36 protein-coding genes are annotated in these 44,161 nt (G+C 51.2%); 19 read left to right on the plus strand and 17 right to left on the minus strand.

Annotated features, from left to right (window positions below):
* Positions 1–290: 290 nt before the first annotated feature.
* Together B036_RS0121130 and B036_RS0121135 are read right to left on the minus strand one after the other, a co-directional pair.
* Positions 291–959, minus strand: a complete 669-nt coding sequence (locus tag B036_RS0121130) for a hypothetical protein (RefSeq protein WP_020570732.1) — start codon at positions 957–959, stop codon at positions 291–293.
* Positions 960–1,102: 143 nt separating this feature from the next.
* Positions 1,103–4,333 carry a glycoside hydrolase family 2 TIM barrel-domain containing protein gene (locus tag B036_RS0121135; protein WP_083926275.1) on the minus strand — a complete coding sequence of 1,077 codons (3,231 nt, stop codon included), beginning with the start codon at positions 4,331–4,333 and terminating at the stop codon, positions 1,103–1,105.
* Between the two features lie 338 nt (positions 4,334–4,671).
* Between B036_RS0121135 and B036_RS0121140 the strand changes: the two genes are divergently transcribed.
* The 3 genes from B036_RS0121140 to B036_RS0121150 all read left to right on the plus strand — a co-directional run bounded on the left by B036_RS0121140 (position 4,672) and on the right by B036_RS0121150 (position 6,740).
* On the plus strand, positions 4,672–5,058 hold the full coding sequence (locus B036_RS0121140; RefSeq protein WP_020570734.1) for a hypothetical protein: 387 nt from the start codon (positions 4,672–4,674) through the stop codon (positions 5,056–5,058).
* Positions 5,059–5,300: 242 nt separating this feature from the next.
* Positions 5,301–5,507 (plus strand): hypothetical protein, encoded by a 207-nt coding sequence (locus tag B036_RS0121145; protein WP_020570735.1) that lies wholly within the window; start codon positions 5,301–5,303, stop codon positions 5,505–5,507.
* A gap of 177 nt (positions 5,508–5,684) precedes the next feature.
* Positions 5,685–6,740 (plus strand): bestrophin family protein, encoded by a 1,056-nt coding sequence (locus B036_RS0121150; RefSeq protein WP_026232200.1) that lies wholly within the window; start codon positions 5,685–5,687, stop codon positions 6,738–6,740.
* Positions 6,741–6,748: 8 nt separating this feature from the next.
* Here the strand turns inward: B036_RS0121150 and B036_RS0121155 are convergent, their stop codons facing one another.
* Complete coding sequence (locus tag B036_RS0121155; RefSeq protein ID WP_026232201.1) at positions 6,749–7,885, minus strand: ligand-binding sensor domain-containing protein; 1,137 nt, start codon at positions 7,883–7,885, stop codon at positions 6,749–6,751.
* Positions 7,886–7,919: 34 nt separating this feature from the next.
* Positions 7,920–8,429, minus strand: a complete 510-nt coding sequence (locus tag B036_RS0121160; protein ID WP_020570738.1) for a pyridoxamine 5'-phosphate oxidase family protein — start codon at positions 8,427–8,429, stop codon at positions 7,920–7,922.
* 48 nt (positions 8,430–8,477) lie between these two features.
* On the opposite strand from B036_RS0121160, the gene B036_RS0121165 reads away from it, so the two are divergent.
* Complete coding sequence (locus B036_RS0121165) at positions 8,478–8,813, plus strand: hypothetical protein (protein WP_026232203.1); 336 nt, start codon at positions 8,478–8,480, stop codon at positions 8,811–8,813.
* Positions 8,814–8,928: 115 nt separating this feature from the next.
* Here B036_RS0121165 and B036_RS0121170 read toward each other — a convergent pair whose 3' ends face one another.
* The 5 genes from B036_RS0121170 to moaA form a co-directional block, all read right to left on the minus strand.
* Positions 8,929–10,416 (minus strand): sulfatase family protein, encoded by a 1,488-nt coding sequence (locus tag B036_RS0121170; RefSeq protein ID WP_026232204.1) that lies wholly within the window; start codon positions 10,414–10,416, stop codon positions 8,929–8,931.
* Between the two features lie 289 nt (positions 10,417–10,705).
* Positions 10,706–12,001 (minus strand): phosphatidylserine decarboxylase, encoded by a 1,296-nt coding sequence (locus B036_RS30405; RefSeq protein WP_020570741.1) that lies wholly within the window; start codon positions 11,999–12,001, stop codon positions 10,706–10,708.
* A 235-nt stretch (positions 12,002–12,236) separates the two neighbouring features.
* Complete coding sequence (locus B036_RS0121185) at positions 12,237–12,941, minus strand: DUF6090 family protein (RefSeq protein WP_020570743.1); 705 nt, start codon at positions 12,939–12,941, stop codon at positions 12,237–12,239.
* A 154-nt stretch (positions 12,942–13,095) separates the two neighbouring features.
* Positions 13,096–15,654, minus strand: a complete 2,559-nt coding sequence (locus tag B036_RS32445; RefSeq protein WP_020570744.1) for a sigma 54-interacting transcriptional regulator — start codon at positions 15,652–15,654, stop codon at positions 13,096–13,098.
* Positions 15,655–16,049: 395 nt separating this feature from the next.
* Positions 16,050–17,027 (minus strand): GTP 3',8-cyclase MoaA, encoded by a 978-nt coding sequence (gene moaA / locus B036_RS0121195; protein WP_020570745.1) that lies wholly within the window; start codon positions 17,025–17,027, stop codon positions 16,050–16,052.
* Between the two features lie 417 nt (positions 17,028–17,444).
* Between moaA and B036_RS0121200 the strand changes: the two genes are divergently transcribed.
* Positions 17,445–18,653: a pyridoxal phosphate-dependent aminotransferase gene (locus B036_RS0121200; RefSeq protein WP_020570746.1), complete on the plus strand. Its 1,209-nt coding sequence runs from the start codon at positions 17,445–17,447 to the stop codon at positions 18,651–18,653.
* A gap of 309 nt (positions 18,654–18,962) precedes the next feature.
* On the opposite strand, the gene B036_RS0121205 is transcribed toward B036_RS0121200, so the two are convergent.
* On the minus strand, positions 18,963–19,445 hold the full coding sequence (locus B036_RS0121205) for a VOC family protein (protein WP_020570747.1): 483 nt from the start codon (positions 19,443–19,445) through the stop codon (positions 18,963–18,965).
* Positions 19,446–19,712: 267 nt separating this feature from the next.
* Here B036_RS0121205 and B036_RS30415 point away from each other — a divergent pair, with 267 nt between their 5' ends.
* A complete protein-coding gene (locus B036_RS30415) occupies positions 19,713–21,545 on the plus strand; it encodes a hypothetical protein (RefSeq protein ID WP_020570748.1) in 1,833 nt (610 codons plus the stop codon).
* 7 nt (positions 21,546–21,552) lie between these two features.
* Positions 21,553–22,389 carry an alpha/beta hydrolase gene (locus tag B036_RS0121215; protein ID WP_020570749.1) on the plus strand — a complete coding sequence of 279 codons (837 nt, stop codon included), beginning with the start codon at positions 21,553–21,555 and terminating at the stop codon, positions 22,387–22,389.
* Positions 22,390–22,534: 145 nt separating this feature from the next.
* On the opposite strand, the gene B036_RS0121220 is transcribed toward B036_RS0121215, so the two are convergent.
* Complete coding sequence (locus B036_RS0121220) at positions 22,535–23,545, minus strand: Kelch repeat-containing protein (protein ID WP_020570750.1); 1,011 nt, start codon at positions 23,543–23,545, stop codon at positions 22,535–22,537.
* A gap of 83 nt (positions 23,546–23,628) precedes the next feature.
* Positions 23,629–24,687 (minus strand): zinc-binding metallopeptidase family protein, encoded by a 1,059-nt coding sequence (locus B036_RS0121225; protein WP_020570751.1) that lies wholly within the window; start codon positions 24,685–24,687, stop codon positions 23,629–23,631.
* Positions 24,688–24,883: 196 nt separating this feature from the next.
* Between B036_RS0121225 and B036_RS0121230 the strand changes: the two genes are divergently transcribed.
* From B036_RS0121230 to B036_RS0121275, 10 genes are all read left to right on the plus strand, one after another.
* Positions 24,884–25,936, plus strand: a complete 1,053-nt coding sequence (locus B036_RS0121230) for a PA0069 family radical SAM protein (protein WP_020570752.1) — start codon at positions 24,884–24,886, stop codon at positions 25,934–25,936.
* A gap of 91 nt (positions 25,937–26,027) precedes the next feature.
* Positions 26,028–26,510 (plus strand): hypothetical protein, encoded by a 483-nt coding sequence (locus B036_RS0121235; RefSeq protein WP_020570753.1) that lies wholly within the window; start codon positions 26,028–26,030, stop codon positions 26,508–26,510.
* A gap of 222 nt (positions 26,511–26,732) precedes the next feature.
* Entirely contained in the window at positions 26,733–27,395 is a 663-nt protein-coding gene (locus tag B036_RS32450) for a TIGR04282 family arsenosugar biosynthesis glycosyltransferase (RefSeq protein WP_020570754.1), read from the plus strand.
* Positions 27,396–27,467: 72 nt separating this feature from the next.
* Complete coding sequence (locus B036_RS0121245) at positions 27,468–30,710, plus strand: SusC/RagA family TonB-linked outer membrane protein (protein ID WP_020570755.1); 3,243 nt, start codon at positions 27,468–27,470, stop codon at positions 30,708–30,710.
* A 174-nt stretch (positions 30,711–30,884) separates the two neighbouring features.
* On the plus strand, positions 30,885–32,321 hold the full coding sequence (locus tag B036_RS0121250) for a SusD/RagB family nutrient-binding outer membrane lipoprotein (protein WP_026232206.1): 1,437 nt from the start codon (positions 30,885–30,887) through the stop codon (positions 32,319–32,321).
* Between the two features lie 253 nt (positions 32,322–32,574).
* Complete coding sequence (locus tag B036_RS0121255; protein ID WP_020570757.1) at positions 32,575–34,056, plus strand: SLC5/6 family protein; 1,482 nt, start codon at positions 32,575–32,577, stop codon at positions 34,054–34,056.
* 149 nt (positions 34,057–34,205) lie between these two features.
* Positions 34,206–34,547: a tRNA-binding protein gene (locus B036_RS0121260; protein WP_044103415.1), complete on the plus strand. Its 342-nt coding sequence runs from the start codon at positions 34,206–34,208 to the stop codon at positions 34,545–34,547.
* A 50-nt stretch (positions 34,548–34,597) separates the two neighbouring features.
* Positions 34,598–35,359 (plus strand): NIPSNAP family protein, encoded by a 762-nt coding sequence (locus B036_RS0121265; protein WP_020570759.1) that lies wholly within the window; start codon positions 34,598–34,600, stop codon positions 35,357–35,359.
* 25 nt (positions 35,360–35,384) lie between these two features.
* Entirely contained in the window at positions 35,385–36,128 is a 744-nt protein-coding gene (locus B036_RS32455) for a phosphatase PAP2 family protein (protein WP_020570760.1), read from the plus strand.
* A 134-nt stretch (positions 36,129–36,262) separates the two neighbouring features.
* Positions 36,263–37,471, plus strand: coding sequence for an NAD(P)-dependent oxidoreductase (locus B036_RS0121275; protein WP_020570761.1), 1,209 nt, complete (start codon positions 36,263–36,265; stop codon positions 37,469–37,471).
* A 35-nt stretch (positions 37,472–37,506) separates the two neighbouring features.
* Here the strand turns inward: B036_RS0121275 and B036_RS0121280 are convergent, their stop codons facing one another.
* Together B036_RS0121280 and B036_RS30430 are read right to left on the minus strand one after the other, a co-directional pair.
* The gene (locus B036_RS0121280) at positions 37,507–38,646 is read right to left on the minus strand and encodes a hypothetical protein (RefSeq protein WP_020570762.1); all 1,140 of its coding nucleotides are present in this window, start codon (positions 38,644–38,646) and stop codon (positions 37,507–37,509) included.
* A 180-nt stretch (positions 38,647–38,826) separates the two neighbouring features.
* On the minus strand, positions 38,827–39,990 hold the full coding sequence (locus tag B036_RS30430; RefSeq protein ID WP_020570763.1) for an alpha/beta hydrolase-fold protein: 1,164 nt from the start codon (positions 39,988–39,990) through the stop codon (positions 38,827–38,829).
* Between the two features lie 172 nt (positions 39,991–40,162).
* On the opposite strand from B036_RS30430, the gene B036_RS0121290 reads away from it, so the two are divergent.
* A complete protein-coding gene (locus tag B036_RS0121290; protein ID WP_020570764.1) occupies positions 40,163–40,717 on the plus strand; it encodes a YqgE/AlgH family protein in 555 nt (184 codons plus the stop codon).
* 454 nt (positions 40,718–41,171) lie between these two features.
* On the opposite strand, the gene B036_RS0121295 is transcribed toward B036_RS0121290, so the two are convergent.
* Together B036_RS0121295 and B036_RS0121300 are read right to left on the minus strand one after the other, a co-directional pair.
* A complete protein-coding gene (locus B036_RS0121295; RefSeq protein ID WP_020570765.1) occupies positions 41,172–42,227 on the minus strand; it encodes a saccharopine dehydrogenase family protein in 1,056 nt (351 codons plus the stop codon).
* Between the two features lie 51 nt (positions 42,228–42,278).
* Positions 42,279–42,740 carry a hypothetical protein gene (locus B036_RS0121300; protein WP_020570766.1) on the minus strand — a complete coding sequence of 154 codons (462 nt, stop codon included), beginning with the start codon at positions 42,738–42,740 and terminating at the stop codon, positions 42,279–42,281.
* A gap of 71 nt (positions 42,741–42,811) precedes the next feature.
* On the opposite strand from B036_RS0121300, the gene B036_RS0121305 reads away from it, so the two are divergent.
* Positions 42,812–43,432: a WbqC family protein gene (locus tag B036_RS0121305; protein ID WP_020570767.1), complete on the plus strand. Its 621-nt coding sequence runs from the start codon at positions 42,812–42,814 to the stop codon at positions 43,430–43,432.
* Here B036_RS0121305 and B036_RS0121310 read toward each other — a convergent pair.
* Positions 43,383–44,161 (minus strand): MBL fold metallo-hydrolase (locus B036_RS0121310; protein WP_020570768.1); only part of this gene is annotated, 779 nt, incomplete at its 5' end. The genes B036_RS0121305 and B036_RS0121310 overlap by 50 nt on opposite strands.

The raw sequence follows: 44,161 nt of genomic DNA on the forward strand, positions 1-44,161 counted from the left end.
GTTTTCTCAAGTCAGAGCTGGGTTTGGAGTCGCCAAGGCTATGGTTTTGGGACAACCGCATGAAGCTGATGAGTATCGTCACCTTGGTCTATGACTTCATGCTCCAGATATTGCGCAACTGGAAAGGCTGGGTTCCTCTTTTTTTAAGAAATTACTGTCATAGAACTGGAAAGCGGTACCGAGATGCCTCGATACCGCTCTACAGACTTAGAATGGCCATCTCGATTTGCCTCACTTTAATGTGGGCTCAAAATTCGGGATGACTCATGTTTGTGCTTAGTCGTTCGAGGCTACTTCTTTCTTCGGCCTAACCCAATAAAATGAGCCACCAAGACTAACGGCGCCACCACCGCTGCTAATAAATTAAACGGTGCCTGTAATATCCCAACGTTGGGCTGCTCGAAGCCAAACTGCTGAAAGGGAAAAGGTGCCGATAAAATGGCTGTAATGATGATGTTAAATAAAAGGACCAATCCTACGATATGCCAGATTCTGATCAAACCGGGAGTTATCCATTTTTTACCGTAGCCGAAGTATATAATGGCCGGTGCCGTGAGGCCCATTACGATGTCGAAGTTATTACCGGCAAAGGTCATGATCTCGGGTATTTGTCCGGCAATGAACAATCCGTACAACACCAGCTCTACTGGTACGCGGACAAAGTGTACCCACATCAGCTCAGTCCGGTCAAAACCTGCCAGTAGTTCATTTCCTTCTTTACTGAAAAACAACCAAAAGATGGCGATCAGTGTCGGTAAAATATTTAGGAGAAAATGAGGTGGCAAGCTTTCGGTATACTCATAAAAACCGGTTGCTCCTACGATGTACTGGACAATGGAGTAACCTAGTAACACAAATGCCACCTTACGCGGCGTTCGGTGTGCCCGGGCAAAGAAATAAATGGCCAGAATGGTGGTTCCCAGAAAGGCGATGGCGAGTGGTGAAAAAAAAGCAGACATAAGAATTAAGGTGGCTTTGGTTGAGGACGTACACGTCCGAATGGTGGCCTTGATTGAGGGGGGGGCCCTGCCCGAAGCTTTATATTGGGATGGTTACCGTTTATAAGGCCTTTGGGTAGGGATAGCCGCCACCAAAAGTTACCCTACTGTACTCCCAGCTTGAAGCTATAAGTCAGCGGCGTATCCAACTCCAACCGATGTTCCTTGTAGGGCCCGGCGTTGGGCATCCAGCTATTGTCTCCGCCGACGCCGACCTGGCCGTAGTCGAGGTTGAGGGTGTAGTTTTTGGCGGGAGTGAGGTCGTTGGTGTGTTCGGCGGCCTCTAGGGTCGACTGGGTGTAGGGCCAGATACTGAAGTTGAACTGGCCGGTGACCATCAGGGCGGGGACGCCCTGGCCGGTAATGCGGAGTTCGCGCACGTCCATCCGGTTACCGTTTTCGGCGGGCTTGATGTAGGGCTCGTTCAGGGCATCGAGCGGCAGGGCATGCCGGCCAATACGTGCCCCCTGGAACCGGTCGGCGTAGCTCTCGTAAGGGCCACGACCGAACCACTGCGCCTGGGCGTAGGCTTTGGCAATCGAGGTTTGGGCACCGTAGCGGAAGACACCGGGGACCATTGCTGCCTCTGTCGTTTTTTTCAGGGTGCCACGGTAAGACAGCTTACCGTCTTCCGTCAGGTAAACGATCAGGTTCTCCGTGACTTTGCCGTCGAGATAGGTCCGGGTGATTCGGAGGGCATTGTCGAAGTATTGTTTTTCGGTCAGGGTAGGGGTGGCGTCTCGCCAGGGGGCGTAGGCGCGGGCGAGGCCTGCGGGCTTGTCGTTGTCGGTGGGGGCTCGCCAGAAATTTGGGACAAGAGGCGAAGTAAGGACCTCCTTGCCATCAACTACGTAACGGGTAACGTTGCCCGTCTTGGGGTCGATAAAAAGTTCTGCATCGGCCCGGAAGAGGACCAGTGAAGCAGGGGTTTCCTGGTAGGTACCCCGAACAATATCGGACATGGCAGGAACCAACGCAGTGGTCGTATTCTTCAGGTCGATTTGGGTAAAGGCGACTTCATTCCCCGCCGGCCGGCCAAACTCCGGCACCCGCTGGATAAAGGCAAATTCAAGGTACAGCGTGGCTGCGGGTACTGCTCTTTCTAACTTCCACTGTACCTGCGATCCCGCCTGAACATCAGGAGCAGCACCTTTCCAGATGGTATTTGCTCCTTCCATCATAATGGCCCGCACTTCCATATCGTACTGATTCAGGTTGGTGTGCGTGAGCCAGGATTTGATTTTAAAACCACTCCCATCCTGCATCACTTCCGCTGGCTGGAAGGCATGCTTTACCTCGTAAACCGCCGGTTGGGGAGACTGGTCACTGTACACCAGGCCATTGGCCAGGAAGTTGTTGTCGTTGATGTCTTCGCCATAATCACCGCCATAAGCCATGAATTTTTGTCCCTTGTCGTCGGTCTTTTCCAGGCCCTGGTCCATCCAGTCCCAGATGAAGCCACCGGCGAAATTCGGGTAGGTCCGGAACATGTTGGCGAAGGTGTCGAGGTGCCCCGTCGAGTTGCCCATCGAGTGGGCGTATTCACAGTAAATCAGTGGCCGGTCGTCGTTGCTGGCCAGGATATTTCGCATCTGTTCTTTGGGCGTGTACATGCGGCTGCGTACGTCCACATAAGGTTGGTCTACACCGACGTTACCGTCAAAACTGCTGCTGGCTGCGCCTTCGTTGTGGATCAGGCGACTTGCGTCCCGTCCCTTGATCCAGGCGGCCATGGCGGCATGGTTCGGTCCGGTTCCTGCCTCGTTGCCCAGGCTCCAACTCACGATGCTGGGGTGGTTTTTATCGCGTTCCACCATCCGGATGGCACGGTCCAGCATGGCGGTGGCGAACATCGGCAAGCCGCTGATCTGGCTGCCGGCCTTATGTGTTTCAAGGTTGGTTTCGTCCATCACGTAAAGGCCAATACTGTCGGCCAGCTCGTAGAGATACGGATCGTTCGGGTAGTGGCTGCAGCGGAGGGAGTTGAGGTTGTAGGCCTTCATCAGCCGAAGGTCCTCGCGAATTTCCGCGCGGGTCACTGCCTTACCATTTACGGCGGAGTGATCATGGCGGTTAACGCCGTAAAAAATGACTTCCTTTCCGTTTACTTTGAAGCCGTCTTTGCCCCAGCTGAGGTTCCGGAAACCGACGTTGTGTCCGGTAACATCTACTGTCCGTCCGGCGGCATTCTTCACCGTAGCGACCAACCGGTACAGGTTAGGCGTTTCTGCCGTCCAGGGGGCCACGTTGGGAATATCTACTTCAAGGCCGTAGAAATTGTGTACGCCGTAGGGGTTGCGGTAGGCGCGTCGTTTGTAGAAGTCGGGGATCGGGTTAAGGGAAACGGATTTGGCTTGGGGTAATACCGCCCGTCCGGACGGATCGTAGAGCTGTACTTCGAAGGTCCAGTCCTTGATCTTCTCAGGATCACGGAAGTGAATGGTGGGTTCGACCTTGAGGTGACCCGTTTTCATGTCTTCCTTCAGGGTTGGCTTGGCGAACAGGTCTGAAAGGTATTCAAAGGGCGTACTTTGTACATACACCTGGCGGTGCAGGCCGCTCAGGCGCCAGTGATCCTGGTCTTCGAGGTAGGAGCCAGAGCTATAGCGGTAGACTTCTACATAGACTGAGTTGCCGGTTGCTTTGGCCAGGTCGCTGATGTCGAATTCGGCCGGGGTGCGGCTGCCTTCACTGTAGCCGACGTAGCGGTCATTGACCCACACGTGGAAAGCGGAGCTGACGGCACCGAAGTGGAGGACCTGGCGGTCACCGGCGCGGAATCCGTTGATGTCGAAGGTCCGCTGGTAGGCGCCCATGGGGTTGCGGTCGTGATCGGTCGGGCCGGTAGTGGACGGTACAAACGGTGGGTTAGCGGGGCGGAAGGGGTACTCCCAGTTGGTGTAAATGCGCATACCGTGGCCCTTCATTTCCCAGTTGGAGGGTACCTCGATGGTACCGTAGTCGCTGAGATCAAGCTTTTTATTATCGTTGGGAATACCATTGTCACCGTGTTCGTGCCATTTGAATTTCCAGGTGCCATTCAGGCTCGTCCTTCCTATCATGGCACCATCTGCTTTGGCCGTCGCCTCATTAGCGAAGTGGTACATGGTGGCGTGTGCCGGCAGTCGGTTGACGCTGAAAGTCTGTGGGTTTTGGACGAAGCGTTGCTGGGCCTGGAGTAGTGGGGAAAGGGTTAAAAGAAGAATGGGGAGGAGCAACCACTGGAGATTGACCCTCCCTTTTTTCCTTTTCCCCTTTCTTCCTTTTTCCAGGGCGGGGCCGCTGGTGCAAGGAATGTTTGAAGGAGCGGGGGGAGATAACGGTGATTTTTGCATGTGATCTGGACTTTGGTTGGAAGGTCGGTATTTTTTTGGATTATACCCATCACTAAGTAGTTTGGGAAATTACATGGTACTGAGCGCCTGCAAACGCTACTGACCGTAAGTCAACCGTATCCCACCTTTACGGTTTTGGTATGTTTGGGGGAAGCGTTCTTTCTGCGAAAAGGGAAAATGGGACGTACACGCCGGTTGAAAAAACCTTCAGGCTTTGGGCACGAACGAAAAGTGAGGGGTTCTCCTGATCCTTCGGATCGTCGGTCGCGCCTCGCTACAATAGACTTCCCTATGTGACTTGAAGCTGACCACCCGAAACCTGGCACTACCTTTAGGACATGGTATTATTAGCTAAATGGATCATCCTGCTTTTCGGAGCCTTTATCCTCAGCGTTGGTTTTTTGATGCTTTTTAATCCGGCGCGCGCCCGGGCCACCCTCCGCAAAGCGGGGAGTACCAACCTGATCAACTACGCAGAGATCTCCCTACGAATGGTGCCGGCAGCGGCACTGGTCCTTTATGCAGAAGGCAGCCGTTTTCCGGAGGTGTTTTCTGTTGTTGGTTGGTTTATGCTAGCCACTTCGGTTGTCCTCTTCTTTGTGCCGCGTAGGGTTCACCATGGCTTTGCCGTGGGGGCCGCTGAGGTTTTACAACCAACGTTTGTCAGGTGGCTGGCACCTTTGGCTTTTCTTTTTGGCGGGGTGATCTGGTGGGCGGTTTGGTAGTTGTCCTGATCGAGAACCAAGAGCGCGCGCTTGATTCTTCGGGGCGTTGGTTACCTCTTACTAAGCAGGGCGACCCTCCGGGGATGAGTTGGCGTCAAGCACACTTTTATTCGACAGGAGGCTCATCGTTTAAGAAAGCTTGGGGTAGTCTGAATATTTGCCTTTTGGCAATAATTAATCCTTTCGCGAAAGACAACTAGCTAACCTGTAATTCGTTTTCTTACTACACCAACTCTTAAAAGATGATGACTATTATTCCTAAAGCGCAACGCCTGACCAGATATCTGGTCTTTGCCCTGATTTGGATTGCGCTTGGTATAGGCGGAGCCATCGCGGACCCAGGAAACTATTTCTTTTACGGTTACCCTATTTTCGGACTGATGTATTTGTATGCCTATTTTACGGACGGAGGCAAGGGCGCAGCGCCAATATCGGCTGAAAAAGCCTGAGTTCTGTCGGAAACAAAAAGAGAAGTTTTATTAATTCTTTTGGGGTGTCGGCCACTATTCGCTACGCCAGGCGTCTCTATTTCGCTATACGTCTGATTTTGATTTGACTAAAGTTTGAGCTTTCTTACGGGACCAACAGCGTGATGGGAAAAGGTCCTGTACGATAAAGTTATAACAATGCACACTAAGAAAACATACTCTGCTTTTGAGATGGCGATGTGGACTCGCTTTGAGACATTTCTCTTTATAGGAATCATTACAGCCTGGGTAGCCATTTTCTATTTCTTTGACCTTGCCTGGTTTAAAATACCCTGGACACCCCTGGCGCTCATCGGTACTGCCGTTGCTTTTGTCATTGGATTTCAGAATAATTCCGCCTACGGAAGGATCTGGGAGGCCCGAATGATCTGGGGAGGAATTGTAAATACTTCCCGAACTTTTGGTATGTACTTACAAGATATGCTGACCAATGAATATGCTTCCGCTCCAATGTCTGAGGCGGAGATTAAGGAAGAAGTCAAAATACTCACATATCGGCACATCGCCTGGATGACGGCTTTACGGCATGCCATGCGAATGCCCAAGCCCTGGGAGACGATCTCGCGTGAGCGGTCCAATGCCGAATGGGATATCAAACCACCCGAAAAGAACTCTTCCCTGGAAGTAGATTTAGAAACCTACATCTCAAAAGAAGATTTCAACTATGTGATGAGCAAGAATAATAAGCAAACGGCCTTACTGTATTTACAATCGCACCATCTGCGAAAGCTAAAAGAGCAGGGAATTATCTGGGAATTTTCGTTTTTACAATTAGAAAGCATTCTTGAAGAGTTGTTTACCCAGCAAGGCAAAAGTGAGCGAATCAAAAATTTCCCTTATCCCCGGCACTTTGCAACGCTAAACCACTTTTTTATGTGGATTTTCGTTTTGCTACTCCCGCTGGCCATTGTCCCTCAATTTGCGGAAATCGGTAAGGAATTCATTGATGTTTATCCGGTTATTAGCGACCTTTTTGTTTGGTTTTGTATTCCCTTTTACGTTATCGTTGCATGGGTCTTTCATACAATGGAACGAATTGGAAGAACCGGGGAAAACCCTTTTGAAGGTACCCCCAATGATGTTCCGATTTCTACCATTGCCAGAGGCATTGAGATTGATCTGCGCCAAAATCTGGGGGAGTCAGATGATACAATACCTGAACAGTTTCCGGTCAAGTACGATACTCAGTTCTAGAGCTCTGATCATTCCTCCGGATGATCGGACCATGGACCGTTTTGGGTGACACTGAAAAAAGTGCTTCCATTGTAGCGAAATAGTCCGCCCCAACCGCCAAACCAAAACTTGCCTTTGCGATCTTCGTAAATACTCAGAATTCCGTTGGTCGCCAGCCCATCTTCTTTACCCAGGTTGGTAAAGGATGTGCCATCATAGCGGTAGATACCATGGTTCTCGGCAGCGAACCAGATATTCCCGGAATGGTCTTCAAAAAAGCCACCGACTTCTTCTCCGGTTATTGACCCGTCTTTAGTGGGGTTGCTAATGGTTTGCCCATCGTATATACTTACTCCTCCGAAATAGGTCCCTATCCAGATGTTCCCTTTTGTATCTGCCATCATGTCGTGGATGACATTGTCACTGAGGCCATCAGCTTCGGTGTAATGGATAAAAGTCTTTCCGTCATACCTGCAAACTCCATAGCCATCCGTTCCGAACCAAAAGTTGCCATTTTTATCTTCAACGATGGCCGTTATTCGATCGTAAGAATAGATGGTGTTAGTCTTCCCTACTTCAGGTTTAGGTAAGGATAAGGTGGTGAATACCTCTCCATCGAATTGGCTTATGCCTTCATTGGTGCCGATCCAAATGATACCCTTGCTATCTATCAGTAAACTCCAGATCTCGTTATTTAAAAGTCCGTCTTTTTCTGTGAAATTAGTGAAGGCGTTTCCGTCGTACCTGGTTAATCCCCTGGCCGTTCCGAACCAGATGTTTCCTTTTTCATCTTCAGTGATTCCGGTAATTCGCCCGCTTATACCATCGTCTTCGTCGAAATAGACCAGGGTGTCCCCATCGTAGCGCATCACGCCATATACGTTGGTCCCAAACCATAGGTTCCCCTTTTTGTCCTGATAGATCTTTCGAAGGTGTTGGCACAGCTGTCCTTCCAGGAAGAAAAGCGGGTCCGTTGGTACCTGACCTGTAGAGAAACCGACTTCTGAAATCTTGTTACTACCAGTAGAATCCTCTTGTTCGACCAGAGTAATGGGCTGACGTATTTCCTGCGCATTACAAGCGGATAGAAACACGAAAGCGATTAAGGTGGTCAGAGATAGGGTAATGCTGTGATGAGGTCGCCTGCGGGCGAATGGCTCTTGCATGATGAATATGGTTTGTCAGAATTGGCGGAGCGAACTATAACAGACCATAGGCCGCTTTCGCGCTTTCAATTTGCTGCGCTTCGGTGGTCTCCGGGTAAAGAAGGTATTTAGGTGCAATGATGGATTTAACTTGCCTGATGGTGATGTTGGTGATGGTCGAAAAGGGGTACTTGCCGCCTGTCATATCCACCAGGACCTTCTCCCGTTCAGAAAACCCGGTATCGGAATTCTTAAGGATAACTGCTTTGCCTTTGATCTGATAGCCCTTCTGGACCAGGATGTCGATGAAGCTTACGCATACATCGTCATTCTGCCTGATGTTTCGCACGGTTTGCGGAGAAGCGATGTTGGCAATGATGATTTCTTCGGTCCCATAGTGGTTGAATATCTCCTTGGGGGAGACGTTTGGGATACCATCCGCAGATGTCGTTGCAAGCCAGCAGAGGATACTTTGGTTAATGTATTTTTTGATGTCTTTAGTTAAGTGCATGGTTTCATCTTCTTGCCGAGTGGTCCGGGTTTGGTGAATGGGGCGAAAGGCCATTGGATTTTAAATGTTTGAACACAAGTCTAACTTTTTAAAAAGATGGTAATGGTGTTCAAAATTAGTCTGATATTTCCCTCAATTACTCCATTGAAGACCAAAGAACCCGAAAAACACTTCGCTGAAAATAGGCCTGTGGGAAAACTTATGGTAGTCCACGCCAGGTATATCAACAGGTTTCTCTCAGTAAAAGGAAAAGGAGGCGGGGGCGCAGGTGCAGAGGCTGCCGAGGGGAGCAGGGTAGCCTTAACCCGCCTTAAACCTATAAATGTACCAAGTTGTATTTTCTTCCTCCGCCTTACTCGAACCATGCTTTGTAAAGAAAAGCTGCGCACCGACGCTGAATCTTTACAAAGAATATACCCAGAATTCGTCGGCCTTTAGCTTGACTTCTTTGAATAACGGTAGTAAGATGACCACAATAGGTCGACCTTAACTGCTCATTCTGAAAAGGCCCCATTTGCCAATCACCTCAAGCTATCGATGATAGTGTAGTAGCTCAAAGCGTGGTAACATTTACGGAATCAGCCTCTATATTGCTCCTATACATCAGAAACTGCTCCAGCAAAGGGAGCAGAATATCGTTACGATCATTTATCAGGTTGACTACTTGGTAAGGATCATTAGCTATGTTGAACAAAAACTTTGGTTGCTCACCCCGATCAAGGATTAACAACCAGTCGTCTGCACGGATAGCCCATTCGTTAATCGGATCATCTTGCCCCTCCATATCTATGGTCCAAATCATAGGTTTTTCCCTGTCAATTTCCAGCCCTTTCATAGTATTTATTATCGACTGACCGTCTATCTCCCTATCAGTAGGCACCTCAAAATTCAAAAGTTCTGCCAATGTTGGCAGCCAGTCCAGGCCATAGATAGGTGCATCAGAAATTTGTCCAGGCTCAATTTCTGAAGGGTAGCTGACTATTGCAGGAACACGAATTCCCCCTTCAAATAAATTGTCTTTCCTGCCCCTTAAACCACCTGTTTCTCCGGCCATATTCAGTTCCCACGGCTTTCTTGCTTCACGCGTTACGGGGCCATTGTCTGAGGTGAAGATTATAATTGAGTTATCCAGTTCATCCCGCGCTTTCAATTCACTTATTACCTTGCCAACCTGAGCATCAAGAAAGCTGATGTTAGCGTAATATTCTCCCTGCCCCCGGTAAGGTTGGTTAACCCAGTCCCAGTGATACAAATAAGGATTTTTTTTCGCAAAATCAGTTATGTAGTTACTGTACATCTCGAGGTACTCTTCGGGAGAAGAAATAGGTGTATGAACCTCAGAGAAAGAGACATAAAGGAAAAAGGGGTTTCCCTTTTCGCGTTTATCCAGCCAGGAGGTAACCTCGTCAGCTACGAGTTGTCCACTGAACTTGTTGGTCTCTCCAACGGGAACTCCGTTCCGCCAGTAATTGTCGGGATAAATTTTACCGCGACGTAGCGTTCCGTCCGAGGGTTTAGTTTCAATTTTCTTGTTTTTTGCCCATCCTCCGGGAATAACAAAGCTATAATCAAAGCCCATGTCTTTTGCCTGAGGCTGATCTGTCCTCTCTGCACCACCGTTGAGGTGCAGTTTTCCCATCACGGCAGTTTCGTAGCCCTTATCTTTTAATAAGTGGGCTAGTGTAATTTCGTTCTTACCTAAATGTATATTCGAGCCGGGCGGGATCCAGGAGCGAATACCGGTGCGATAGGGCGTACGTCCGGTCAGCAGACCAGCTCGTGAAGGAGAGCACAGTGGAGATGGTGCATAGTATTGCGTGTACTTAATGCCCCGTTGAGCCAACTTGTCGATATGGGGCGTCTTTACCGTTAGATGGCCGTAAGAAGCTAAATCACCATAGCCCAGGTCATCGACAAGAATCAAAACCAGGTTAGGCGGACCGTCCATGGTTTTTCCGGGGTTTTCCTCGCAACCTGTAAAGGCCATAATTAGCATGGCACACCCAATGGCTACGGAGGCTCTTAATTTTAGTCTTTTCATTACGGCTTGTTATACCTTTCAAAGCTAGCCAATAATCCATCAGCTTCCAAGCCGTTGCCTTAAGCTGTTTTAACGCCCATTTTGAAGGTAAGCATGCGGTTTTCGCTGATGGAGAAGGACCCCTCCGGGCTATCTGCTTGTAGCATACCAATTCTCCATCAAGTGTTACGAACTACTATTCCATGTTTCACGAGCCGCTTAGTCCGTACGCAAAATGAGGGATAAGGTGCCGCGATTGGGCAGCTCCTTATCCCTCAGGAATGTGGATTGTTTTTAATTGTTCTACCTGTTATCCCTTCACGTTCCAATAGGCACACACCTGGCCAAACTGGAAGTGGATGGCATTGTGTGCTGGATCCTTTTTCCAGAGATACAAATTTGGGTTCTTCTGGAACAACAGTATAGTATCTGAGCCACCAAACATAAACTTACCAAACTCATCTCCTTTTTTGACTTGCTTTCCTTTGAGCTTCTTTGTGTACATATCAACACCAGAGACCTGCGCCATTCCAATAGGTACTGAGGCAATAAGTCCTGCCGGTCCACCTGTGTCAACAACAAAAACTCCTCTGGATTGCTGGAATTCATATCCACCAGCTGAACTGTCTGGAGCATGGAACTCACCATCACCATTTAATTCAACATCCAAAAAGACATTGCCCTGAACCACTTTACACACTTTTACAAGACCATCTGCTGGTGAATGGAATCTGTGGTAATCGAAAGGACTCAAGAAGTAATGAACGAACGTTCCTCCATTAAATGCTTTCGCTAGTTTTTCATCCTGTAGCAGCTCTGCTACCGTATTAACATTATGTGTGTGCTTTAAATTAACGGTGGTCGGTTTGCCATTTACCCCAAGTACGTTTCCATTATCGTCGATTGGATACGCCATTTTATACGTACAATCGGCAGAAGAAGCGATCACGTTATTGTTTCCGGGTTCAGCAATTGGCCGTAAGGGGGAATGCCCTTTTTTATCCGCTCCATTGAACTCACGGTAGAAAAACTCATTAAAGGTTTTCCATTTCGTTGCATTTTCACTGTAGAGTGGAATATTATACATGGGGTCTGCAGCAAAAGAAGCCAATGCCGATAATGGGAGGGACGCTTTTGTGTCAAGGAATTCTCCCCAGTCAATGGCAAATTCAGTTAGCCAATCAGCAAAAACAAATTTTCCTTTTTTGTAGGACTGTAGGGTATTATTCGTAAGTGGTAACTGCTGATCTACCAGAAAATAGAATTGGCACAAGAGGTCATATACCTTCTGGTTATAGCCATTTCTAGTGTCGTCGCTGGTCCACGCATCCGGATACATCGGATCATCGATTTCATTTGGAATCAGCACAAGGTATTGTTCTACATACCGCAAGTATTCATCTGGTGAAGTTGGCCAACCGTCGCCTCCAAAAACATTGTTGAGTGCGTGGTAGAGGTCAGGATGTAATTCTTTCGTGGCTCTACTCTTCGCGATCATTAAAGACGTTTCAAGCGAAAGACAAAAGCTTTTGTCATTGTTGATCTGGCTTTTTAATTCCTTGTATGCTTTCGTGGTCTTTGGCCACTTTGGATTGGATAATTTCATTTTATGGGTTCTTTAAGCTGAATAATTAAGCCTACGTTTTGGAAATGGGTATTAGTGGTAATCTGACCACTGAATTTAGTAATCGCAGCCGCTACCAAAATCGGCATTGATCAAAAATATATTCTTCTTCAATGGTAAAGCATGGGATAACATATAATATAGGGTATATGCCTATGAAGACAGGAGTTTATACCTATGAGAATATCAGTTGTGCCAGCTGCTATACTACAGGTGTTCAAAACTCTTCCAGTTCCACAGCTACCTTCTCCTGGATTGTAGCATTGACGTCTTCAAATTCCTGCAATTTCCTCAGCGTTCCACTATGATTCGGAATGAAAAAAGAGAGTATCTCCTGAATAGATTCGATGAAATCGGGGTTTTTATAGTCAGTTAATCTGACGAAGGTCCCATAGTCCTCGATAAAGTAATGATCCGTAGAGATGGCGGGGAACTGGTTGAGGAAGGTGCTTTCTATGTCCTTCAGGCTGGTCTGCACACTGTGTTGCTCATATTCATAGTAGTTCGCAATGCTACTCCTCAGTTGTTTGTTACTGACTTTTAATCCGCTCACTTTCGCTACTTCATAGGAAGTTCGGATAGGGAAATACCGCTCAAAAGTGAGCATTTGGGCAAGGTCATAAGAAAAGGTGTCTGCCACAATTTCATCCGGAGTGTTGAGGTAACCAGCCATTCTTATGATGGAAGCCTGCGTTATTTTTCGCTGCCGGAGAATGGATTGAACCTGATCGCCATCTTGCTGAAGGTTACTCAGAATTTCGGTAAGAATATAATGCTCGTTCTTTCGGCTTTTGTTGCTTTCGTTGCAGTTATTGATTTGTACTGCGATCAAAATGCCGATAACCACTAACAAAATTTCCCCAAGGGAGTAGGCGAGGTATCTTTTGATGCGGTCTTTCCCGGGGATTAGCTTTTTTGACATAGGGCACTCAGGATTGAGGTGGCATGATGCTTCTGATGAAGTGGTTACTACAGGAAAGAACGATTAGGAATGATTAGCGTTGCATCAATTAGGTCCCGGACCTACAGGTCGCGGATGGTAATACCGGGAGGTCAGGCACCTAAATGAGACCAAATTACCCCCGCGAAAAATCCCCCCGATCAATCCCCAGTTTCCCCATCTTACTCATGAGTGTCCGCCCATTGACGTCGAGTAATTCCGCAGCCCCGCCGGGGCCGGTCACCTTACCCTTAGTCCGCTTCAGCGCCTCGATGATGTACTGCCGCTGCATCTCCTCGAAAGTAAGCATCCGGTCTCCGCTGATGGAGAGCGTGCCCTCCGGGCGGTCCGTTCGCCGCAGGGCGCGGAGGGAAGCCCCCAGGTTCAGGGTAGAAGCGGCGGAAGTGATCACGGCACGCTCTACCAGGTTGATGAGTTCCCGGACATTGCCCGGGAAGTCGTAGGCCACCAGTCGTTCCATATCCTTCTGGTTAATCTGCGTGACGGGGCGCCCCATTTTCTCCGCATAGATTTTGGTGAAGTGTTTCACCAGCACGGGGATGTCTTCCGGTCGCTCCCGCAGCGGGAGGTTATGGATGGGGAATACATTGATCCGGTAGTAAAGGTCTTCACGGAAGGTGCCGTCACCAACCATCTTTTCCAGGTTTCGGTTGGTGGCTGCAACTACGCGGACGTCGACCGTGATGATATCGGAAGAGCCAATTCGCTGAATCTCACCTTCCTGCAAAACGCGGAGCAGCTTAGCCTGCATATCGAGCGGAAGTTCACCGATCTCGTCCAGGAAAATGGTGCCACCGCTGGCCAGCTCAAACTTCCCCTTTTTCTGGGTGAAGGCCCCGGTAAACGCACCGCGTTCGTGGCCAAACAGCTCGCTTTCAATCAGGTTCTCCGGCAGCGCAGCACAGTTTACGCTGACCATCCGACGGGTGCTTCGGTTACTGAAATTGTGGATGGATTGGGCAAGTAGTTCCTTGCCCGTTCCCGTCTCTCCGGTCACCAGGACGGTAGAGTCCGTACCGGCCACCTGGCCGATCTGGCCAAGGATGCGCTGGTACTTTTTGGAGACGGTAATGATTGGTCCCGTCGCGTGAACCGTATCAATCTCTTCCTTCAGGGCTTCGTTTTCGCTTTCCAGCTGCTTGCGCAGTTCGTCCACGCGCCGCTTGGCTTCCTGCAGGCGACGTTTGTTGTTGACCTCCGTCGTCACGTCGCGGCAAACGACGCTGAGGAACAGTCGGGTATCGGCCGCCACTTGTACGAAACGCACCTGCAGGGTCCGTTCCTTGCCCGTTGAGTCGGTGTACACGTAGTCTACGTCAGCACGTGTGCGACCATCTAATTGTTCCTGACGTATTTCAGTCAACTTCGGAATTTCCAGGTCGGGCATCAGCTGTCCGATGGGCAGGCCTTCCAGCGATTTGGTGGTTAGCCTGCTAAGCTTCTTGCGCGCCGCGGCGTTCATCAGCACCACGTTGTTCTCGGCATCCAGCCAGATGACCCATTCCTGCAGGGTGTTCAGCGTGGTGGTGTGCAGTTGCCGGTATTCATGATCTTCGGCCTCGCGGCTAACGTCATGGGCCACCACGACCATCATTTCCCGGCCTTCCTCCGTCCCGTACCAATGGAGGGTGGCTCGGGTAGGGTAGTGGGTGCCGTCTTTTCGCTGGGTGTTAGTGGTGGCTTCCAGGTATTTGCGTTCCCGGAGGTTAGCAAATAGCTCCTCTGTTTGGGCACCGAATTGTTCGGGCAATATCCTGGCGGCGGGTTGCCCGGCCAGTTCCTGACGGGTGTAGCCCGTCAGCTCGCAGCCCCGGTCATTGGCATAGGTAATGCGGGCATCGGAGAGGTCGACCCAGTAAATACCGTCCAGACTGTGGTCCAGGCTGAATTCAAAGGCAGCATCCGCCTCGCCTCCTCCGGCGAAGGTGCTTACTAGTTCACGCTGCTCCCGGGCACTTCCATAAATCTTGAATACTTCGATCTCGTTTTCTGCTGATTGGCCCTGCAGCGTCAGGTGGTGTACTTCGTCGGCTTCGGTTTTTACCGTAATAGAAAGTTCGAAGGGGCGAGCGGTACTAAGTAAACGGTCGATCGTTGTTTTTGCAGAGCCGAGGTCGTCAGCTCCGATCAGCTGGGCAGCCTTGTCGGCAAATTCTGCCGCAGGGTAGAAGTCTCGTTCAGGGGACCAGCCAAACCAGTCGCGGAGCAGCGGCCCAAGGTAGACTTGCCCGGTGGCCAGGTTGTATTCCCAGCCAGCAATGCGGCCATGGGTTTCTACCGCATCGAGTAGGTCTGCCTCCCTTCGGCCGGCTTCGGTGGTAGAGAAGACGATTAGGCACAACGGTTCGGCTGCGGCAGCTTCGTCGAAACTTACCTTTCCCCGGACACCGAAGAGGCGCCCCTCCGCATTGACGAACTGGGTGTCGAGATATTCTCCCCGTTCGGGGTCAAGCTGTTTCCAGTGCTTTTTCCAACCTAGAAGGCTGAAATTCGGGTTGATTTCGAGGTAAGAACTCTGGCTCAGTTGGTGCCTGGAATAACCTAGCAAGGTAGCTGCGGCTACGTTGGCGTGTCTGATTTTTCCCAGCTTGTCTACCCACAATACACCTTCCGTAACGAGGTCGAAAGCGGCCTGGTGTAGTGAAAATGAGGGGTTCGGAGAGGCAGGGGTCATAGTTGGGCGCAAGATAGCAGGTTCGGAAGGATTTTACCATTAAGGCCGGAAGGCATTTAGATTTGGGCGGGTGCGCAGGTACAGGGGAGGTTGAAGAAGCATAGAACCTCTAAGGCACCAAGGCATTAAGAATTATACTAAGAAAAAAGGAGGAATAGTAAGCCTCTCTTAACGATGAGCATATAAAACTGATGAAGGTAACTCTGTGCACCCTCTGCGCCTCCCTCCGTGCTGACCTCTATGAGAACAAATAGCTGCGTAGCAGCCGAGCGAAGCGAGCAGTCTCATGCGGTAGTAACTTAGTGTAACCCTTAATGCCCTTAGTGTTCTTAATGGTTCACTTCCACGAGCGAAGCGAGCAACCCAATGTAGTAGCAATACTCACTACCAACTACTTACCCCCCAATAGAAGTCATACTAGCAAAAACGCTCCCCTGTTGCTCCAGCCGCTGGGTATCATGCCCGGTCTTGTGTTTACCCTTCACGAATTCCGTGATCAGGTCAGCGAGGTCCTCGCGCCCGATACCGGATCGGAGTAGGGGAAGTAACTCCAGCCCTTTGGTGGAATACAGACAGTTCAGCATGGTCCCCTTCGGCGTAAGCCGCAACCGATTACAGCTGCCGCAGAGACTGCGGCTGAAGGCAGGGATGATCCCAACCTGTCCTTTGAAGCCAGGTACGCGGTAGGCCACTGAGCTACTGTTGGCTTCGTCACTAAACCGTTCGATGTTCGGGAACCGCTCCTGGATACGGCCCAGCATTTCCTGATGCGAAAGGTAAAGGTGATGGTTGCCGTCATCGTCGTTGAAGGGCATCGCTTCGATGAATCGGATGTCAACTTTATTTTCCTGGGTCAGGGCGACGAAGTCTCCCAGCTCATCATCGTTGGTGCCCTTGAGCACGACTACGTTGATTTTGGTTTTAATACCTTTTGCCAGCAATTCGTCCAGCGCACGCTTGGTGCCGGCGAAGTCATCGCGGCGGGTGATTTCGAAGAAGCGGTCTTCACGCAGGGTATCGAGGCTGAGGTTGTAGTGGTTCAGGCCGTAGCCGACCAGTTCGTCCAGGACAGGTGGCAGCAAAATGCCGTTGGTGGTCATGGCCATTTTGGGGAAAATATTACCCAGGCTTTTGACCAGCTGTGGCAGGCTTTTTCGGGAGAGGGGCTCTCCGCCGGTTAACCGGACTTTGTTGACGCCAAGGTCTGACAGTACTTCGCACAGGAAAATAATCTCTTCGAAAGTCAGCAACTCCTGCCGTTTGGCAAATTCAATGCCTTCTTCCGGCATGCAGTACCGGCAGCGGAGGTTACAGCGGTCGGTAACGGCCAGGCGTAAGTAAGTGGTTTGGCGTCCGTGATTGTCTAATAGCACGGGGCAAAGATAGGCTTTTTGACAGGCTGATTCAGACACGGAATTGACATAAAGTATAGTCGGTACTCAGGGCGTATAAATCACAAAAGTCACATAGAGCACATAAATCACAGAAGGCACAAAATCGGGGGTGGCTGACTTTGAGTAAATTCTTTGCTTCGTGTATACTCTGTGCCCCAGGTGCTTTGTGTGTGTCTTCTGTATTGACTTTTGTCCATCAGCTAAACGCTTAAGCGATGCTTGGTCTTCTTGAATTGCGCCAAAATTCGGTGTTGGCACCTGCGGCCGCGCCACCTAAACCTAATCCACCCAAAATAACCTTAGCCATTGGATAAATAAACGCAAACAAGCCCTTAGATAACTAAGCGGAAAAGTAACTTTGCGCAAAGTTCCGAATACACCCCAAAATTTTACCTGATGTCAACTACCATCACTTCTCCGTTGAGTAACCGCGTTTTAAACATGACTGAATCTGCTACCCTCAAAATGGCCCAGCTTGGCCGAGAGGTGAAAGCACAGGGACATGACGTGATCAGCCTCAGCCTTGGCGAACCGGATTTCGATACGCCGGAGCACATCAAAGATGCGGCTAAAGCGGCCCTTGATGCCGGTAAAACAAAGTACACCCCGGTTCCCGGAACGGCTGAATTAAGAGAAGCTATCTCGGCAAAATTTAAGCGGGAGAATGGGCTGGAGTACAGCCCTGCGCAGATTGTCGTTAGCACGGGTGCCAAGCAGTCCATCGCCAACGTCGCTCAGGCCATGCTGAACCCTGGGGATGAAGTTGTCATCCTGGCCCCGTTCTGGGTGAGTTATTCTGACATTGTCCAGGTTGCCGAAGGCGTACCCGTAACGGTTGGCGCAGGAATCGAAGACGATTATAAAGTAAGCGCCGCAGCCATTGAGGCCGCAATCACTGACCGCACCAAGTTCGTACTTTTTTCCTCCCCCTGTAACCCTACCGGTTCGGTATACACCCACGATGAACTGGGCGCCATTGCTAAGATGTTGGCAAAGTATCCACACGTCTACATCGTGGCCGACGAAATCTACGAACACATCAACTTTACCGGCAAGCACGCCAGCATCGGCACCTTCCCGGAAGTGAAGGACCGGACGATCACCGTCAATGGTTTCTCTAAAGGCTTCGCCATGACGGGCTGGCGCCTCGGCTACATCGGCGCTCCTTTGGAGATCGCCAACGCCTGTTCTAAGTTGCAGGGACAGAGCACTTCTGGTGCCAACAGCATCGCCCAGGCTGCCGGTACCCATGCGCTGAACAGCAGCCTGGAACCCAGTCTGAAAATGAAGGAAGCCTTCGCCGCCCGCCGCGAGCTGATCATCAATGGCCTGGAACAAATCAAGGGAATGCGGGTCAATCGTCCCGAGGGCGCCTTCTACATCTTCCCTGATGTAGCGGCCTTCTTCGGTAAATCAAACGGAGAATACACCATCAATACCTCCGATGACCTGAGTGAATACTTGCTCATGCACGCGCACGTTGCTACCGTGGGTGGCAGTTCCTTTGGTGCACCTACCTGCATCCGGATCAGCTACGCAGCCAGTGAGGCGGCGTTGACTGAGGCAGTGGCTCGGATTAAGGAAGCGCTGGAAGCGCTTTCGTAGTCTGGTGGTCTTGTAGGCTACCGCACTTGGATAGTTGCTTCGCTCGTTTGTTAATCCGGATGTCTTATGGTCCTCTTAGTGTAATTCTTAATGCCTAAGTGCCTTAAGGGTTCCCTATCACGCCTGCCCAAAACTACCGAAGCGAACTTCCTACTTCGGTAGTTACTATTCGCTATGAGCAACTAAACTAAAATTTAGTGTAGTACTTAATGCTCTTTGTGTTCTTAATGGTTCCCCTGCCAAGCCTGACTCAAAACGAGCGAGGCGACACTCCCGTGCGGTAGCCTACAAGACCACCAGACTACAAGACTATTGAAGGACCACCCTGGCGTCATTAACCTCCGTCCAGTACCCATCCAAATCCTTAAAGTAAACCTGACGCACTCCGTCCGGCCGGCCATTAGATTGCATCGGTACGCCCTGCCAACTGAAGAACTGCAGGTTAATATCCCGTAAATGCTGAACAAATTTGTCGAACTCCTTGACGGAAATGGAGAGGTGTACCCCTTTTTGCAACCTGACCTGGCTACGATCAGATTCGATGACGTGCAGGCTCATCCCATTACCAAGGCTTAGCCAGCGGATGTTGTCTTTTTCGGTGCCGTCGTAAATCTCCATCAGGCCAAGCACCTTTTGGTAGAAGGCGACACTTTCGTCAAGGTTGTCGACATTGATCGCATAATGGTCAAAACTGGCGCCGAATTGGCCGGTCTCTGTGCCAAAGACGTTGGCTTTGGGCGTACAGGAGGGAAGGGACAGCAGTAGACCGAAAATTATGGGCAGGTAGCGCATGATGCTTTTTTCGACAAGGTAATGTTTACTTTTTTGGCCCTGTGCTTTCCCTTAGTGTAGCCCTTAATGAATTTAGTGTTCTAAATGGTTCCCTTTCACGAGCGAAGCGAGCACCCTGGTGCGGCAACAACGATAGCCAACTGAAATAAAACTTAGTGTAGCCCTTAATGCCCTTAGTGTTCTTAATGGTTCTCTTTTACGAGCGAAGCGAGCACCCTGGTGCGGTAGCCTACCAGACTACAAGACTAATAAACTAACTTCGCCCCAATGCGTCCAGCCACCATAGCACTACTCCTATGTTACTGCTTCATTGCAGCAGTCCATTTCTTCTACTACCCTAAGTGGCAACAGGACGGCGCGGAAGCAACCATCAGCTACGACGTGAGTGGGTATTATATGTACCTGCCAGCTGCTTTTATCTACGACGACCTGAAGGAGGTTAAGTTCCTCGATGAGGTCATTGAGCAATACCGACCAACGGCCGATCCTTATCAGGTCTTTACCCACGAATCGGGGAATAAGGTGATGAAATACAGCATTGGTCAGGCGGTGATGTATACGCCGTTCTTTATGGTGGCACATGCCTGGGCGTCGGTGAATGAGGCCTATCCTGCGGATGGCTTTTCCTTGCCTTATCAGTTCATGATTTCAATGGGTAGTTTGCTGGTCAGCTTTTTAGGGCTGTTCTGGCTGATGACCCTGTTGCGGCAGTATTTCCGGGAGGGAGTTGTTGCGCTGACCTTGATCCTGATCGTTTTCGGGACGAACTACCTCAACTATTCAGCGATTGACGGTGCGATGACGCACAACAATGTGTTTACGCTGTATGCCTTGCTCCTTTTAACCACCCATCGCTTCTACGTCCGCGCCACCTGGCCAAAGGCCTTACTGATCGGCGCCTGCATCGGCCTGATGGCCCTGACCAGGCCTACTGAAATTATTGCTGCCCTGATCCCGCTGTTGTGGGGTCTGGAATTAGGTCGAAAGGGCGCTATTAGAGAACGATTAGCCTTCTTTGGGACACACTGGCAGAAGCTTGCCGCAGCGGCCATCGTTACCCTGCTGGTTGGCTCAATTCAACTGCTTTACTGGAAGTACGTGAGCGGAGATTGGCTGGTGTACAGCTACCAGGATCAGGGCTTTGATTGGTTGAGCCCGCACCTGAATGAAGGAATGTTCAGCTATAAGGCGGGGTGGCTTATTTATACGCCGCTAATGGTTTTTGGACTCATTGGTTTCTGGTCACTTCTCCGCCAAAAGAGTAGTTTGTTTCCGGCAATTTTTTTTCACGCCCTGCTCTTCATTTACGTGGCGTTTAGTTGGAGTGTTTGGTGGTACGGCGGCAGCCTGGGACAGCGAACGATGGTGCAGGAATATGCCGTGCTGGCCTTGCCGTTGGCGGCATTTTTACAGTGGGTTTTCTGGGCGGGGCCGCTGGTGCAGGGGAAGGTCAAAAGGCAATGGTGGCAATTCGCTATCGCAGGAATTATCGGACTTTTTATCTGGCACAACCTCTACTTCACCCACCAGGCCCATCGCGGTGGCCTTTACCTTACCGAACAGATGAACAACGCCTATTTCTGGCGTACCCTCTACAAATTTGAACGGGATCCGGAAGATCAATTACGGCTCGATACCCGGGAGTTTTATACAGCTACTCCGGCCAAAACGGAAACGCTGTTTTCTACCGGGTTCGAGGACAAATCCACGGCAAGTTGCAACATGGACCCAATAGCTGGAGTCGGTTCACTCTGCCTGAAGGCTCAGAACCAGAATAGCCCTGAGTTCATCATCGACATCGACCTGCCGCCCCGGACCTGGCTCCGGGCAAGGGTACAAGCAAAAATTAATGCTCCTCGTGGCAATCGGGACAACCACGCCCAAATGATCTTGTCGTACCGCAAAGATGGGGTAGAGGTGAAAAAACGCCTGATCCGGATGCATCGCCTTCTCAATCACGATTGGCGCCGGGAGCTACAGATCGACTCCAAGGTGCCCGACGCTGGTGCAGACCAGGTGGTCGTCAGCTTTTGGAATGGGGGGAGTAGCCAGCCGGGTATGGTTTTGGACGACTTAGTTATTGAACGAATATTTGAATGATGTTGCTATGAAGTACCTGGTTCTCCTTCTCTGTGCGATCTGCCTGTTTTTCTCCTGTCCGGCGGATAAAAAGAAGGAGGCTCCGCGCTCAAGTACAGCATTGCCAAACGTAACGGTGGTTGACCAGGTTTTTACCATTCCAGGCCTGGACCGCGAACGCCAAATCCGGGTCTACGTTCCACCTGGGTATGAAACCTCAGGGAAGTCCTACCCCGTACTCTACATGCACGACGGACAGAATTTATTTGACGATTCTACTTCCTTCGTAGGTGAATGGCACGTGGATGAGATCATGAATCGACTGGCGGAAGACCAGGTGTTGGAATTGATCGTGGTTGGGGTGGATAACGGACAGGGTAAGCGAATGAATGAGATGAGCCCCTGGGTTAATGAAGAATACGGAGCAGCAGAGGGAGAGGCCTACATAGATTTTATTGTTGAGGTCGTTAAGCCTTATGTCGACGGCAATTACCGCACAAAAAGTGATAGGTTGAATACCGGTTTATTGGGGAGCTCTATGGGAGGTTTGATCTCGCATTACGCGGTATACCAACATCCGGAGGTATTCGGTAAAGCCGGCATTTTCTCTCCTTCGTACTGGTTCTCAGAGGAAGTTTTCGAATTCGCTGAAGCAAAACCGGTACCTGAGGATACCAAGTTGTTCCTGCTGGTGGGAGAAAAAGAAAGTGCGACCATGGCCCGAGATGCCCGGCAGATGGTCAAACGAATATTGGCTACAGGCCATCCCAGTGTTAATCTAAATGTAATTATAGATCCTGAAGGTACCCACAACGAAGGTTTTTGGCAAGGGTACTTAAGGGAGGCGGTGATTTGGTTGTACTAGATCATCATTTTGAAGTCTAGTAGACCCCTTAGGTTCAGAATACACGGACGACGATTTCTGCGCAAGGGCTTTGGCTTTTTCCAGGCACTTCCTGCTACCTATTGCTTGTAAGACCTTTGCTATTCCTTTTATGGTGAGTTCCATTTTAATTTTTCAAGATCATTTTAATAATATCCCCAAGCTCAGGAGACCCACCCCGGTTGCCACAACCACTGGCCATAATTAACTGGTTTTGATAATGAATAACCCCAGTCCCGTGGCGGCCACGGCTTAGCGTGTCGAGGCTACGCCATTTACCGGTTTTTACCGCCAGGGCTTCGACTTCGTTGTGCGCAACTTCGTGCGCCGTTGATTCTCCGCCAGCTACCAGGATTTCGTCTCCGAGAGCAATGGCGGCATTGCCGGCACGGAGGGTAGGCAAAGTGTCGGATAGGGTAGACCAGCTGTTGGTCGCCAGGTCGTAGACGTCGACTTCTGCGATGGTATTCGCAAAGGGATTCGTAGCGGCAACGGTAGTACGGCCAGCCAGGGCGTAGATTTTGTTGCCGTGGGCAACAGCCTGAAAGTGGTCCCGGGAACGGGGGGCATCGGGGAGTTGCTCCCAGGAATTGGTTTCCGGATTGTAAGCGTCGAGCCAGGGGACGTGTCCGCCCCGGTGCCCGTCCTGGATACCGCAAACCATGTAGATCAGCCCATCGTGTAAAACAGTGCCAGCGCCGCCACGGCGGCGTCCTTCGGGAATGGTGGCACCAGTACGCCATTCGTCTTTGGCGGGACTGTAGATGTAAATTTCAGGTAACGGGGTTTCTCCGGGATACTTGCCCGTCATGGCCCCCATGAGGTAAATCTCGTCCTGATAAACGACGGGCTGGAAGTGGTGAATCTCTACCGGACTGTCTGCACCTGCCGTCCAGGTCATTGTGTTTAGGTCCAGAATGTCGACGGGGTTAATCCGCCGGCCGCCAAGCAGGTAGGCCTTGTCTCCCACCTGGACGAAGGCCGCCTCGTGGCGGGCGGTGGGCGCGGAAGAGTCGGAAGGAATAACGGCTTGCCACTCTGCCAGCGGTGTCTCGGCAGGAGGTGTGGCGTCCGCAGGAGGCGCCTGTCCGGTACAGGATAACAGGGAGACTAAGAGGAGTAGAGTGAGGTGACGCATTGGGCAAGATAGGGCTTAAGTCCCTTCCCTGCACCCGCGTCCCCGCCCAATTCTCCAAACTATTCAATCTGTAAGCCCTGCTCCTACCGGTTAGCCGTTCGCACCACCTTGTGTACAAATTTTAGTTTATTCCGAACATCAGCATTAACAACAAAAGGGTAAAGATCAGGCCGGCCCATGCCCCGGTTGAGGCTGTTAACCGCGAAAGTAAGGGGAATACAGGCTTTCAGTATCTTGTCCATTTCCGACTCATTGTAGGGGTCAAAACTCGCTTCAATGTTCATCATTTGGTCTGGGCCAAGAGGAGGATTAAGCGAAAGGCCGAAGGCATGGGCGGTCTCCAACATGTCCATCAGGTGCAGGTAGTGTGCCCAGGTTTCGGCCCAGTCTTCCCAAGGGTGAGCTGTAGCGTAAGAACTGATAAAGTGTCGTTGCCAGTCTTGGCGAGGTCCGTTTTTATAATGCTGTTCCAATGCTTCACCATAATCGGCGCGTTCATCTCCGAAGAGATTTCGGAAGGCAGTGAGGGTGAAATCGTTTTCTGCGACCAGCAGGTCCCAGTAGTAGTGGCCGACTTCGTGTCGGAAATGTCCGATCAGGGTTCGGTACCGCTCTTTCATGGCCAGCCGGGTGGCTTCCCGGTGTACGGAGTTCGCCTCTGCCGTATTGAGGGTGATCAAACCGGCATCGTGTCCGGTCATGACGGGGTCCTCCTGGTCGGCATCGGCAAGGAAGTCAAAGGCTAACCCACGGTAGGGGGCCTCGTCCTTTCCAATGACGGGTAAACCCATGCGTTGAAGGGCGTAAACCAGCCGGTGTTTGGCTTTTTCCAGCCGTCGCCATTCCTCTAATTGCCTCAGGTTGCCAAGGTTAGGGATGGTATGGTTAAGTACGCAAGCCGTACACAGACCGGTAGGGTCATCAGCAGGAATCATCCAGTTGCAGACGTGGTGAACATGGTTGCTGCAGTATTTGTAGGGGCGATTTCCGGCTTCAGCTACGAGCCAGGTCTCACCGCCCGGGCTAAGGGCCAGCATCTTATCTTCAGCGTCAACGTACCCAAGCCAGGTCTGGCAGCTCTCGCAGGTGACGTTCTCAAAATAAACAGGGTGGTTACAGTTTTGACACTGATAGATTTTCATGGGTATAATTGTACATAGTGTAACACGGTGGAGGGGTGGCAAGTTTGAAAGGGGGCTCAGCGTGTTGGAGGGGATTTGCGGCAATTGTATCGGTTGACGACTTTCCCAGAAGTCGTAGTTTTAAAACTAAGATAAGCAGTATTCGAAAATGAAACATAAATTGTTTTAAGTAAAATGTTTTACGTATATTTGTTCTGTGCAAGCTTCTCCCCAATTCCGCCCCGGCCGCGGTGCCCAAATCAACACTGCCAACCCCTACCACAACCTGCGTTACGACGAGTTGCCGGATGCGGAGGACGAATTACGGACAGAATTCATCCCCACGTATCCTAAAACAATCCTAAATAAAATTACCAGCCCGGACCTGGGCAACGGTTATGGTCTTAATCCCTACCAAGGATGTGAGCATGGTTGTGTTTACTGTTTTGCCCGAACCACGCATACTTATTGGGGGTACAGCGCGGGACTGGACTTTGAGCAAAAGGTCCTCTATAAAGCCACTGCTCCCGGTTTACTCCGTAAGACTTTGCTGAAGAAGAGTTACGAACCAATGCCCATCATGCTATCGGGGAATACGGATGCCTACCAGCCGGCCGAACGAACGATGAAAATTACCCGGCAGTGCCTTGAAGTTTTACAGGACCTGCGCCATCCGGTAGGCCTGATTACCAAAAACAGTTTGATCGTACGTGATATAGACATCCTTGAAGAGATGGCAAAGGACAATCTGGTACACGCCTGCCTCAGTATCACTACCCTGGATGAGGACGTTCGCCGGATGCTGGAGCCACGCACCTCCAGCATCGCCCAAAGATTCAAAGCGGTAGAAGCCCTCAGTTCAGCGGGTATTCCCGTTACCGTCAATATTGCACCAGTTATTCCCGGGCTGACGGACCATGAATTGTTTGGCATTGCCCAACGTGCCCGGGAGGCCGGAGCCCGACGCATCGGTTACTCGATTGTCCGGCTCAATGACGACATCGGAACCATCTTCACCAACTGGGTACACCAGGCCTATCCCGACCGGGCTAATCGTATCCTTAACCGTATCCGGGATTGCCGTGGTGGTGAACTGGGAGAGAAGCGATTCGGCGTCCGCCACCGGGGAGAAGGGGAGATCGCGGAGATGATTGGGCGACAGTACAAACTTGCGAAACGATTACATTTCCCCGAGGGGGAATTCGAGTGGCCTGCTTATGATTTTAGCGGCTTTGAATTACGGCGAAAACCGCAGCTAAGCTTATTTTGAAGAAAGGAAGCCGATAAAACTGGTGCTGCCTGGCGCGAAAAAATACCCCATTAAGGGGTGATCTTTTTTTCGATATACCCGTTGCAGCGCTATGAATAACTACAAAATGATCGTTTTTCTTGACAGCCTGAGGGCTGGTCATGCATACCTCGAACTTTTAAAGCCTGGAGAGCAGCAAGGAGAGACTTTTGGTTTTTATCCTGCCAAAGCTGACGAGAAAAAAGAAGTGCTTTTCGGAAAAGGTAGCGTACGTAAAGACGCTGAACGATTGGAAAGTAGCGGAAAAGACTCCAAGATTCGGCAGACGGGTAAAACCGTTCACCTAACTAAAAGCGAATTTGATCAGGCCGTTGCGTTTATCGAAAAACAACAACGCAAGCCTAACTTATATTTTCTTGTAGGGTACAACTGTATTGATTTTATCCAGAATGTACTCCAGGCCGCTATGGGCAAGGATGCGCCCTCATTTTTGGAGCTGTATGACCATGCCGAGTTGGAGCAGTTATCCTGGGTTGGAGTTTATGCACGCATTGAAAAAGTAATGGGGGCAGGAACCAGTAAACTAGAATTTTAGTGATTGAAAGATTGGAGTTGCTTCTTTCATTTACATTTCCTCCAGCGATTACGACAATGGCCTAAGTGTTAGAATTCTTCGCTTTTAGCGCTTTTTTCCCGTTATTACCTGGAACTTTACTTCTTGGTTCTTTTGTTTTTTTGACCTTTCCTCATCCGTCCCCTCCCGACAAAACCGATGGGTCCATAAATCTCGTAACTGGTTTTTTCCCACCTTTGCGATATGTCAGCCAGCTCTACCGCTATCCTTCTCTTTTCCCGCACGGCCTCGGCCGAGGCGAAGGTGAAGAGTTTTGGTGCGGGCCAAAGGGGGAATAGTCGGATTGCCCGGGGGCTGATTGAACGAACTAAAGCCACGCTGGCCAAGACCGGATTACCAGTATTTCGCAGTTGTGAAACCAATCAGGTAGAAGGTAACTTCGGCCAGCGGCTCACCAATGCGATGGCCCAGGTCTATGCCGAAGGCTTCGAACGGGTGCTGGTCGTTGGCAATGATTGCCCTTCCGTCCTTCCTTCGCACCTGCGCGCCGCCGCCCAAATGCTCGAACAGGGGCAAAATGTCCTCGGCCCCGATCGCCGCGGTGGCGTCTGGCTGATCGGCCTGCAACGTACTGATTTTATCGCCGGCGAACTGATCAACCTCAGCTGGGAAACCCCCGGGCTTTACGCCGATATGACGGCAATGTTCCCGGAAGCAATTGATTTTGCCAGTCTGGGCGACCTAAATTCGCTTGAAGACTTGCGCCAGAATTGGTTCTACCTAAGGAGACAACTGGCTGAGTTATTTGATCTGCTGCTTATCTCCGAAGCGACCTTCGCAACGCCGGTAGTACAAACCGAACGGGTCGCGGTGTCGCGCCGTTTGGGCAGGGCACCACCCGTGTAGCGGCGGCTTCAGCCGCCACGCTCAATAATTGAGCTCGGTAAGCTTACTTTTCCATTATTCAAGTCTGTTTTTATGCTTCGCACTCGCTTGTGGGCCACTTTGGTTGGCCTGCTATTTACCGTCGTTTTATCGGCGCAAGTATCGGGTATCGTAATTGATGCTGAAACCAAAGAACCACTAATTGGGGCGTCGGTTCTGCCTCCGAATGGCTACGAAGATCCGACCGTAACGGATCTGGATGGTCGTTTCTCATTCCAATATTATAAAGGGAACGAGGGTGGTTACCTTTCCGTTAGTTATACTGGTTACAAATCGGAACGTATCAATTTGGGCGCGGACGCAGGTGCATGGAAAGGTCTTACAATAGCATTGCAACCCGGAGCTGACTTAGGTGAAGTAGTAGTCACCGCCCTGGGCCTAAAGCGGGACAACCGCGAACTAGGCTACGCCGTCCAACAAATCGATGGCGAGGCCCTTACCGACGTGCAAGCCGTCAATTTTCTCGATAACCTCGCCGGCCAGGTAGCCGGCCTGCGCGTAACCGCCGGTGCTACGGGCGTAGGCTCCACCAGCCAAATCGTGATCCGGGGGCAATCCTCCTTCACCAACAACAACCCGCTGTTCGTCGTCGACGGAACACCGATCAACAACAATACCATCATCAACCTGACCAACGAGGCCGCCGCCGGCTTTCAGGAAGTCGACTTTGGTAACGGTGCCATGGAAGTCAACCCGGCCGACATCGAATCCGTCAGTATCCTAAAGGGCGCTTCGGCGGCGGCGCTGTACGGCACCCGGGCCGCCAACGGCGTGGTCCAGATCACTACCAAATCCGGAGGCCGTAAGCCAGGCCTTGGCATCAGCTTCAACAGTAGCTTGACGGTCGACAACCCCTTCCAGTTGCCTGAGGTACAGAACGAGTTTGGCCAGGGACAGGGCGGACAGTTCGAGTTCGTCGACGGCCTGGGTGCCGGCACTTCCGACAACATCACCTACAGCTACGGTCCCCGCCTCGACCAGGGGCTAAACATCGCCCAGTTCGACAGCCCGGTGACCTTGCCCGACGGCAGGGTAGTGCGCGGCGGCGATGTGGCCGTACACGGTGGCGTACCCATCACACCCTCTCCCTGGGTCAGCAATCCCGACAACGTTAAAGATTTCTACGAAACCGGAACTACCTCCATCAATAGCCTCGCCATCAGCGGCGGCGGTGACTATGGCGATTTTCGCCTGTCAGCCACCGACCTGCGCTCCAAAAGCTACATCCCCGGCGTCAACCTGAACCGCAAGAACATTTCCGGTAAATTCGGCTTCCGGCCTACGGATAAGCTGACGGTGAATGCGAACATCAACTACGTCAACAGCCAGTCGGACAACCGGCCAGCGGCCGGTTACGGTTCCGAGAACATCGGCTACAGCCTTACCGCCTGGTACCCCCGGCAGGCCAATACAGAATCGCTGCGAAACTACTGGCAGCCCGGCCTGGAAGGCACGCAGCAGTACAGCTTTAACTACACTTTCTTCGACAATCCGTTCTTCATTCTACAGGAGAACCGCAACAGCTTTAACCGGGACCGCCTGTTTGGCAACGTTTCTGCCAGCTACGAATTCAGCCCAACCTTGCGGGCCACCGTTCGCTCCGGTATGGATTACAGCAACGAACAACGGCAGTTTCGTCGCAACTTCAGCTCGAACCGTTTCGTCCAGGGAGGTTACGCAGAGAACGACGTTTTTTACCGCGAAAACAATACTGACCTTTTGCTCGACTACCGCCCTAATCTGGCGGGGAACTTCAGTCTTAATCTTCTTGGTGGCGCAAACCGTCTCGACCAAACGGCCCGCAATACGCAGAGCCAGGCCAACACTTTGGCGCAGCCCGGGATCTTCCGCCTTAGCAATGCCGCCAGCCCGGTAGAGATATTTGATCAGGTGGCCAATAAACGGATCAACAGTGTATACGGCCTGGCCAAAATCGGCTATAAAGACTTCCTCTTTCTCGACGTTACCGGACGTAACGACTGGTCTTCCGCTCTGGCTACGCCGACCAATGCGGATAACACGAGCTTTTTTTACCCCTCCGTCAGCCTCAGCTTCCTGGCCGATCGGGTCCTGAACCTGCCAACCAGCGTCAGCTTCCTGCAGTTGCGGGCCAATTGGGCGCAGGTCGGCAACGATACCGATCCCTACCGGACAAGTTCGACCTTCGTGGCACAGACACCTTTTGGCGGTCAACCAACCTTCACGGAACAGGCTGTGCTGGCCGCGCCCGGCTTACTGCCTGAGCAAATAACCAGTGCGGAATTTGGCTTCGACGCCCGTTTCCTGGACGACCGGATCGGCCTGGATGTAACCTACTATAACCAGACCACCGAAAACCAGATCCTTAGCCTGCCCGTACCCTTATCTTCCGGCTACCGGGAGCAGATCGTGAATGGGGGGAAAGTGAGTGCTTCCGGGTTAGAGGCTGTTTTGAGCCTGCGTCCGATATGGAACACCGGTTTCAAATGGACCAGCCGCTTTAACTTCAGTACGACAAAGGCAACGGTGGATGAGTTGCCCAACGGGACGGAACGATTTACTTTGGCCTACAGCCGTGTCTACAACTCCGTAAACCAGACGGTATTCTTCATCATCGAGGAAGGTGGAGAGATCGGAGACATATGGGGAACGGGCTACCTCCGAAACGACGATGGCAATCTGGTGCTGAACAGTTCAGGTGGCTTCATTGCCGACAATAACCTGAAAAAACTAGGCAACGCTAACCCGGATTTTATCCTGGGCTTTCAGAACAACTTCCGGGTGGGGAACTTTGACCTGGGCGTATTGCTTGACTGGCGACAGGGTGGCCAGATCGTAAGCAGGACGCTGGCCCTGGCCGGCGTTGCCGGCCAGTTGGCGGAGACGGCGGACCGGCCGGAGGCCGGTTTTGTCATCGAAGGGGTCCAGAATACGGGTTCCAGCGATAACCCGGTTTACGTACAAAACACCACCCCCGTTTCCGCCGAAAGCTACTACCGTAGCTTCTACGATCGGAACCACGAGGAGAACAACGTCTATGATGCCAGCTACCTTAAAATTCGGGAAGTCTCTCTTACCTACCACATGAATCAAGATCAGTTAGCGGATAGTTTCCTGAGTGGGCTGGGCAGTCTGAGCGTGAGCCTGATCGGTCGGAACCTGTATGCTTTCTCGGCCATCCCACACTTTGATCCTGAGCAGTTCGCGATTCAGGGGCAGAACATCGTTGGTGGGGTGGAGGACATTTCTTACCCCTCTGCTCGGTCGTTTGGGCTTAACCTTGGGGTGGAGTTCTAAGTAGTGAGTTGGAGAGTTACTGAGTCACTGAGTTGCTGCCGCAAGTACCGTTCGCGGCGCTTCGCTTGCTCACCTAAGGCGAATGAGCGAAGCGAAATGAGTGGAAACAGCGGTAGCCACTCAGTGACTCACCAACTCACTCTGCACCCGCGTCCGCGCCAAAAAAATAAAAAAATGAAAAAGCTATTCCTCCTTTTATCCCTTCTCCCTTTTCTCCTTCTCTTCACCTGTACCAAGGACTTCGAGGCCATAAACACTAACGATAATGCACCCAGCGAAGTCCAGCCCGAATTGCTGCTACGCCAGGTATTATACGGCTACGGTGACGCGATGAGTTACGAAGGCTTCGTAGCTGGAAACTTGCTGAGTCAGCATTTCTCGATGATCGATTTTAACCTCTTTGACCGGCATGCGCTGAGCTCTCCGCAGGAAGGCGGTAATCCCTGGCCAATTCTCTATACTGCCCTGCGCGACAACGAGACCATCCTGCAATTGAGCCGTGAAAACCCCGCGCAATCGGTTTATGAAGGTCCTGCCTTGGTAATGAAGGCCTACCTGACCATGACACTAACTGATATGTTCGGTGATGTACCTTACTTTGATGCTTTTCAGGGCCGCTCGGCTGGTATCACCACCCCGAAATACGACACCCAGGAAGCTATTTACATGGAAGCTGGCGGAATTCTTGATAACCTGAGAGAGGCCGTGCGGGCAATGGACGACTACACTGGCGTTCAAACGCTACAAGGCGACTTGCTCTACGATGGGGACCTCGAAGGTTGGATTCGTTTCGCCACCAGCCTAAGGATCAAAGCGCTGATGCGCATCTCTGATCGCAGAGGGCCCGGTCTGGAGCTTAACTTTATTTTCCAAAGTGGCCGTTACCTGCAAACTAACGAGCAGAATGCTACCTTCGATTTTGCTGCAGGGCCGCCCAATAGCTTTCCGTTCGCCACGGCCCGCGTCGGTATCTTCAACGTATTCCTGATGAGTGAAACTGCACAGGAAATTTACGCCGACTCCGGCGATCCCCGCGTAGCGACTCATTTTCGCTCTAGTGCCGCGACCAATGAATTCAGCGGCATCATCAACGGCATTGATGCCTCTAGTGCAATCACACCCGACGATTTTGCCCGCCCCGGTACCATTTTTCGCGAAAATACTGGCGACCACGACTTCAACTTTATGACGGCCTGGGAAACCGATTTTTTACTGGCAGAAGCTATGTTGAAGGGATACGTAAATGCTAATGCACAGGAATCGTACGAAAGCGGAGTAACTAAAGCTTTCGATTACTGGCTCACCGATATGCCCGGCAACCACCTGACTCGCAGTTCCGCTGCCTGGGATGCAGATAACGGCCTTGAGCAAATCATCACCCAAAAATGGATCGCCAACATCGGAAACGCCTACGAGGGTTGGGCCGAGTGGCGACGGACCGGCTTCCCGGCCCTGAAACCAGTACAGGCAAGCCTGAATGCTGGCCTTTATCCCGTCCGAATGCCGTACCCCAGCGATGAGCAAGCGCTGAACTTCGAAAATTATCAGGTGGCTGCAGCGGCTACTGAGGATAACTCGGTTAATGTTCGGGTTTGGTGGGACACAGAGTAGTCTTGCGGTCTGTTGGTCTTGTAGGCTGCCGCATCGGGGTGCTCGCTTTGCTCGTTTTGCTCGTTTTGGGGAAACCATTAAGGAAGTAAGACATTAAGAGCTACACCAAGGTAGTCTTGTAGTTTGGTAGTCTTGTAGGCTGCCGCATTTTGGAGTAGAGAAACCTGCTCTGTTATCCTTCCCGGTTCAATTTTATTTCAACATATATAAACCAAGGTCTATCAATCTGCCAGACTACCAATCTATTAATCTAATGCAGTGGCTGCTAGTTGTAGGCTCCAGCCTACTCCTTTTCGCAGTTGCCCCAATGGCGCGAACGGCCGCCGAATTCTTCGGCGGCTCAAGGCGTGAACGGGCGCCTGGGCTAGTGGCACTAACGAGCAGCTTGGTTATCAGTTGGTTATTCGCCAAATCCATTACCAATGCGGCAAATCTTGGTCTGGCCTTCGGACTGGTAGGTGGCGTGGCCTACGGTGCCTATTACCTTAGTTTTGGTGTCGCAGGCTGGGTGATCTACCGGATGCGGACGGTGGGCGGATTCACGTCGATTCATCATTTCCTTTCGAGCCGCTTTGGTAAGGGAGCGATGATTATGTTTTCGCTCTTAATCTGTTTTAGGTTGTTCAACGAAGTATGGTCGAATACGATGGTGATTGGCAGCTACTTCGGTGGGGAGGGGGAGCCAGCTTATTACGCGGCGATCGTGGTCTTTACCTTGTTGACACTGGCGTATAGTTTGAAGGGGGGGATGTCATCGAGCATCCTCACCGACGTGATCCAGATGGCCTTGTTTGGGGTGTTGATCACGGTCATCTTACTGGCGGTTCTACCCCGGGTAGATTACCAGATTGCACCGATTATGTCGAGCGGAGAATGGACGATGGCGGCTGGCGGAAATTTATTGCTCGTAGCCATTTTGCAGAGTTTCAGTTACCCTTTTCATGATCCGGTAATGACGGACCGGGGCTTTTTGAGCGACCCAAAAACGACGCTGAAGGCCTTTTTCTGGGCCATGCCGATTGGTTTTATCTGCATCGTGTTGTTCAGCATTGTCGGCATTTATGGCGGGATTACTGGCGTACAGGGGCAGGCACCGGTTGAGGTCGCCAAGCTGCTGGGCGGCCCGATTTTATTAGTGATGAACTTCATCATGATTACCTCGGCGGCCAGTACGCTGGATTCGACGTTTACCAGTTTCGCCAAATTAGCGGTGATTGACTTAGGGGCGGGGCCGCAGGTGCAAGGGAAGTTACTTGCAGGGCAAGCCATCGACGAGATTGGTTCCCCATCATTTATGCTGGAGCCTTCATCGGAGGAAGAATTAACCGGAGGGGAGAAGGATAAAGCGAACCTCGCGTGGTTTATCTATCCATATACCACCAACCCTGTCTCCGCCGGTCGCCTGGCCATGGCTCTGATCACCATTTTAGGGACGATTCCGGTTTTCCTTGGCCCGGAAATACTGTCAGCTACAACCGTATCCGGTGCTATGGTTGCGGGTTTGGCACCAGTGTTTTGCTTATGGCGCCTCAAAGCACCACCCCTGAGTTTTTGGCTCTCTGTGGGCTTTGGTTTACTGTGTGGTTTCGCGTTGGTCTTCGGTTGGTGGCCGGAGGCTTGGACGGTCTCTACTGGTAAATACGCCGACTTGCTGGGGGTAACTATTCTGGAGTTAATCGGGTGTTCCATGCTATTTTTGCTTCCCCTGGCCTGGAATAAGGTGCGTTTTACCTGAGGTTATCTTTTGTGTTGAGAAACATTAATGGGTACTGCGTAATTCTTCGACCGCTTTCAGATAAGGTTAGGAACTTGCCAGAATTTTAACCTTCGAACATGTTCGAAGGTGCGTGCAACAAAACGTTACTTCCCACCTATATTCGCAATATGGATAAGACGTCCCCTCTGACCTGGCAAGAATTCACCCGCGTCCAAATGCACGTAGGCACAGTTCTGAGCGCTGAACCATTTCCCGAAGCTAGCAATCCGAGTTACAAGCTAAGGATCGACTTCGGTCCGCTCGGAGAGCGGAAGACCTCTGCGCAGATCACCGATCGGTACCTGGCCGAGGAATTGGTTGGTCGGCAGGTGATCGCTGTACTGAATTTTCCGCCGAAGCAGATTGCTAATATGATGAGTGAATGCCTCGTTTTGGGCGGCATAGAAGGGAAAGTGGTTACCTTGCTGCGGCCGGATAAGGCAGTAGCTAACGGTACGAGGGTTGGATAACCCCGACAACTGACAACCAGACAACTTGATAACCAGATAACTGGACCATTATGCAAAGAAGAAAATTCATCACAACCGCAGCTGCTGCGCTTCCCCTAAGTCTTGGCGCTATAACAACGCCATCAGGTTCTGCTGCTGAAGAACGACAACTGATCGAACTGCGTACCTACGAAATTAAATTCGGAGGCAGCGGTCAGGGTGTCCTGATGACTTACCTCAAAGAGGTGCTGGAACCCGCACTGAAACGACTCGGTTGTCCGACTTTTCGGGTGATGAAAGAACTCGGTAATGAGGAACCTGCTAAGGTATGGGTGCTTATCGCTTACCCTAACGCCGAGGCTTATCTGGCCGGCCAGCACCTGAATGCGGATGCAGGATACCGGGAAGCAGCCACGAAGTACAACACCGTCCCGGCTGATAAACCTGTGTATAACCGGTTCTCTTCCCAACTGCTGCACGCTTTCCAGGGGATGCCCCTGGTGGCAAACCCCGGCGATGATGCCGGCCTTTTCGAGTTACGCACCTACGAAGGCTATAGCGAAGATGCCTTGCGCCGTAAAACCGCGATGTTCAACGATGAAGAAATCAAACTTTTCCTCAAGGTTGGTCTTCACCCCGTCTTCTTCGGGAAAATGATTTCAGGCCCTTACCGTCCGAGCCTGGTGTACATGTTACACTTCAGGAATATGGAAGAGCGTAATGCCAACTGGAGTGTTTTCGGCAGTCATCCGGAATGGAAGGCGATGGTTGGACTGGAAAAGTATGCCAATTCGGTGTCCAATATTCGTAAAACGTTTTTGGTGCCGGCATAAGCAATAGCCTTATTACCTTAGCCCCATGCCCGTTTCTTCCCCTAATTCCTTCTCTGCCGTGTTACGCTTCCTGCGTTACAACTGGTTGTTTGTCGGCGGAACGTTGCTTTTGGTTTTGGCAAACATAGTTCTCATTGCTTCGTCTGCCCAGGGCGACGCCCTGGTCGCCATCAATAAACTGCGTACGGGGAATTGGGATACTTTCTTTAAGGTCGGCACTCATTTTGCGGAACCGGTGGCGTACCTGGGCGTAATCATCATAGTGACTGCCTTCAGCTACAGGCACGGAATTTTTACGATCGTAACGGGTGCGCTGGCGGGCGTCTTTTCTGGCATTTTAAAAGCTGTTTTTGCCCAGGCGAGGCCGATGCGCTGGTTTTTCGATAATTACGAAGAGATATGGCATTCCCTTAACCTGTTTGAAGAAAACTGGCGAAGTTGGGACCCCGATAGTAGTTTCCCCAGCGGGCATACTGCTTCAGCCTTTGCCCTGTATGGCTTTCTGGCGTTTACCGCCAGGAAACGTAAACTGTCGGTAAGCCTGCTGTGTTTTGGCCTTGCTGTAATGGTGGGGTTCAGCCGGATGTACCTCCTCTATCATTTTCTGCGCGACGTAACCGCCGGTGCATTTTTAGGGGTGCTCATCGGTGCCCTGGCCTACTATCTTCAAAAAGCTGCCTACCCCGAAGTAACCTGGCTTGATCGGGGGTGGTTGGACTTTTTTCGGAAACGGGAAGCTGCTTCTGGAAAAATTCCTCCTCCGGAATGAATCCTTGCTTTTTTAATCTTTCCTTTGCACCTGCGTCCGCGCCCATAATGGTCTATTGGTCATATTGGTCTATTGGTTCTTTAGCACCAATAGACCAAATAATACCAAAGAACCAATAGACCAACTAACCAATCATGACCATGTATCCATCCATTGCCGTTCTCAGAGAAGAGAAAACGCCCCCTGATAGCCGGGTTCCGCTAACGCCGCCACAAGTCGCTGAACTGAGAAGCCGGGGCATCGACATCGTCGTACAACCAAGTGATTGTCGTGCGTTCAAAGATCAGGAATACACCGAATTGGGGGTTCCTCTGGTTGAGGATATTACCGACCGCGACCTGCTGATCGGCGTGAAAGAAGTGCCGGTCGATAAACTGATCGACGGTAAAACCTACTGCTTTTTTGCCCACGTAGCCAAAGAGCAGCCTTATAACCAAAAACTGATGCGGGCTTTTCTGGACAAGGGCATTACCCACATCGATTATGAATACCTGACTGGCGACCACGGACGGCGGCTGATCGCTTTCGGATATTGGGCCGGAATGGTCGGTGCGCACAACGCTGTATGGACCTACGCCCAGAGAACGGGCGCTTTTGAATTACCCCGCCTGCAGGATCTTTACGACTACGCTGCGGCCAAAGAAGTTTACGCCAAACTCGATCTCCCACCACTGCGCATCGTGCTTACGGGCACCGGCCGGGTAGGGCAGGGCGCAGCGCAGGTATTGCACGACATGGGCTTTGACCGGCTGGGACCTAAAGACTACCTGTCCGGCATGGGCAAATCGGTATTCACGCAGCTCCACGTAAAAAACTACGCCCGACACGCGGAAGGGAAACCCTTCGACAAGGATCATTTTTATGCCCACGGAGAGGAGTACGAATCGGCCTTTGCGCCCTACATGAAATCTTCCGATATTTTTATCAACGGCATTTTCTGGGACGGTAAAGCCCCCGCTTTCTTTACGGCCGAGGAGATGACCGCTCCGGATTTCAACATCGAGGTCATCGGAGACGTCACCTGCGATATTGCTCCGGCGGCCAGCGTGCCTTCCACCCTCTTTGCCAGCACCATCGCCGATCCGGTTTTCGGTTACGACCCTGTCTCCGGAAAAGCAGTGGCTGCCCATGCCCCTGGCACCATCGACGTGATGTCGATCGATAACCTCCCCAGTGAGCTGCCGCGGGACGCGAGTACCGCCTTCGGCGCTATTTTCGTTGAGAAGATTTTGCCAGAATTTGCTAAACCTAAGTCCGCCATTCTGCGGCGGGCCAGCGTGACGGTGAAGGGGGAACTTGGGCCTCACTTTGGGTACCTGAGCAACTACGCAAAAAACAGCTGAGGGTAATCACTTACCCTCAGCTACTGAATCATTTACTAGGTAATTGGTGCATTACTACTCCACAATAAAGCGCCCGTACCGGAATTGAAAACCTGTAATCGACCATCATTACTTACTACTGCAAAATTGCCCGGTACACCTCTGCTAAATGCTGTCCAGAACCTTTCGGGACTACTGGCACTACTTCTCACGGAAAGATCTCCCTCTTTTGACATGAACAACGCAAGCCCAAGTCCTTGTTTACCATAGACTTTGCTTGTCCAAATTACATTTTTTTCCCAACGACCATGATCTTCGGTGGTGGAAAGTATGGTGTTCCCGTTCTCACCCTGGTAGAGCCAATACTTCCCATTCGAACTCACCATTTTCTCATTTATTTTTAGTGATTCACCTGGCAATAATACCCATCCTTTATCAACCATGTCAGGAGCACCAGTTCCAACATCCGGAAGTTTACATGCATTTACGGCATTGAGGACGGCCACTCCCAAGGCCCCAATACTGACAATCAGCATAGCTACCTGCAAGATAATGGCGACACCATCAGTGGCGATTAGTAATACAACCTGGAGTACGATGGTGAGTCCTAGTATCAACCAGTCATACCAATGCATGGTATTACGTATTTCTTTGAAAATAGCCTTGAGGCCAAATGTCCGCGTAAATGTTACGAATATGGCGTAGTAGGCTTTCGCCTTTGCCGCTGCATCGACGGCTCTTTCTACATTATGCACCAGGCTCCTGAAGACCGCTAAGGATCGCCTGATCAGCGGGGCAGTTTCGGTTACGAGCTTAGCAGCAGAACGCTCAGCTATTGCGCCTGGCAGGCCGATAGCTTGTATCACCAACATAACGGAATCGACGACCACCATTGTGATCGCGACGCCACAATCCAATGAGTCCCGTGGTGCAGTTGACCTTGTATTATTATGTTTTGAGTCATGGGCGGTAATTGTCCTAGTTATCTCTTGTATGGTATCTGCTCGTGATACAGGACCAATGCCCAAGTTAAGATTAAGGTTCCGCTTCTTACTGACGACATTATGAACATCTGTCTGCACCTGTTCGAAGTTGACTTGTTGTTGCTGCTCTGGCGTAAGCTCGAGGAAGAATTGGTCGTAGGCGACCCGAAGTTGAGGGGTCGTTTGCGCTAAGGTAGCCTGTCTGATAAGCATGGTGTCCTATTGTGTTGATGAAGGAATGGGTGAATATTCAGCCATCAGTTAGTGCTACACAAGCTGCCGCCAGTTAAACAGGGGATAGTACCTACAGGAACAGGTAGTTTAATTTTAATAACTCAGGTTCAATAGATACTTGTGGCCGTTTTTTGTTGGAGTAGGGTTGAAAAGCCAACTTTATTCCGGCATGGATCGAATACCGATAGCTTTGAGCACCTTAGTATGCGAATACTCATCACAATGCCCCTTCATCGCCTCGAATTCAATAACGGCATCTGACGTCGGGTTAGTCGTTTTCTTGAGAAAAGCGTCAAAATCCCGCATAGCGTTATTGAGATAATAATTATCCATGTCCCCCATCCAAACGTAGATTTTGCCCTGAACTTTTGGTCCAAGCTCCTCCCAATCGGCAGAAACCATCTTTAGTAAATCGTACTTTTCCCATTGTTTGGCAACGGTATGGTCGATGACGCCCGTAGTTGGATGGAACACCGGAACTGGAAGCCCGTCCTCGCCTCTGGGACTGTACAGTGCATTCCAGGATCCCCACTGCGAGCCGGAATCTACGTAGGTGCCCGAAGCGCCTTCCTTATTTTCATCGCTTACTTCCTTTTTAATGGAGAAAGCCGGTTCTCCGTATATGTCGCGCTTACTGGGGCGTTCATAGCCGTGCTTGTTAGTGAAGGCGTTTTCGTCCTCGTATATATCGATCAGCTGCATGCGATGAAAACTGACGGGGTCGGGGCTGTAGGAATAGCAACCGCTGAAGTCCTCCGGGTAGATGAGTTGCAGGGCCAGGGAAACCCAGCCACCGGTGGAGCAGCCGTCAGTGAAGCGTCCGGAGATACCCTGAGTCCGATATTTTGCGTCGATGGCCGGGATGATTTCTTTAATCAACGCGTCACCGTAGGGGCCGCTGTTGTCTGAGTTTAGTTGGTAAGGATCACCGTAGGGGCCTTGTCCGTTCAGAAAAACGGTGATGACCTGTGGAGCAGTTTTAGAGCTCCACCAGCTGTTGAATTCTTTGTCGCTTAACAACCGGTTAACCCTGGTATAGCGGCCGCCGTAACCGGCAATATTGTACCGGACGGGGTATTGTTTTTTCTTGTCTTTAGCGTAACCTGAAGGAAGTAATACCGCCGCATTAACGACGGTTGGCTTGTTATTAAAAGCAGTTAGCACCGGACTTTCGTAGGAGAACTCTTCCAGGAGCTCGTGCTCAATAAGGGGCCTTTGGACCGGAGCTGCCTCGTCAGTTTGCGTATTGGAGGTGTTTTGGGCGCGGACGCAGGTGCAAAGGAGGACTAGGAGCGCAAGGAGGGGTAAGCGGGAGGCTTTCATTGGTAAATCGATTTTGGAAACAATGCTAAATTTAACACGCTTCCGGGAACTTGGAGACAGAAACTGGAGGCCAGGAGCTGATGGCCGGTACGTGGCTCCGAATTATCCCCGCCAAAAACTTGGCAACTAACCATAGGTTGCGTACGTTAGAGCGGCAACCAACGTACCAACCATGAAAAAGCAGATAAAAACGGGGATGATCCTGCTGGCTGAACCCTTCATGCTGGATCCGAATTTTAAGCGTGCCGCCGTGCTCCTGGTTGATCATGGTGAAGATGGCAGCATCGGATTCGTTCTCAATCGGGAAAGCGATGTACGGGTGGACGAGCTGGTCGACGAATTCCCTGAGTTTGACGCACCGGTCTTCGTCGGCGGCCCGGTGGGCCGCGATACCGTCCATTACTTACACCGAAAAGGAGACCTGCTGGAAGGAAGCGATGAGGTCGTCTCCGGGGTATATTGGGGTGGAGACTATGAAAAATTGAAGTTCCTCATTCGGCAGGGACTGATACTGCCCCACGATATTCGTTTTTTTGTCGGCTACAGCGGCTGGTCAGAGAACCAGTTGGACGAAGAACTGGTGAACGGCAGTTGGGTGACCGCCCGCATGGATGCCAACTACCTCTTTCAATCTTCTCCCGACGTTTTGTGGAGCAAGGTCATGGATAATAAAGGCAATGCCTTTTCTGTGATTGCGGATATGGACGAAGAGGCTAAGTATAATTAGTCTTTTGACGCGAATCAAGCGCTAAAATAAGTACTTATCTGTTGAAACAGTCGCGTCAGCAATCAAATGATGAATAATTGACCGCCGCAGGCAGCAGCGAAGCTAATGGCTACCGCAAGTACCGTTCACTGCGCTACGCTTGCTCACCATGGCGAACAAAGCGTAGCGAGGTGAGTGGTTAGTGCGGTAGCGTATTCTCTTATTCAATTATTCTCTCCCTAAATTATTAGCTGAATCCCAGGCTAGTTGTAAAGTAAAAAGACTCACTTTAGCGCTTGATTCGCGTTTGTAGTCTTTTGGTCTAGTAGTGCTACCGCATAGGTATTGAGTTAGCCCACCAGACAACCTTAGTGTAGCCCTTAATGTCCTACTGCCTTAACGGTTCTAATCTACGAGCGAAGCGAGCTCCCCTATGCGGGAGCCTAAAAGACCACAAGACTACTGAACTACAAGACTAAACCACCTCCCGAACTACCCCCGGCACCTCCATCACCAAATCCGGACCATACATCCCCGCAGGTGTTTGGTAACCAGCTTCAAACTCCCCGTTAAGAACTTTCCGGGTAATGAGTAAGGATGTTATAGCCGTTAGGGTATACCCCTCAGGCGTCCGCAGGCGGGCACGTACTATTTCACCGTGGGCGTTGCTTGCTTCGCCATAGATGTAAGCTTCTCCCTTGGTGCGCTGCTCGTCCGTAGGCCCGGCGGGGCGGGCGGCGACTTTGCGACGAAGGAATGATTTGACCATCGGCAGGCGCAGAATCGGGCCCAGGTACCGGCTGGCTTTCATGAACATAATCTGAGCGGGAGGTGTGGAAAAGTAAGTCTCGATGTCTGGTATACCAGTGGTGTGGTAAGCTGTGAAAACGTCACCCCACGGAATGGTTACTGCTGTCCGTTCCTTGCCAGCAACGAAGGGGAAGTCCCGGACTTTGTAAGCTGGCCTCACCGGCACGATTTTGCCGTTTTTACGCACGGCTCCCGGCTCTCCCAGGCCTTCAACCATCGTCATTGCAGTACCGTGGCTAACGCCGCCGCCTTTCCAGGCAAAGGCCAGGGTAAGATGGTCTGAAGAGGGAAGTAGTTGTTTGAGGTAGGCGGCCATGCAGTCGGTCGGGACCACATCGAAGCCAACCCCTGGCATAAGCATAACGCCTTTGGCCTTCGCTGCTGCATGGAGAGACTGGGCTGCAGCGAAAGCTGCGATTTCTCCGGTAATGTCCAGGTAGTGTACACCCGTTGCCAGGCAGGCCTGATGCATTGGTCCTGAAGTATGTATGAACGGCCCTGCAGCGTGTAAGACTACCTTGAACTGGCTGACAATTTCCGTCAACGATACTTTATCTTCCAGGCTCACAGCCCGAAAGGGGAACCCAAATTCTTCCGCCATCGCCCGCAGCTTCTTTTCATTGCGACCGCTCAGCGTGGGGCGTAGTCCGTAATCCGCAGCCATGCGGGTGATCAATCGGCCGGTATACCCATAGGCACCGTAGAGCAGGAATCCGTTCATGCTGCAGGATAAGTAGAATTAATGAAATGGTTTTGAAGAATTGCTTCAGCCCTACCGCCGCCGTTTCTTATTTCGCAATTTCGGACGGCTCCATTCTTCTTTTTGTGCAAACTCCACGATTTGCTTCATGAAAGCAACCATGCTTAAAAAAACCAGGTATCCTAAAGTTACCACGAAGAATATCCATTTGTAGGAACCCGCTTCTCCGATCGAAAGACCGCTAAAGCCCCAGGCCAGCAATCCGGAACCGATAGCTAGCCCGGCAAAGGAGTAAATGCTCCGCCCCCAGTACTTCATCAAATCTTTGGAGGTCGCACTCATGATGGCGTTAAAGAGGGCAAAAAGTAAAAGGAAACTTGCGGCACAGAGCCACGGCCAACGGTTAGAGACCAGCTCTTCGGTACCAGAAGATACGAGCGCGCCCAACAAAATGGCAATGAACACGGCAACTAACGATCCTGCAGCTTGATACACCGGATCGATTTCCTTCTCGAAGATTGATGTGTTTTCCATCGGTTCTTACTTTTGTCCTCCTAACGCGACAACCACGTTATTGTTACGAATAAGAACTGATTGTTTTAGCTATGTCTCCACTCCTGACAAGTACTGCCTACTTTCCTCCTGCTCATTGGTTTGTCTTAGCCAGCGAATGCGGTGCCTGGTACACCGAGGCCCACGAAAATTACCAGAAGGGAGGCTGGCGTAATCGCTGCCGCATCGCCGGACCCAATGGCGTACAATTATTGTCTATCCCACTGGAGAAGGGGAAACACCAGAAAAAGCCCATTCAGGAAGTTAGGATCAGCTACCGTAATGAATGGTGGCGGGAACACGAGCAGGCCATCAAAACAGCTTACGGTCGTTCCCCTTTCTTTGAGTACTATGCCGAGGAACTATTTGACGTTGCTCGATCCCGGCCGGCGACCCTCTGGGACTTAAATCAGGAGCTGACGGAAGTGGTACTTAGGTTGGTACACTGGGACGTGCCCCGGTTGGAAACGGAGACTTTTATCTCGGGAGAAACTCCGGGTTTTAACCGGGTTAAGCAGCCGGCAGCTAGCCTGACACCTTATCCCCAGGTCTTTACGGATCGCCATGGTTTCTTACCTGGCTTGTCCGTGCTGGATGCCTTATTCTGCTTAGGTCCGCAATTGGTTACAAGCCAAATTGCTCCCCAAAATCCGCCACCTGGAAACCCTGCCTGATCACTTCTGTGTTTTCATCGCTTTCCGGTGCCAGTAGCCTATTCGTATGGTTGAAATGTATGAAGTTGATCTTTGCTTTCTCGGCTGCGCTTAGCGCAGCGAAGCGTTGCATACTCTCGCTGACGAAGGGGTGGGGGACCTGGGAGATGTCCCGGGTGTTAAGTTCTGCCGCGTCGTAGAAGGTGCCGTCTAAAAACGCATAGTCCACTTCGGCAATGAGGTCCTCAATCCGCCGATCCCATTTTTCCCATTTATCGATGTCGGGAATGAACAAGGCTTTTTGGTTGGGGCCGCTAATGAGGTAACCCACGGTCTCGGAGAACTCATCGCGATGCGGCACCGTGAAGGGCGTTACTTGTAGTTGTGGGGTGAGTTGAATGGTGCTGTCTGCGGCCAAATCCTTTATGGCGATGTTGTTAGTACTTACCAGCTGGCTCCAGGGGCCGTCGTTGGTCAGGAAACCGCGCATGCGGGGCATGGCGTAGACCGGTACCTGGTTAGCGTTGGTGGCTTCCTTCCCCAGGTACATCAGGCCAGCGTAATGACCGATGTGTGCATGAGTAAGGAAAATCCCGTTGGGTAATTCCTGGTCAACACCTGCGGCGGTTTTCAGCGCTTTAGCTTGCCGGGGAAAATCGGGGCTGGCCTCAAACAGGTAGGTTTTGCCGCTTATTCGGTCGATGAGGCCCAGGCTGGTTACCTGACGTTTAGGATCGGGGTTGTCGAAGA

This window comes from Neolewinella persica DSM 23188 (assembly GCF_000373105.1).
GTDB lineage: Bacteria > Bacteroidota > Bacteroidia > Chitinophagales > Saprospiraceae > Neolewinella > Neolewinella persica.

Bases quoted from the DNA above. Each gene is read 5' to 3' on its own strand.
- B036_RS0121130 (WP_020570732.1), bottom strand. From the start codon at position 959: ATGTCTGCTTTTTTTTCACCACTCGCCATCGCCTTTCTGGGAACCACC.
- B036_RS0121135 (WP_083926275.1), bottom strand. From the start codon at position 4,333: ATGCAAAAATCACCGTTATCTCCCCCCGCTCCTTCAAACATTCCTTGC.
- B036_RS0121140 (WP_020570734.1), top strand. From the start codon at position 4,672: ATGGTATTATTAGCTAAATGGATCATCCTGCTTTTCGGAGCCTTTATC.
- B036_RS0121145 (WP_020570735.1), top strand. From the start codon at position 5,301: ATGATGACTATTATTCCTAAAGCGCAACGCCTGACCAGATATCTGGTC.
- B036_RS0121150 (WP_026232200.1), top strand. From the start codon at position 5,685: ATGCACACTAAGAAAACATACTCTGCTTTTGAGATGGCGATGTGGACT.
- B036_RS0121155 (WP_026232201.1), bottom strand. From the start codon at position 7,885: ATGCAAGAGCCATTCGCCCGCAGGCGACCTCATCACAGCATTACCCTA.
- B036_RS0121160 (WP_020570738.1), bottom strand. From the start codon at position 8,429: ATGGCCTTTCGCCCCATTCACCAAACCCGGACCACTCGGCAAGAAGAT.
- B036_RS0121165 (WP_026232203.1), top strand. From the start codon at position 8,478: ATGGTGTTCAAAATTAGTCTGATATTTCCCTCAATTACTCCATTGAAG.
- B036_RS0121170 (WP_026232204.1), bottom strand. From the start codon at position 10,416: ATGAAAAGACTAAAATTAAGAGCCTCCGTAGCCATTGGGTGTGCCATG.
- B036_RS30405 (WP_020570741.1), bottom strand. From the start codon at position 12,001: ATGAAATTATCCAATCCAAAGTGGCCAAAGACCACGAAAGCATACAAG.
- B036_RS0121185 (WP_020570743.1), bottom strand. From the start codon at position 12,941: ATGTCAAAAAAGCTAATCCCCGGGAAAGACCGCATCAAAAGATACCTC.
- B036_RS32445 (WP_020570744.1), bottom strand. From the start codon at position 15,654: ATGACCCCTGCCTCTCCGAACCCCTCATTTTCACTACACCAGGCCGCT.
- B036_RS0121200 (WP_020570746.1), top strand. From the start codon at position 17,445: ATGTCAACTACCATCACTTCTCCGTTGAGTAACCGCGTTTTAAACATG.
- B036_RS0121205 (WP_020570747.1), bottom strand. From the start codon at position 19,445: ATGCGCTACCTGCCCATAATTTTCGGTCTACTGCTGTCCCTTCCCTCC.
- B036_RS30415 (WP_020570748.1), top strand. From the start codon at position 19,713: ATGCGTCCAGCCACCATAGCACTACTCCTATGTTACTGCTTCATTGCA.
- B036_RS0121215 (WP_020570749.1), top strand. From the start codon at position 21,553: ATGAAGTACCTGGTTCTCCTTCTCTGTGCGATCTGCCTGTTTTTCTCC.
- B036_RS0121220 (WP_020570750.1), bottom strand. From the start codon at position 23,545: ATGCGTCACCTCACTCTACTCCTCTTAGTCTCCCTGTTATCCTGTACC.
- B036_RS0121225 (WP_020570751.1), bottom strand. From the start codon at position 24,687: ATGAAAATCTATCAGTGTCAAAACTGTAACCACCCTGTTTATTTTGAG.
- B036_RS0121235 (WP_020570753.1), top strand. From the start codon at position 26,028: ATGAATAACTACAAAATGATCGTTTTTCTTGACAGCCTGAGGGCTGGT.
- B036_RS32450 (WP_020570754.1), top strand. From the start codon at position 26,733: ATGTCAGCCAGCTCTACCGCTATCCTTCTCTTTTCCCGCACGGCCTCG.
- B036_RS0121245 (WP_020570755.1), top strand. From the start codon at position 27,468: ATGCTTCGCACTCGCTTGTGGGCCACTTTGGTTGGCCTGCTATTTACC.
- B036_RS0121250 (WP_026232206.1), top strand. From the start codon at position 30,885: ATGAAAAAGCTATTCCTCCTTTTATCCCTTCTCCCTTTTCTCCTTCTC.
- B036_RS0121255 (WP_020570757.1), top strand. From the start codon at position 32,575: ATGCAGTGGCTGCTAGTTGTAGGCTCCAGCCTACTCCTTTTCGCAGTT.
- B036_RS0121260 (WP_044103415.1), top strand. From the start codon at position 34,206: ATGGATAAGACGTCCCCTCTGACCTGGCAAGAATTCACCCGCGTCCAA.
- B036_RS0121265 (WP_020570759.1), top strand. From the start codon at position 34,598: ATGCAAAGAAGAAAATTCATCACAACCGCAGCTGCTGCGCTTCCCCTA.
- B036_RS32455 (WP_020570760.1), top strand. From the start codon at position 35,385: ATGCCCGTTTCTTCCCCTAATTCCTTCTCTGCCGTGTTACGCTTCCTG.
- B036_RS0121275 (WP_020570761.1), top strand. From the start codon at position 36,263: ATGACCATGTATCCATCCATTGCCGTTCTCAGAGAAGAGAAAACGCCC.
- B036_RS0121280 (WP_020570762.1), bottom strand. From the start codon at position 38,646: ATGCTTATCAGACAGGCTACCTTAGCGCAAACGACCCCTCAACTTCGG.
- B036_RS30430 (WP_020570763.1), bottom strand. From the start codon at position 39,990: ATGAAAGCCTCCCGCTTACCCCTCCTTGCGCTCCTAGTCCTCCTTTGC.
- B036_RS0121290 (WP_020570764.1), top strand. From the start codon at position 40,163: ATGAAAAAGCAGATAAAAACGGGGATGATCCTGCTGGCTGAACCCTTC.
- B036_RS0121295 (WP_020570765.1), bottom strand. From the start codon at position 42,227: ATGAACGGATTCCTGCTCTACGGTGCCTATGGGTATACCGGCCGATTG.
- B036_RS0121300 (WP_020570766.1), bottom strand. From the start codon at position 42,740: ATGGAAAACACATCAATCTTCGAGAAGGAAATCGATCCGGTGTATCAA.
- B036_RS0121305 (WP_020570767.1), top strand. From the start codon at position 42,812: ATGTCTCCACTCCTGACAAGTACTGCCTACTTTCCTCCTGCTCATTGG.